Genomic DNA, 56,314 nt, shown 5'->3' on the forward strand with positions numbered 1-56,314 from the left:
GTGCGTCGGGGCGGGCGCGTGCGCGCGGGGTGGGGGAGGACGCGGACGGGTCGCGCTCGGCGGGCGAGAGCTGAGGCCGCTGATGCGACGGCGGCCGACGGCGTTGGCGTGGATCGATCCGGACGTAAGTACCGACTTCGACATGGAGGTGGTGCAGATCCGGAGCTTGGCGCGGCGGCTCGGCTACAACCTGATCTGGCCGGACGACGCGGCCTTCCTGCCATTGACCGAGCAGGTGCGCGGCGCCGATGTCGATGCGGTCATCACGCCGGCACCCTGCCATCTGGACCCGTTGACCTTGCACAGCCTGATGATGCTCGGCGATGTCGAAACAGTGTGGCCGCGAATATCTTTCGCTCGATGGTGCACGCTGTGAAGCCTTGGCGCGCGCGAGTCCGCTGATGAGCGGCGAACGCGACCGTTCAATCGAAGTTCGCCACGACGAGCCGGTAGCCCGCATCGAATTCCGGACGGTTCAGCAGATCGCGGTTGCGCTCGGCCCATACTCCGCTGTCCAGATCCGCCCGTAATTGCCGCAGCCCCGGCTCCAGCTCGGTCGCAGGTGTGAGCGCCAGCATCGACATGCCGGCCTGAACCTCCGGCTCGAGGTAGGCGTGCGGCCGCCGCCAGTACGCCGCACCGAACCCATCCGTGCAATCGGCGGGCACCGGTATGGGGTGGATCTCGACCGTGCCGGGCAGCAGGCTCGTCAACCGGTGCAGCGGGACGGCGAGCCGGGCATCGGTGGCCGCCGCGGCGGGCAGGTAATCGCGCAGTAGCCAGAAGGTGCGCATCACCGGGTGATCCCAGGTCAGGATGACGATGCGGCGGCGTGCAATGCGGGCGAGTTCGGCGATTCCCTGCTCGAGGTGGGTCCAGTGGTGCACGGTCAGCACCGCGAGTGCGGCGTCGGCGGCGTTCGCGCGCAGCGGTAGATGTTCGGCGAGTCCACGCAGCGCGGGCGCGGCGCCGGATGGCCGCTGGGCGATCATCACCGAGCTCGGCTCCACGGCAACCACCGTCTGCGGCGGCTCGTAGGCACCGGCGCCCGCACCGACGTTCACCACCGACGACATTCCCGACAGCGCTCGAAGGACCACGGCCTCGATCCTCGAATCCGGTTGTCGAGTATGCGAATAGGTCGCACCCGTCGCGTCGTACAGCATCCGCGCCCCCTCCGTCGAGTTCACCCCATCCTCCCACCCTTTCCTGCATCGCCGGCCGTCGCTGCGAGCCGGACGTTCACCGTTTGCGGCGTTCCGGGCGAGCACCGGGCTTCGGCGCGGTCGCGGTTCGCGCAATGTCGGCGCTCGCCGGTGGCGCCGAATCATGCTGCGCCGCTTCGCGATCGATCCGGCGGTAGACGATGCGCTGCTGAGTAAAGGTCCACGCGTTGTTGGTGACGAAATACAGCAGCACGGCGGTCGGCAGCAGCGCACCACCGATGAGTGCTCCGGCAGGGAACACCCACAGCGAGAGAGTGCGCATGAAGGGCAGGCCCGCGGATTCCTGACGGGCCAGTGCGGTGCGTGCGGTGAAATGGGTGGCGGCGGCCGCGATGACCATGAGAGTGATCGTGACGACCGCGGTCGCGAGGGTCGGGTGGCCGATCAGCGTGGACGACAGGGGGGCGCCGAAGAGATCGGCATCCAGGAACGACCGCACCTCGGCCGCGTCGAAGACGTAGTTGGCGGTGGCGGCGTTCTGTTCGGCGGTCATCGGTGTGGGCGTCGCGGTGAACGGCAGATGGGTGGCGGCGGTGGTGCGGTCGAAGGACCGCAGCACATGGAACAGGCCGAGGAAGACGAACGCCTGGCCGAGCAGTGGCAGACAGCCGGCGAACGGGCTCACACCGTGCTCGCGGTAGAGCCGCTGGGTTTCGGTGGCCTGCCGCTGCCGGTCATCCGGGTATTTCTTCCGGATCGCCTCGAGCTGAGGTTGCAGGCGGCGGATGGCGGCCTGGCTGCGCGCCTGTTTGAGGAACACCGGAAACAATGCCGCGCGCAGCGTCATCACGAGCAGGATGACGGCCGCTATCCAGGCGAGTGAACCGGAACCGGCGACGGCGGCGGCCGCGCTGTGCCACAGCGACAGTGCTGCGGACACGGGATAGTAGATGACATCGAGCATGCCGGAGGCACCCCTGACTGAGTGGTGCGCGCATGAGGCGCGCGGACGGATCGGGTCAGCGTGAAAAGCGACGTCGGTCCGCACGCGAAGCGACGTCAGGCCTGCCCGAATCCGGGAGCTCGGGGCCGTGGACGCCCGGCGGCATCCGGATTGCTCTGGCGCAGATAGGAACCACGCCGCCGCCGTTGCGCCGCCTGCGGCGGACCCGACGAACCGGCATGCACCGGAACCAGACGCATCGCCGGCCCCGACACCAACGCGACCGCCAGCACCACGGCCACCGCGCCGAAAAGCGCAGCCGCTTCGCCCGCAGGAGCGGTGAGCAGCACGAGCGCAGGCAGCAGGGCGGTCAGCACCGCGCCCACCGTCAGCTGCGCCCTCGTGAACATGCCTCGACGATACCGGAGCTGTGAATCACACGAATCAGTCCAAGTCGGCATCGAGCGCGTCCCAGGTGATACTCACGTCGAGTGGGTCGGTGATAGCGACGGCGACAGGGCTGTGTGCGCGGAAGCGGGTGTCGGTGAACACGTATTCGCCCGCGCTGTTGAGACGGAGAATCTCGATGAGGGCACACCCGGACTGCGTTTGCGGGCGGATTCGCGCAGCGCCTGCTTGATGGTGTCGGTCACCGCGATGTGGTTCGGCGAGGGCGATTCGCAGTGCACGGGCATGCCGTCCTTGACCTCGATCGCCTGCGCAAGGTCCTCCGGCATAGCGAGGTAGGTGTCCAGATCGATCTGGGGGATACCGGCGCGCAGCCACGACCAGTCGTACGCCTCAGTCACCGCACCAACAATAGCCGGGTTCGGTCGAACTCGGACCGAGCGCCGAGACGGGCCATCGGTGGCGATAAATCACTGGCTCGGCTGCATGATCGCGCCGACGGGCCGGTTCAGGGTTCGGCGCGGACAGGTGGCTCGGCGGACGCAACCGGGCTGCCCGCGAATCCGCCGCCACCGGGTGCCGCGACGATCGCGCCGTCGACGCAGACGAGCCACTGACCGCACACACATCGCAGATAGCGAACCGCGCCGTGGGTGGAGACGGAATCGGGCGCGGGCCAGGAGCAAGAAGGGCAGGTAGCGAGCATGTGCCAAGCCTGATGTAATGGTCTAGTGCATTTCAACCCTTACGGCGGTGCGGCCGCGCAGCTCGCCGTCCGGCTGGTCAACGCGGCACCGGACGAGGATCTGGTCGGTCTGCTGGCCGCGGCCGACTACAAACCGCTGACGCCGCTCGACCCCCGGCAGACCGCCGAGCTGCGCCGCTGGATCGCCCGGCTCGACGAGGTCTTCACCGCGCCCTCGGTGGGCCTGCTCAACGATCTGCTCGCCGAGACCACCAGCCAGCCCTACATCTCCACCCACGACGGCCGCGCCCCGCACCTGCACTACTCGCGCATCGACGCCCCCGTGCACGAGCGGGTCAAGGCTTATACGGCGGCGGGGCTGGCGGAACTGTTCTGCGAAGACCCCGGCCGGATCGGCCGCTGCGCCCGCCCCGGCTGCGGCACTGTCTACGTCGACACCTCGCGCAACGGCCGGCGCCGGTTCTGCTCGACGCGATGCTCGAACCGCGTCCACGTCGCCGACCATCGCAATCGCCGCTCGGCCTGAGGTACTACTCGCTCGCCAGCCGCCGGTACGTCGCGTTCCACAACCATTCGACCGGGCCACGGTCGAAGCGCCGCAGCCACAGGTGCGCGAAGCCGACGACGATGAGCGCGACCACCAGGTACACCGCCACCGTGAACGGCACCCTTGCCTCCGGGGAGACTCGGGCCGCCAACCCGAAACCCCAGCCGTAGCAGATGATCGAAGCGACCAGATTCTGCAGGATGTAGCAGCTCAGCGCGGTACGGCCGACCTCGGACAGGCGCGCGCCGACGAATCCGGTCCGTGGCCGATTCAGGTAGAAATGCGCGACCAGCGCGAGGATGCCGAGCGACACGAACGGCGCGATCCCGTAGCGGGTGATCAGCACGGCGTCACCGCCGACTAACACCCCGAGCACCAGATCAGCGGGCGCGGCTACGCCGAACCCGAAGATCATCAGCCGTTTCCGCAACCGCGCGCCCTCCGGAGCGAACACCCCCGCCCGATACAGCCGTGCGCCGAGCAGGAACAGCGCGATCGACATCGGGAAGATGAAGATCGTCTCCAATCGGAAGCCGAGCGCGTTCTCCATCCGGAACAGCACCAGATCCCAGAACGACCCGTCGGCATAGGGGTTCGGATCCAGCGGCTCGGGGTCGGAGGCGGAGACCGAGCCGCCGCCGTCCGCGGTCATCGCGACGGCCAGCAACGTCAGCATGGTCAGGTGAATGCTCGCCTGCACGATCAGCCAGCGCCGCTGCGCCCGCTCGGAGGTGGCCAGCAGATAGGCGACGACCAGGCCGGTGAGCGCGTATCCCATCAGCACATCGAATTCGGCGATGAGCAGGAAGTTCAGCAGCCCGTCCAGCAGCAGCAGGCCCGCCCGGATCGGATATCTGCCCGGCCAGCGCCTGCCCGCCCGCTGCGCGGAGGCCTGCTGAATGGCCAGGCCGATCCCGAACATGATCGTCAGCAGCCCGAGGTATTTGCCCTGCGCGAACTGCTGCAGGGCTCGTTCGGCCCAGCCCCATCCGTCCTCGACCGGAGCACCGAGGTGGTTGATGTAGCCGATGATCCCTTCGGGATCGGTGAGGATCCAGATATTGGTGCCGAGCGTGCCGAGGATCGCGATCCCGCGCAGCACGTCGAGGGCGACCAGCCGCGCCGGGCGGGCGGCCGGCGTCGCGGAGGTGGTCGTGGTGAGCGATTCGGTCATGGTCCGACTATCGCGCGCACGGGTGCGCTCGCGGGTCCTCCGGAAGTACCACGACCGGTATGACATCCGCGTCGCCGGTCGCGTCGCCTACGCTCGTGCACATGCAGCGCATCATCGGAATCGAGGTCGAATACGGCATCTCGACCCCCACGGAGCCGACGGCCAACCCGATCCTCACCTCCACCCAGGCGGTGCTGGCCTACGCCGCCGCCGAAGGCGTGCCGCGGGCCAAACGCACCCGGTGGGACTACGAGGTGGAGTCCCCGCTGCGCGACGCGCGTGGATTCGACCTGAGCCGGATGAACGGCCCCGCCCCGGTGATCGACGCCGACGAGGTCGGTGCGGCGAACATGATCCTCACCAACGGCGCGCGCCTCTACGTCGACCACGCCCACCCGGAATACTCCGCACCGGAGGTCACCGACCCGCTGGACGCGGTGATCTGGGACAAGGCCGGCGAGCGCGTCATGGAGGCCGCCGCGCGGCATGCCTCCAGCGTGCCCGGCGCACCGCGACTGCAGCTGTACAAGAACAACGTCGACGGTAAGGGCGCCTCCTACGGCACTCACGAGAACTACCTGATGAACCGGGACACCCCGTTCAACTCGATCATCGTCGGGCTCACCCCGTTCTTCGTCTCCCGGCAGGTGATCTGCGGTTCCGGCCGCGTCGGCATCGGCCAGTCCGGTGATCACGCCGGATTCCAGCTGTCCCAGCGCTCGGACTACATCGAGGTCGAGGTCGGGCTGGAGACCACGCTCAAGCGCGGCATCATCAACACCCGCGACGAACCGCACGCCGACGCCGACAAATACCGCAGGCTGCACGTCATCATCGGCGACGCCAACCTCGCCGAGATGTCGACCTACCTCAAGGTCGGCACCACCGCGCTGGTGCTGGACCTGATCGAATCCGGCGAAGATCTCTCCGACATGCAATTGGCGCGCCCGGTCACCGCCGTGCACACCATCAGCCACGACCCCACCCTGCGCGCCACCGTCGCCCTCGCCGACGGCCGCGAACTCACCGGCCTGGCGTTGCAGCGGCTCTACCACGAGCGGGTGGCCAAGTTCGTGCACCGCGAAGGCAACGACGACCCGCGCGTGGCCGACATCCTCGACAACTGGGCGATGGTGCTCGATCTGCTCGAACGCGATCCGATGGAATGCGCCAACCTGCTCGACTGGCCGGCCAAACTGCGCCTGCTCGAAGGCATGCGCAGCCGTGAGGGCCTGAACTGGGGTGCGCCGAAACTGCATCTGATGGACCTGCAGTACTCCGATGTCCGGCTGGACAAGGGCCTGTACAACCGGCTGGTGGCGCGTGGGTCGATGAAGCGTCTGGTCAGCGAACAGCAGGTGCTCGACGCGATGACCAACCCGCCCACCGACACCCGCGCCTACTTCCGCGGTGAGTGCCTGCGCCGCTTCGGCGCCGATATCGCGGCCGCGAGCTGGGATTCGGTGATCTTCGACCTCGGCGGCGACTCGCTGGTGCGCATCCCGACACTGGAACCGCGCCGCGGCACCAAAGCCCACGTCGGCAAGCTGCTCGACGGCGTCGATACCGCCGCCGAACTGGTCGAACAGCTCACCACATAGGGCTGTGACCGGCCCACCGCACCCCATCGGCGGGCCGGTGACGGGTCACGACACTCACCGAATCCGCCATCGTGTCGGTGCGGCTGGGTAGTGTTGAAGAACGAGCACGCACATTGCGCACGACCGGGCCGGTGCTCACCCAGGGTCCGGGCGTGGTGAAACAACAGGAGGTCGGCTGCCATGGCACAAGAGCAGACCAAACGCGCCGGGGGCGGCGACGAGGACGAGGGCCCGGAGGGCGTCGACGCCGCCGGTCAGGAGCGGCGCGAGAAGCTGGCGGAGGACACCGACGACCTGCTCGACGAGATCGATGATGTGCTCGAGGAGAACGCCGAGGACTTCGTCCGCGCCTACGTGCAGAAAGGCGGCCAGTGACCTCAGGCGACCCGCTGCGTCTCCACCCGGGGCACGCCCTCTCGTCCTTCTCCGAACATCTGCGCATGCACGCACCCGATCTGTTGCCCGGCAACGGGTTCGGTGCCGTGACCACCGCCGCCGGTAGCTCCGGCGGCGGTGCACGCGATATCGCCCCGCACGGCACCACGATCGTCGCGGTCAGCTACCGCGGCGGCGTGCTCATCGCGGGCGATCGGCGCGCCACCCAGGGCAACCTGCTGGCCAGCCGCGATATGGAGAAGGTCTACATCACCGACACCTACTCGGCGGCCGGTATCGCGGGTACCGCGGGCATGGCCGTGGAGATGGTGCGGCTGTTCGCGGTGGAACTCGAGCATTACGAAAAGATCGAAGGTGTGCCGCTGACCTTCGACGGCAAGGCCAACAAGCTGTCGAAAATGGTGCGCGACAACCTGCCCGCGGCCCTGCAGGGCCTGGCGGTGGTGCCGGTGCTGGTCGGCTACGACCTGGAGGCCACCGATCCCGACAAGGTCGGCCGGATCATCTCCTACGACGTCGTCGGCGGGCAGAGCGAGGAGCGATTCGGTTACGCCGCAGTCGGTTCCGGCTCTCATTTCGCCAAGTCGTCGCTGAAGAAGCTGTACGCCAAGGGCATCGATGAGGACCGGGCGTTGCGCATCGCGGTGGAATCACTGTTCGATGCCGCCGACGACGACACCGCCACCGGCGGGCCCGATCTGCTGCGCGGCATCTATCCGACCGCGATCGTCATCAACGATGACGGCGCGCTCGAGGTGACCGACAGCAGGCTCGCCGAGATCGCCCGCGGCATCGTCGCCGACCGAGAGGCAGCGCAGGAGGCCCGATGAGCGACCTCCCGCACGACACAGCAAGGAGTGCCAGCGAATGACGCTGCCGTACTACGCGTCGGCCGAGCAGATCATGCGCGACAAGACCGAGCTCGCGCGCAAGGGCATCGCCCGTGGTCGCAGTGTCGTCGTGCTCGTCTACGACAAGGGCGTGGTGTTCGTCGCCGAGAATCCCTCGGCGACGCTGCACAAGGTGAGCGAGCTCTACGACCGGATCGGCTTCGCCGCGGTCGGCAAGTACAACGAGTTCGAGAACCTGCGTCGCGGCGGGATCCTGCAGGCCGATCTGCGCGGCTACCAATACGGTCGCCGCGACGTCACCGGCCGGGCCCTGGCCAACGCCTACGCCCAGGCCCTCGGGTCCATCTTCACCGACCAGCTCAAGCCCTACGAGGTGGAGATCTGCGTCGCCGAGGTGGCCTACCAGGAGCAGGACAGCAACGCGGTGCTGTACCGGATCACCTTCGACGGCTCGATCGTGGACGAGCGCGAATACGTTGTCATGGGCGGCACCACCGAGCCCATCGTCACCGCGTTGAAGGCCTCCTATGAGCCGGGGCTCGACTTGGCCAGCGCGATCGGCGTCGCGGTCAAGGCGTTGCAGGCAGGCACACCCGAGGGCGACAAGGACAAGCGCGTCCTCGGCGTCTCATCCCTCGAGGTCGCCACGCTCGAGCAGGCACGACCTCGCCGGGCCTTCCGGCGGATCGGGCCCGCGGTGTTGGAGCGGCTGCTCGATACCTCGGCCGCCGGTGCGGGCACCGAAGCCGAGGCCGAGGCCCAGGCGGAGGCCGCGGGCGAGGGCGACAGCGGAGAGAAGTAACAGCAGCTGATCCGGGTCGTATGCGGCGCACACGCGGTCGTATACGACCCGGAGCCGGCTCAGGGCCGGGTCTGGCGCACGCCGGACGAACACCTCGGCCGCGGAGATCTGGGCGCGGGTCGGGGTGCTGTGTGGCTGCCGCGCGGCCACATACCAAAAATCTGGCGTCCACGAGCCCTGATGGACGAACGATTACCGTCCGAATCGTTGCCAACCCGTATACATATGGGTTCTCCGATCCCCGCGCGGGTGCTGTTCCTAGCTGTAATGTCGATAGTGTGCAGCGACGAATCATGGGGATCGAGACCGAATTCGGTGTGACGTGCACCTTCCACGGACACCGCAGGCTCAGCCCCGACGAGGTGGCCCGGTATCTGTTCCGCCGGGTGGTGTCCTGGGGTCGCAGTTCCAACGTATTCCTCCGCAACGGCGCCCGGTTGTACCTCGACGTCGGCTCGCATCCGGAATACGCCACCGCCGAATGCGACAACCTGGCCCAGCTGGTCACCCACGACCGGGCCGGTGAGCGGGTGCTGGAGGAACTGCTCATCGACGCAGAACAGCGACTCGCCGAAGAAGGTATCGGCGGGGATATCTACCTGTTCAAGAACAACACCGACTCGGCGGGCAACTCCTACGGCTGCCATGAGAACTTCCTCGTGGTCCGCGCCGGCGAGTTCTCCCGGATCTCGGATGTGCTGCTGCCGTTCCTGGTCACCAGGCAGCTGATCTGCGGTGCGGGCAAGGTGTTGCAGACGCCGAAGGCGGCCACCTTCTGCCTGTCGCAGCGCGCCGAGCACATCTGGGAGGGCGTCTCCTCGGCGACCACGCGCTCGCGCCCGATCATCAACACCCGCGACGAACCGCACGCCGACGCCGAGAAGTACCGCAGGCTGCACGTGATCGTGGGCGATTCGAACATGTCCGAGACCACCACCATGCTCAAGGTCGGCACGGCCTCGCTGGTGCTGGAGATGATCGAGGCGGGCGTGTCGTTCCGCGATTTCGCGCTCGACAACCCGATCCGCGCCATCCGCGAGGTCAGTCACGACCTCACCGGCCGCCGTCCGGTGCGACTGGCCGGCGGCCGCCAGGCCAGCGCGCTCGAGATCCAGCGCGAGTACTACGCCCGCGCCGTCGAGCATCTGCGCAACCGCGACCGGGATCCGCAGGTGGATCAGGTGGTGGATCTGTGGGGCCGCACGCTCGACGCGGTGGAGGCGCAGGACTTCGCGAAGGTCGACACCGAGATCGACTGGGTGATCAAGCGCAAGCTGTTCCAGCGCTACCAGGATCGCTACAACATGGAGCTGTCCGACCCCAAGATCGCCCAGCTCGACCTGGCCTACCACGACATCAAACGCGGCCGCGGCGTGTTCGACCTGCTGCAACGCAAGGGGCTGGCCAAGCGCGTCACCGAGGACGAGGCGGTCGACGCGGCCGTGGAAACCCCGCCGCAAACCACCAGGGCCAAGCTGCGCGGCGATTTCATCACCGCCGCCCAGGAGGCCGGACGCGATTTCACCGTCGACTGGGTGCACCTGAAGCTCAACGATCAGGCTCAGCGCACGGTGCTGTGCAAGGATCCGTTCCGCTCGGTCGACGAACGCGTCGACCGGCTGATCGCGTCGATGTAGCGGGCTCGCCGGCGGCGCTCAGTCGCCGGCGAGATGCCGTTCGATCGTCTCGACCTTCGAGGTCATCGCATCGGTGACGCCCGGCCGGATATCGGCCTTCACCACCAGGCTGCACCGCGGCGCGACCGCGAGAATGACGTCGGTGGCCTGCTTGACCACCGCCATCACCTCATCCCATTCGCCCTCGATGGTGGTGAACATGGCGTCGGTGCGGTTGGGCAGCCCGGACGCGCGCACCACGCGCACCGCCTCGGCGACCGCCCGGCCCACATCCACGCCATCGCCCAGCGGGGTGACTGAGAACGCAACGATCATGGCCGGCTCCTCGGGGATGGGATGGTCCGATGCCATCATCACACTGCCGCACCGGTTACCCGTGCGCCGCCGCAACACCACACCTCGCGGCGCATTACCCTGTTCGAGTGGCGATATCCAAGGTCGAGCGGTTGATGAATCTGGTCATCGCCCTGCTGTCGACCCGGCAGTTCCTCACCGCCGAGCGGATCCGCGACAGCGTCGCCGGATACGAGGATTCGGTCAGCGACGAAGCGTTCAGCCGAATGTTCGAACGCGATAAGAACGAACTCCGCGATCTGGGCATCCCGCTGGAAGTGGGCCCGGTCAGCCGGTTCTCCTCGGTGGAGGGCTACCGGATCAACCGCGATGCCTATGAACTGCCCGATATCGACCTGACCAGCGCCGAAGCCGCGGCCGTCGCCGTCGCCGTGCAGATGTGGGAATCGCCCGAGCTCGCCGCCGCCGCCGAGGGCGCCCTGCTCAAACTGCGGGCCGCGGGCATCCACGTGGAGACCGAGGCGGGTCTGGCCTCGGTGCCCGCGGTGCCGGCGCGCACCCGCGGATCCGAGCCCGTGCTCGGCAAACTCCTGGCTGCCATCGACGCGGGCCAGGCCGTGCGGTTCGAGCATCGTGGCGCCGTCAACGCGCCCTACCTGATGCGCGATGTGGAGCCGTGGGGTGTGGTGACCCACCACGGCCGTTGGTATCTGGTCGGCCACGACCGGGAACGCAATGCCACTCGCACCTTCCGGCTGTCGCGCATCGGCGACGAGGTCACCGCCTACGGCCCGCGCAACGCGGTCCGCAAACCCGACGAGGTCGACCTGCGCGAGATCGTCACCCGGGTGACCGGCACGGCCCCGGTCAGCGGCACCGCGACGGTGTGGGTGGCCGAAGGGCGCGGACGCGAGCTGCGCAGGCTCGGCGTCGAAGGGGGCACCCGGACCATCGGCGGCCGCAGCGGCACCGTCATCGAGGTGCCGGTGCGCTCGCGGGACTGGATCGCGCGCCTGATCACCGGGCTCGGCCCGGACGCCGTCGTCCTGGCACCCCGCGACCTGCGCGACGATGTGGTGGCCCGGCTGCGATCGGTCTTCGACCACACGGAGGTGCGGGCATGAGCGGCCAGCGCCCGACGGCGGCAGCGTGCGTCACCACGCAGGGCGCCCGAGCGCGCCGGAAGGAGGCAGCATGAGCAGCCGGTTGTCGGTGCGGCTGTCGCGGCTGCTGAACATGGTGCCGTATCTGATGGCCCATCCGGGGATCAGCGCCGCCGAGGCCGCCGCTGATCTGGGAGTCACCACCAAACAGCTGATGAGCGACTTGAACCAGCTGTGGATGTGCGGGCTGCCCGGTTACGGCCCGGGTGATCTGATCGATCTGTCGTTCTCCGAGGAGAGCATCGACGTCACCTTCTCCGCAGGGATCGACCGCCCGCTGCGGCTGACCTCGACCGAGGCCACCGCGCTGCTGGTGGCGCTGCGGTCGATCGTCGACACGCCCGGCATGGTGGACCCGAGTGCCGCCCATTCGGCGATCGCCAAGATCGAGGCCGCCATCTCCGGCGCCGTCCCCGAGACGGCGGGCGGGCCGCAGCCGGTGGAGGCGCCGGCCGTGGCGACCGTGCGTGCGGCGCTGGCCGCCAGGCACGCGCTGCGGCTGGTGTACTACTCGGCCAGCCGCGATGTGGTCTCCGAACGCATCGTCGACCCGGTGCGGATCGTGCTGGTCGACAACAACAGCTACCTGCAGGCCTGGTGTCGTCAGGCCGAAGGGGTGCGACTGTTCCGATTCGACCGGATCGAGGCCGCCACCGAACTCGACGAACCGGCCCGCCCGCCCAGTGCCGCCGCCGACACCGACGCGGCCCTCGACCTGTTCCAGGACGATCCGGCGCTACCGCTGGCGCGCCTGCGGATCCGCGGCGACTACGGCTGGGTGCTCGACCAGTACCCGATCCAGCGGCTGGCCGTACACGGCGACGGCAGCATCGAGGCGACCATGCGGTTCGCGACGCTGGACTGGATGGCGCGGCTGCTGCTCGGCTTCGGTTCCGGCGTCACCGTGCTCGGCCCCCCGGAACTGGTCGCCGCCGTCCGGGAACGATCGAACGCGGCCCTGGCCGCCTACGACGAGGTGGCCGAGGAACAGGCGGGTCCGGCTTGACGAATCGGGTCATGGTGCTCGGCGCAGGCAGTATCGGAACCTTCGTCGGCGGGAAGCTGGCAGCGGCAGGCGCCGAGGTGACCTTCGTCGGACGACGCCCGATCCTGGACCAGATCACCCGAGCCGGCCTGCGGCTGACCGATCTCGACGGCGGCTCGGACACGGTGCCCGCCGACCGCTTCACCGTCGCGACCGAACCCGAGGCCGCCGAATCCGCCGACCTGGTGCTCGTCACCGTGAAATCCGGCGCCACCGCGAGTGCGGCGCACAGCCTCTCGGGCAGGCTGCGGCCGGGCACGGTGGTGCTGAGTTTGCAGAACGGCATCGGCAACGACGGCACCATTCGCACGGCGCTGCCGGGCAGCGTGGTGCTCGCGGGCATGGTGATGTTCAACGTGGTCCAGCACGGTGACGGCCATTTTCATCGCGGTACCGACGGCGGCGTCGCCGTGCAGGACGATCCGGCGCTGAACCGCTTCGCCGACGATTTCCGCCGTACGGGCCTGCCGCTGGACCGGCACCCCGACCTACTACCCGTGCAGTGGGCCAAACTGCTGCTCAACTTGAACAACCCGGTCAACGCCCTGTCCGGCCTGCCGCTACGCGAGGAATTGGCGCAGCGCGACTACCGCCGCTGCCTCGCCCTGGCCCAGCGCGAGGCGCTCGCGGTGATGAACAGTGCGCGAATTCGACCGGCCCGGCTGACCGCGCTCCCGCCCGCCCTGATGGCCCGGCTGCTGACGGTGCCGGATCCGGTCTTCGAGCGGGTTGCCGGGCGGGTGCTGGCCGTCGATCCGATGGCGCGCTCGTCCATGGCCGACGATCTGGCCGCCGGGCGCCGCACCGAAATCTCCTGGTTGTGCGGTGAAATCGTGAGCCTGGGCGCGCTGGTCGGCCGGCCGACGCCGGTGAATCAGCGGCTCATCGAACTCGTGCTGGCCGCCGAGCAGGGTGACCAGCGTCGCTGGAGCGGACCGGAGCTGCTCGGCCAATTGGGCGAAGCGGCCGCTCAGCCGGTCGAATGAGGGGCACGGCCGCGGGTTGAACGCCCGGCCAACTCCGACCCACGGGCGGGTTCGGCCACGCCGGGGTCCGGTAGCATCGGTGTATCACAGTCTTTGGAGGTAGAACATGGGCAGTCTGAGCATCTGGCACTGGCTGATCATCGCGGTCGTCTTCGTGATGTTCTTCGGCGCGAAGCGGATGCCCGACGCGGCCCGCAGCCTCGGACGATCGCTGCGGATCTTCAAGAGCGAGGTCAGCCAGATGCAGAACGAGGGCGGCAACACCAGCGCCTCGTCCACTGCGCCCGCGGCTCCCGCGCAGCAGCTCCCGTCCGGCCAGGCCGCGAACCCGGCGCCCGCCGACCAGCCGCGCACCGAGTCGAAAACGCTCTGACCCACGCGTCGGCCGGAGCGAGTTCGAGCTCGCTCCGGCTAGTGTGCTGTTGGCGTCCGGCCATCGCTCGGCGTCGGCGGTGAGCGGTCCAGGCACGCGAGCACAAGGGCAACCACACACACCATGCGAATTCCGTTCGACCCCCGGCGCAGCAGGCGCAGGACCAATCCCGACGGCACCATGTCGTTGGTCGAACACCTCCAGGAACTGCGTACCCGGCTGCTGATCTCCATTGCCGCGGTCCTGGTCACCACCGTCGTCGGGTTCCTCTGGTACGCGCATTCGTTCCTCGGCATCGAGAGCCTCGGCGAGATCCTGCGCGGGCCGTACTGTGGGCTGCCACCCGAGACCCGGGCCTCACTGACCCCGGACGGCGAATGCCGCCTGCTGGCCACCGGACCGTTCGAACAGTTCATGCTTCGCCTGAAGGTGGGCATGACCGCGGGCATCGTGCTGGCCTGCCCGATCTGGCTGTACCAGCTGTGGGCGTTCATCACCCCCGGTCTCTACGCCAAGGAACGCAAGTACGCGATCGGTTTCGTCGCCTCCGGTTCGGTGCTGTTCGTCACCGGCGCGGTGCTGGCCTACGTGGTGATCGCGCACGCCTTGAGCTTCCTGCTCTCCATCGGCGACAACGTGCAGATCACCGCGCTGAGCGGTTCGGAATACTTCAGCTTCATCATTCAGCTGCTGGTCATCTTCGGCGTCAGCTTCGAGACACCGCTGCTGATCATCGGACTCAACCTGATCGGCGTGCTCACCTACGCCCGGCTCAAGGCCTGGCGGCGCGGCATCATCTTCGGGCTGTTCGTCTTCGCCGCCATCGTCACCCCGCAGGACCCGTTCTCCATGCTGGCGCTGGCGTTGGCGCTGACGCTGCTGTTCGAGGTCGCCGTGCAGTTCGCCCGCATCAACGACGCGCGGCGCGCCCGCCGCGAGCGCGCCGAAGGCTGGGGCGACCTCGACGACGAGCAGGCCTCGACCGTGACCGGGCCCGAACCGGTCGGCTCCGCCGATCCCATCACCCCGGCCGAGCCGGTGGCCGCCCCCGAGAAAACCAGCCGTCCCGTGTCGGACTACTCCGATACGCTCTGACGGGTGACACAGAACCGGTCGCTGACGGGCGAGTTGGAGAGCTTCGCCGCCGATCTGACCTTCCGGCTTGACCCCTTCCAGCAGCAGGCCTGCCGCGCCCTCGAAGAGGGACACAGCGTGCTGGTATGCGCCCCCACCGGCGCGGGCAAGACCGTCGTCGGTGAATTCGCGGTGCACCTGGCGCTGGCCACCGGCGGCAAATGCTTCTACACCACGCCCATCAAGGCGCTGTCGAACCAGAAGTACGCCGATCTCACCGCCCGCTACGGCCGGGCCGAGGTCGGCCTGCTCACCGGCGACCAGTCGATCAACTCCGGCGCCCCGATCGTGGTCATGACCACCGAAGTGCTGCGCAACATGCTCTACGCGTCCTCGGACGCGCTGCACGCGCTGTCGTATGTGGTGATGGACGAGGTGCACTATCTGGCCGACCGCTTCCGCGGCGCGGTGTGGGAAGAGGTCATCCTGCATCTGTCGCCGGAAGTGCGGCTGGTCAGCCTCTCGGCCACGGTGTCGAACGCCGAAGAGTTCGGCGCCTGGATGGAGACCGTGCGCGGCGATACCGCCGTGGTGGTGGACGAGACGCGCCCGGTGCCGCTGTGGCAGCACGTCATGGTCGGCCGGCGCATGTTCGATCTGTTCGACAGCAACTCCTCCGAGCAGAAGGTGCTCGTCGACGAGGATCTGGTTCGCTACATCAGGCATCGGGAAAGCGCGGACCGGATGAACTCCTGGGGCGGCCCGCGCGGTCGCGGCGGCGGCCGCCGCGACTTCCGTCCGCTGCCGCGCCCCGAGGTGCTGGCCAAGCTGGACGAGGAAGGTCTGCTGCCCGCTATCACGTTCATCTTCAGCCGCGCCGGATGCGACGGCGCGCTGGCCCAGTGCCTGCGTTCGGGGCTGGACCTGGGGCGCGGGCAGGACCAGGAGCAGGTCGACGCCATCATCGAGAAGCACACCGGCGAGCTGCCGAAGGCCGATCTCGAGGTGCTCGGTTACTGGGAGTGGCGCGAGGCGCTGCACCGCGGGCTGGCCGCGCACCACGCAGGCATGCTCCCGGCCTTCCGGCACACCGTGGAAGAGCTGTTCGTCAACGGTCTGGTGCGCGCGGTGTTCGCCACCGAGACCCTCGCGCTCGGCATCAACATGCCCGCCCGCACCGTGGTGCTGGAGCGGTTGGTCAAGTTCAACGGCGAATCGCACGCCGAACTCACCCCCGGCGAATACACCCAGCTCACCGGCCGTGCCGGGCGCCGCGGCATCGACGTCGAGGGCCATGCGGTGGTGCTGTGGCAGCCAGAGGTGGATACCAGTGCGGTGGCCGGCTTGGCCTCCACCCGCACCTATCCGCTGCGTAGCTCGTTCCGTCCCGGCTACAACATGTCGATCAACTTGATCGACCGGATGGGCGCCGCCGAGGCGCGGGCCCTGCTGGAACGTTCGTTCGCGCAGTTCCAGGCCGACCGCTCGGTGGTCGGGCTGGTGCGCGGTATCGAACGCAATGAGAACCAGCTGCGCAAGCTCGCCGGGCAACTGGGCGGGGTCGAGGGCGATTTCTTCGAGTACTTCTCGCTGCGCGAGCGGATCAAGCAGCGCGAACGTCAGCTGGAACAGCAGGGCAGGGCCGATCGGCGCGGTGCCTCGGTCGCGGCGCTCACCTCGCTGCGGCGCGGTGACGTCGTCGCGATTCCTTCCGGGCGTCGCGCCGGGCTCGCGGTGATCCTGGAACCCGATGCCACGCCCGGCGATCCGCGCCCGCTCGTGCTCACCGAGGACAAGTGGGCGGGCCGGATCTCGGTCGCCGACTTCCCGGTGCCCGCCCAGGCACTCGGGCATATGCGCCTGCCGCGCCGGGTCGATCACCGCACTGCCCGCACCCGCCGCGATCTGGCCTCGGCCCTGCGCAGCACCGGCATCGCCGCGCCCGGGCGCCAGCGGCGCAGCCAGCGTGCTCGCGCCGCCGAAGATCGTGAACTGGCCACCTTGCGGCGCAGCCTGCGGGCCCACCCCGCGCACCACCGGCCGGACCGCGAGCAGCTCAGCCGCATCGGCGAACGGTATGCCCGGCTGTCGCGGGAAACCGACACCATGCGCCAGAAGGTTGCCGCCACCACCAACTCGCTGGCCCGCACTTTCGATCGGATCCTCGGTCTGCTGGAAGAACGCGGGTTCGTGCAGGAGGGTGAGGTCACCCAGGATGGCCGCAGGCTCGCCCGGATCTACGCCGAAAGCGATCTGCTGGTCGCCGAATGCCTGCGGCAGGGGCTGTGGCGTGGACTCGGGCCGGCCGAACTGGCGGCGGTGGTATCGATCCTGGTCTACGAATCACGTCAGGAAGGCGGCTATCTCGGCGCGTCGGGGCCCACCGAACCGGTGCGCCGGGCGGTCGGAGCCACCGTGGGCGTGTGGTCGCAGCTGCGCACCGACGAGGCCAGGCACAAGCTCGCGCCCACCAGGGAACCCGATCTCGGATTCGTCACCGGTATCCACACCTGGGCGCGCGGCGACGGGTTGGCCGAGTCGTTGCTCGCCAGCGGCGATCAGGGTGCGCCGCTGTCGGCAGGCGATTTCGTGCGCTGGTGCCGTCAGGTGATCGACCTGCTCGACCAGATCCACAACACCGCCGACGACGTGGAGGTGGCGGCCACCGCGGCCAAGGCGGTGCGGGCGATTCGGCGGGGTGTCGTCGCGGTGGACGCCGCGTGAGAAAAGCGTTTGTGATTTGATTTCTTTCGCACGCGGGGGGCTACCGTGTGTGTACCGATGCGAGTGGAGGCAACCAGATGAGCGGCCCGTACGGACCGAACGACGCCCCTGGTCCCGGGGAGGGACGCAACGATCCCACCCAGCACTGGGGTGGACAGCAGGCGCCCGGCGGGGCCGGGCCGACCCAGCAGTGGGGCGGCCAGCAGCCGTCCGCGGCCCAGCCCACCCAGCAGTGGGGCGGTGCTGAGCAGGGCTCGCAGCAGCAGTGGGGCCAGCAGCCCGGCCAGCCACAACAACCCGGCCAGCCGCAGTGGGGCCAGCCCCAGCAGCCGAGCCAGCCGCAGAGCCAGCCCTGGGCGCAGCCGCAGCAGCCCCAGCCGCAGTGGGGCCAGCCGCAACAGCAGCCGCAGCAGCAATGGGGTCAACCCCAGCAGCCGCAACAGGATTGGGGCCAGCAGGGCCAGCAGCAGTGGAACCCGAACCAGCCGCAGCAGCCCCTGCAGCAGAGCGGTGGCGGCGGCGGTAAGAGCAAGGGCCTGATCATCGGTCTGGCCGTGCTCGGTGTCGCGATCGTCGGTGGCATCGTCGCGCTCATCCTGCTGCTCACCGCCAAGGACGAACTCGACCAGGCGGCCGTGCAGTCCGGTGTGCAGAAGGTGCTCTCGGAGTCCTACGGCATCGAAGACGTCAGCGATGTGTCCTGCCCCGCAGGCCAAGAAGTCAAGGTCGACGCGACCTTCACCTGCGACCTGAAGGTCAGCGGTGAGGCCAAGAAGGTCAGCGTCAAGATCACCAAGGATGACGGCACCTACGAGGTCGGCCGCCCGAGCTGATCCTCGATCGGGCGGTCCGCCACCCGCGGCACCGGTCCGCCACCCGCGGCACGGCCCGGCCCGGGTCGGAGCGCCGGAGAATGTCGGGTGCGCCTCAGAGCCCGGGGCCCGCGACGACCACCGCACCGCTCGGATCGAACTCCAATCGGTAAATCGCCGGCATCGGCATGGCCCGCACGAACGGCCACCCGATGCCGGCGATTCCGTATCCGGCCAGTGCGGCGGCGATGAACGTCCCGCGGCTGCCGACAACGATCGGCCCACCGGCTGCCTCCGCCCATCGACTCAGCGCTGACACCGCCCGCTCCGACAACTGGCGCAGGCTTTCACCACCCGGCCGAGCCGTCTCCGGTCGTGCCCAACTCCGCGCGTACCAGCGCGCGTAGTCCGGCGTCGGCGCGATCCCCGAATCCCATTCCCGCAGCGCACTATCCGTCCGCACGGCGCGGCCCGCCGCCTGTGCGGTGGGCGCAACGGTCTGCACCGCACGCAGATACGGGCTCGACGCCACTACGGTCGGACCGCAGGCGAGCAGCTCGCAGACCAGTCGCCGAGCCGAGCGGCGGCCCGCGGCGGTCAGCGCGCGACGGTGGTCGTCGGGTCCGTCGGCGCGGGGTATCCCGGCGTCGGCGTGCCGGACGAGCAGCAGTGTCGGTCGCATGCATCGATTGTGCGGGCCGCGGGGCCCGGCTACGGGCTGTTCAGCCGCGGGGCGCGCCCATGGCGGTGATGAGGCGGGTGATGGGGCTGTCCGCGTTGTAGGTGACGGCGAGTTCGCGCAGGCGGTCGAGGTCTGCGGGGGTGGTGGGGAGAATGTCGGGGCGCGAGAGGGCGACGTCGGCGTCGCGGACCACCCGGACCACCGGGGCGGCGGCGGACAGATAGGCCTCGGCGGCACGGAGTTTGGTGCGGATGCCCTGGGAGAGATCTGCGGCCGGATCGTCGACGGCGGCACGCAACGCATCCAGCGACCCGAAGCGGGTGATGAGTGTGGAGGCCGATTTCTCACCGATACCGGGAACACCGGGCAGGCCGTCGGAGGCGTCGCCGCGCAACGTCGCCATATCGGCGTAGGCGGGGCCCGCATTCTCCAGCGGCACACCGTATTTCGCGGATACCTCGGCCGGTCCGAACAGCTCGGCCTTCGCCAGCCCACGACCCACGTAGAGCACGCGGACCGGGGGCGCCGGGGTATCGCGGACGAGCTGGAGCAGATCGCGGTCGCCGCTCACCACGATCACCTCATCGGTCTGCTCGCGGGTCGCGAGTGTGCCGAGCACATCATCGGCTTCGAGGCCTTCGGCGCCGCCGGTGGCGATGCCTGCCGCCGCCAGCACGTCGAGGATCATCGCCACCTGCGGAGTGAGCCGATCGGGCACTTCCTCGGCACCCGGCGCCGCCTCGGCGGAGGTGTCGAGGCGATGGGTCTTGTACGTGGGCACCAGATCGACCCGGAACCGGGGCCGCCAATCCAGATCCAGGCCGACCACGAGCCTGCTGGGGGAGTGGCGGGTGATCAGGGCGGCGACCATATCGGTGAAGCCGCGCAGCGCGTTCACCGAGCGGCCGTCGGGGGCGGTGATCTTCTCCGGGATCGCGTGGAAGGCGCGGAACCAGAGGCTGGCCCCGTCGAGCAGCAGCAGGGGACCGGTAGCGGGAGCGGCTGACGTCACGGGCCGAGGTTACCCGCCGGGGGCGACAGGGCCGGAGGGAAACACCGGGCCGGGGCCGTCGCGGACAGCAGCGTGGGACAAGGATCCGGCTCGGCGGTGCGCGCCGCGCACCCGGGTGGCAGTGCGGTCGTCGCCGGATCCGGCGCCGGCCGCCGGGCCTACGTAGCGACCTCATAGCAACACTGAACGCCCAGAGTGGATCCGAGCGGACCCTCGGACGGGTAACGTCGGGCGGTATGAGCTCGCACACGGATTCACGATTCGCGGCGGACGTCTACGCCGACCGGCTCGAGCGCGCGGTGCAGTCGATGCGCAACGCTCACCTGGACGCGCTGCTCATCACGCCCGGGCCGGATCTGCGCTATCTGATCGGTTCGGCCGCCGATTCGTTCGAGCGGCTGACCTGCCTGGTGATCCCCGCCGACAAGGGCACGCCTTCGGTGGTGATCCCCAAGCTGGAACTGGCCGCGCTGGACGGTTCCGCGGTGTCGGACCTGGGTTTGCAGGTCCACGATTGGGTTGACGGTGTCGACCCGTACCAGATCGTGAAGTCGACGTTGCACGTCGGCTCCCGCGTCGCGGTCAGCGACTCCATGCCCGCCCTGCACCTGATTCCGCTGGCCGAATCCTTCAGCGGCCTGCCGGCCTCGGCCACACCCGTGCTGCGCGAACTGCGCATGATCAAGGACGCCGCCGAGATCGAGGCGCTGCGGGAAGCGGGCGCCGCCATCGACCGGGTGCACGCCCGGATGGGGGAATGGCTGCTGCCCGGGCGCACCGAAGCCGAGGTGGCCGAGGATATCGAGCGCGCGATCATCGCCGAGGGCCATACCGAGGCCGAGTTCATCATCGTCGGCAGCGGCCCGAACGGCGCCATCCCGCATCACACGAAATCGGAGCGGCGGTTGCAGCAAGGCGACGTCGTCGTCATCGATATCGGCGGCCCGGTGGCTTCCGGGTACAACTCCGATTGCACCCGCACCTACGTCCTCGGCGAGCCCCGCGCCGAGGTGGCCACCCGCTACGCCGAGCTGGAAGAAGCGCAAGCGGCGGCCGTCGCGGCGGTGCGCCCCGGCGTCACCGCCGAATCGGTGGACGCCGCCGCCCGCGAACCGCTGAAGGCCGCGGGTCTCGGCGATGCGTTCCTGCACCGCACCGGGCACGGGATCGGCCTGTCGGTGCATGAGGAGCCCTACATCGTCGCGGGCAACGAGCTCGAAATGCGGCCCGGCATGGCGTTCAGCGTCGAACCTGGCATCTACTTCCGCGGTGAGTGGGGCGCCCGCATCGAGGACATCGTCGTGGTCACCGAGGACGGCGCCGAACCGATGAATCAGCGCCCACACGGGCTCACGGTGCTCTGAGCCGAGGACCCCCGATGTGGGGTGTCACCGGCTCGCGGGTGGCGGTCCGCGCCTGACGATCCAGCGTCGGCAGTCGACCACTGCGCCGGGTTGTGGACCGCAATCGGTGTGCGGGACGTGCGCGCCTGGCGATCCGGCGTCATCAATCGACCTCCGCGCCGGGCCGCCCGCTCACTCGTTGCCGATGCTCACTCCGCGCGCAAGGTGCTGCTGGACAGCATCCGCTGCACCTGGATGGCAATGACCACGCGCGTCGGGTTTTCCCGCGGCACCCGGTAGCGCCCCGCGTACCGTTGCACCGCCTCGCCGACGCTGACCGGATCGTCGAGCACCGTCGCCGGGCCTTCCAGCGTCAGCCAGCGGATCCCGTCGACTTGACTGACCGCCGCGTACCCCGAGCGCCGGACATTGCGCACCTTCACCGACCCGTCGTTGGTGATGATGCGCGCGATCCCGGCCTCGGCGTCCCAGGTGAACCCGACGGCCACCACGTGCGGTGTTCCGTCGGCGCGCAGTGTGGTGAGAGTGGCCAGATGTCGTTCGGTCACGAACTCGACAGCGGCAGGGGAGAGTTGGACAGCAGCACCGATCGCCATGCCTCGACCGTAGCGACCTACGTAGTGCGAGCTGTCACCGCATCGGCTCGAGGGCTGCGCCCCGCCCCCGCCGCAGGCCTCCGAAAGGCCGACACCGGGGATCGGGGCAGTCGATAGCCGTTCGTGGTTGCGATCAGCCGCGGCCGGGATGACAGGATGGGCGCATGGGACGGCGTAGTGCGCGAGAACTCGACGCGGGGACGGTGCTGGTGCTCGGCGGGCGCAGCGAAATCGGGCTCGAAGTGGCGCGGCGGGTGGCGGCGGGGCGGACCGTCGTGCTCGCGGCGCGGCGCAGCGGGGACCTCGCGGGCGAGACGGCGGCGATCGAAGCCGCTGGCGCGTCGGCGGTGCACTGCGTGGAATTCGATGCCGACGACACCGCGAGCCATCCCGCACTGCTGGAGAAGATCGCCGCCGAACACGGGCCGCTCGGGGTCGTGGTGGTGGCCTTCGGCATCCTCGGCGATCAAGCGCGCGCCGAGCGCGATCCGGCGCACGCGCTCGCGGTGGTGCACACCGATTTCACCGCACAGGTCAGTGTGCTGACGGTGCTGGCGAACCTGCTGCGCGCCCAGGGCAGCGGGCAGCTCGTGGTCTTCAGCTCCATCGCCGGCGTGCGAGTGCGGCGCGCGAACTATGTCTACGGTTCGGCCAAAGCCGGCCTGGACGGGTTCGCCAGCGGGCTCGGTGACGCCCTGCACGGCACGGGCGTGCACCTGATGCTGGTGCGGTCCGGATTCGTCATCGGACGGATGACCGAGGGAATGGCGCCGGCGCCGTTCTCCAGCACGCCGGGTCAGGTCGCCGAGGCCGTCGTCACGGGTCTGCGTCGGCGAGCGGAGCGGGTCGTGGTGCCCGGCATCCTGCGGCTGGTGTTCATCGCGTTCCGGATGCTGCCGCAGCCGATCTGGCGCAGGATGCCGCGATGAACAACGGTGCGGTGTCCGGGCCGGTTGCCCCATGGACGCGATGACCGGGCGCCCAGATCCCCTCCGATGGTCCGGCGCTCCCATCGCGGTCGTCGGAATCGGCGCGGACGGATGGGGCGGCCTCGGCGCGACGGCACGAGAGTCGGTCACCCACTGCGACGTGCTGATGGGTTCGCCGCGCCAACTCGCGCTCGTCCCCGACGAGGTGACCGCACAGCGGATCAGCTGGCCGTCCCCGCTGCTGCCCGCACTCGCGGACCTGCTGCGCGCGCACGCCGACGCCCGGATATGCGTGTTGGCCAGCGGTGATCCGATGTTCTACGGCATCGGCGTGACGCTGGCCAAGCTCTTCGGCCCGGCCTCGCTGCGGGTGCTTCCGCAACCGTCGTCGGCGTCGCTGGCCTGCGCGCGGTTGGGCTGGCCGCTCGCCGAGATCCCGGTGGTCTCGATGGTCGGCCGCGCACCGGCGAACCTGCTGCCCGAGCTCACCGACGGGCGCCGCATCCTCGTGCTCAGCGCCGACGCGGGCACCCCCGCCGTCATCGCAGAGCTGCTCAGCCGCAACGGTTTCGGCTCCTCGACGCTCACCGTTCTGGAACAGCTCGGCGGCTCCGGCGAGCGCATTGTCACCGCGACCGCCTCGACCTGGGACGACCCGCGCACGGACCCGCTCAATATCGTGGCGATCGAGGTCGCCGCCGACGCCGATCGGCCCCGCACGACTCGACTGCCCGGGCTGCCCGACATCCTGTACGGCCGCGACACCCAGCTCACCAAATCCGAGATCCGTGCACTCACCCTGAGTGCTCTCGCACCGGCCCCCGGCGAACTGCTCTGGGACGTCGGCGGCGGTTCCGGCAGCATCGCCATCGAATGGTGCCGCACCCACCCCAGCTGCCGGGCGGTGAGTTTCGAACGGCTCGACCAGCGCAGGCAGCGGATCGCGGACAACGCCGCCGCGCTCGGCGCCCCGGCCGTCGAGGTGCGCGGTGAGGTCCGAGCCGAACTCGCGACCGCTGACCTGCCCGTACCCGATGCGATCTTCCTCGGCGGCGGACTCACCCAGGACGGCGTCTTCGAGACATGCTGGTCACATCTAGGCCAGGGTGGGCGGCTGGTGGCCAATGCGGTGACCGCCGAAACCGAGGCCATGCTGGTCGGTCTCGCCGCCGCGCACGGCGGTGAGCTGCGCAAATTCCAGGTCTACCGGGCCGAGCCCCTCGGCGGGTTCACCGCGTGGCGGCCGCAGCTGCCGGTGGCGCAATGGTCGGTGGTCAAGGGCTCGGCCTGAGCGGCGATCCGGTCGTGCCCACGGGTGAAACAGGGCTGTTCCACGCGGTAGGGTCTGGTCCGAGTTCCGATCGCGATCGGAAACCGAATTTCCTGACCGGGGAGTTACATGAAGTACAAGAAGTTCGCCGCCACCGCTCTTCTCGCGGTCGCCGCCACCGGGGTCAGCGCAGGAACCTCCTACGCCGCTCCTTCGCCCACCCCGCCCGCCGCCCAGGACCAGAGCACCGCGGTGCCAACGGTCACCGGCGAAGACCAGGGCGTCGACTACACCCTCGAGCTCGCCGAGGCCGGCAAGTCGCTGGTCACCACCGTGACCGGGGGCGCCTTCAGCCTCGACACCGACGACAAGACGGTGACGTTGAAGAACGCCGACGGCGCCGTCGTCACCACGATCCCGCTGACCGCCACCGCCAAGGGGCAGCCGGTCGAGATCGCCGCGAGCGTCGACGCCGACGGCAGCAAGCTCACCCTGACCCCGCAGGTCACCCCGACCGCGGCAGCGCCGAGCCAGGCCGAGTTCATCTCTGCCCAGGGCTGGTTCATGGCCGAACTGCAGCGGGCCTCGCTCGGTGCGCTGGTCGGCGGCCTGATCGGCGCCGCGGTGGGCATCCTGTTCTTCGGTGTCGGCATCCTGCCCGGCGCGGTGCTCGGCGCCATCATCGGCCTCGCGGTCGCGGGTGGCCCGGAGCTGCTCAACGCGGGCCTGGCCTACTTCAGCGGCCAGCCCTGAACATCCTGATCCTGGGCGGAACCCGGCAGGCCCGGGAACTGGCCCGCATCGCCTCCGGCGAGCGAGGATTCGCGATCGTCTCCTCGCTCGCCGGACGTGTTCGCGACCCCCTCCTGCCGCCCGGCGAGGTCCGCGTCGGCGGGTTCGGCGGACCACAGGGCCTGCGCGAGTTCCTGCTGACCCGGCGGATCGATGCCGTCGTCGACGCGACCCACCCGTTCGCCGACACCATCACCGGCAATGCGGCGATCGCCTGCCGCGCCGCCGGCACTCCCTTGCTGCGGCTGAGCCGCCCGGGCTGGTCGGCCGGTCCGGGCGACACCTGGATTCGCGTGCCCGACCTCGCGGCCGCGGCCGCGCGAGTCACCGAGTTGGGGGAGCGGGTATTTCTCACCATCGGACGCCAGGGTGTCGGCGCGTTCGCCGGCCATCGCGCTCAGTGGTTCCTCATCCGCGCCATCGACGCACCCGAAACGGCGTTGCCGCCGCGCCACGAATTGCTGCTCGCGCGTGGGCCTTTCAGTGTCGAAGCGGAGTCCGAACTCCTGGCCTGGCACCGGATCGACGTCCTCGTCACCAAGGACAGCGGAGGCGCCGATACCGCCGCGAAACTCACGGCCGCGCGCGCGGCGCGGCTGCCGGTGCTGATGATCGACCGGCCCGCGCTCCCCGCGGGCATCGAGGTCGTCGCTACCGTTGCCGATGCGGTGAAGTGGTTACATCGTCGCGGGGACAGCGGCGCTCGACCAGGGCTCGTGGACTCGTGACGGTGGGCGTTCACCGCCGCCAGAAGAAGTGGTGCACCACCCCGCTGGGGCTCGGAATCCGCTCGAGATGAAAACGATCGGTCAGTTCGTCCGGGCTCGACCACAACCGTTCCCCCTTGCCCAGTTCGACGGGCGCGACCACCACGTGCAGTTGGTCGATGAGATCGGCGTCGAGGAACTGCCGCACCGTGGCCACGCCGCCGCCGATCCGGACATCCTTGCCGTCGGCGGCCTCGAAGGCGCGGGCCAGGGCGTGTTCCGGGGTCGCATCGAGGAAGTGGAACGTGGTGTCGGCCAGCGTGAAGGACGGCCGCGGGTGATGAGTGAGCACGAAAACCGGGGTGCGGAACGGAGGTTCATCGCCCCACCAGCCCTGCCAGTCGTAGTTCTCCCACGGCCCCCGCTGCGGTCCGAACTTGTTGCGCCCCATGATCTCCGCGCCGATATTGTTGGCGTAATCACGAGTGATGTAGTCGTCGAGGCCGTAGGTCCCGCCCGGCTCTGTCCGGTTCACCCAGTGCGCGGTGGCTCCCGCCCAGGACATGAAGTCCGCCGGATTCGCATGCCCGAACGGCCGCTCCAGGCTCTGCCCGACGCCGGCGCCGTACCCATCGCGGGAAATGCTGAAGTTCTGCACCCGCACGAACTGTGTCATCGGAACCCTTTCTGATTGCAATTCGCAAGCAGTTATGAACGTACCGGCACTGCTTCGGCAATGCAACCAGTTGGGAGGACGACTGTCGCGGTTGCGGTCGTCCGGTCTGGTGGTGCGGGTGAGTTGGCTCGACTCAACGTCGCACCGCGCCGATCAACCCCCGAAGCGCGCCCGGCGGGCGGCGGATTCAGGCTGACGGCCGGCCGGATTCGGGCATCGACCGATCGATCACCTCAGTGACCGGCTCCGGTCCGTTCGCCAACCCCGGTGGTGTCATGGAGGCGCGGTCGATCCCGCTGCGGCGACGGCACCGTCGCACCCACCTCGGGGCGGTCGCGGCCGAGGAGGGCGGGGAGGTGGTCGAACCATTCGAGGACGGCGCGTTCGTAGGCGATGCCGAATTCGAGGGTGGCACGTTGGTGGGGGCGCATGCCTGCGCAGTCTTCGCGCAGGTAACCGTCGAGGCGGCGCTGATGGACGTCGCGGCCAGCGGCGATGATCTCGTCCAGATGGGCCGGGTCGAGGTGTTCGCCGAACGACATCGTCAGCAGCAGGGGGACCCGGATGGTTTCGGCGCCGGGGTCGCGGGCGATCCACTCGCGGAAGGCGCCGCGTCCGGCCTCGGTGATCTGGTAGGGAGTGCGTTCGCGGGCACCGGTCTGCCCCTTCTCGACCAGGCCCGCGGCGTCCATGGCGGCGAGCTCGCGGTAGACCTGGCTCTGGGTGATGGTCCAGAAATCGCCGATCCGCTCCTGGGCCAGGTTCACCAGATCCCACCCGGACATCGGGCCCTCGTGCAGGAAGCCGAGGAGGGAGGCGGCCGTCGAGTTCAGCGGTCGTGTCCGCGCGCGGTCCGCCACTCCAGCTCCCTTCAACACTCCATAGTGGAATGTTGACGAGTCTACCCGCTGCCGGAACCGGCTGCGGGCAGCGACTCAGACCTGGTAGCGCCGGGAGGTGTAGACGCGCGGTCCGTCCTCGGTCTCGACGACCGCGGTGGTCGAGGCGCCGATGATGAGCAGCGTCCGCATGTCGACGTCGGACGGGTCGAGATCACCCAGAGAGACCACGCGAACGGATTCGGTGGGGCCGCCGACGTCGCGGCCGATCACCACCGGCGTCAGTGGGGTGCGATGCTCGAGCAACACATCGCGCATGGCGGCCACCTGCCAGGTGCGCTGGCTCGACGCCGGGTTGTAGATGGCGATGGCCATATCCGCGGCCGCGGCCGCGGACAGCCTGCGCGCGACCACCTCCCACGGTTTGAGTCGATCCGACAGCGAGATCATCGCGTAGTCGTGGCCGAGTGGTGCGCCGACCCGGCTCGCGACGGCATTGGCGGCGGTCACCCCTGGCAGCACCCGGACGGGAACCCCCTTCCACTGCGGATCGGCCGATTCCTCGAGCACAGCGGCAGCCATCGCGAAGACGCCCGGGTCGCCGGAGGAGACGACCGCGACCCGCGCACCGTTCTTGGCCAGATCCAATGCCATGGCCGCGCGCTCGGATTCGACCCGGTTGTCGCTGGCGTGCCTGCGCTGGCCGGGACGCACCGGCACGCGGTCGACGTAGGTGGTGTAGCCGACGAGGTCGGTCGCCTCGGCGAGCGCGCGCTCCACTTCCGGGGTCGTCCACGCGGTGGCGCCCGGGCCGAGACCGACCACGACCACTTCGCCGGAATCGGCCGGCTGCTCGGTCGGCGTGATCGGATCGAAGGCCGTCGCCGAATCGGCCACACCGGCATGGCCGGCCGAATGCTGTGCGTCCGAACGATTTCCGGATGGCGCGCTCAGGCGCAACGGCGTGGTCGGTTCCGGTCCGGGCACGATGGCGATGGCGAAGTAGGGGACCTCGTCATCGGCCACGTCGGCGGCGGGCAGCACCCGCTGACGCCCGGTGCTGGCCCGCTCGACGTAGTAGGCCTCGCCCAGCTTGCCGGCATCCGAGAGTGCCCGGCGCACCGCGGGATAGGTGCGGCCGAGCTTCATGACGGCAGCGGCATCGGCGTCGCGCAGGCGTTCGGTGAGTTCGTCGACAGCCATCGTGCCCGGCAGCACGGTCAGCACCTGTTCGCCCTCGACCAACGGGGTGCCGAGTGCCGCCGACGCCGCGCTCACCGAGGTGATGCCGGGGATGATCTCGGCCTCGAACCGGTCGGCCAGCCGCCGGTGCATATGCATGTAGGAGCTGTAGAACAGCGGATCGCCCGCGGCCAGCAGCGCGACGCTGCGCCCGGCGGCCAGGTGAGCGGCCAGTCGTTCGGCGGCCTGCTCGTAGAACTCGTCGATGGCGCCTTGATAGCCGCCGGGGTGATCGGTGGTCTCGGTCGTCACCGGGTAGACGAGATGTTCTTCGAGCTGACCCGGCCGCATGTACGGTTCGGCGATGGCGCGCGAAATGCTGCGGCCGTGCCGTGCGCTGTGGAAGGCGATCACGTCGGCCGCGCCGATGATCCGCGCCGCCTTGACCGTCACCAGTTCCGGGTCGCCGGGGCCGAGCCCGATGCCCCACAGTTTGCCCGCCGTGGTCATTCCTGTTCGCTCGCAATCGCATTCAGTGCCGAGGCGGTGATGGCGCTGCCCCCGCGCCTGCCGCGCACGGTCAGGTAGTCGACCCCGCCGGCCTCGATCAGGGCGTCCTTGGATTCGACGGCGCCGACGAATCCGACCGGGATGCCGAGTACCGCCGCCGGTCGCGGCGCTCCGGCGTCCAGCATGTCGAGCAGGTGGAACAGCGCCGTCGGCGCATTGCCGATGGCGACCACCGCGCCGCCGAGCCGGTCGCGCCACAGTTCCAGCGCGGCCGCCGACCGGGTGGTGCCCAGCCGCTGCGCCAACTCCGGCACTCGTGGGTCGCGCAGCAGGCAGAGCACCTCGTTATCGGCAGGCAGCCGCTTGCGCGTCACCCCGGAGGCCACCATGTTCGCATCACACAGAATCGGCGCCCCCGCCCGCAGGGCCGCCCGCGCCGCAGCAACCACTCCCGGAGTGAACGCGACATCTTCCGCCAAATCCACCTGCCCGCATCCATGGATCATCCGCACCACCACCTGCGCGACATCCGGCGGAAACCCGCTCAGATCCGCCTCGGCGCGGATCGTGGCGAACGACCGCCGATAGATCTCGGCCGCGTCGGTGAGATAACTGGCACGCACGTCGGACATGCCGCTCAGCCTATGACCGGGCCCGCGTGCGCCTTGCCGTGGGTCGACCACGTCGGCTCGCGCCCACGATCACGCAGCCTCGGGGATCCAGATGTCCACCGTCGCGGCCGATGACACGGCCGGTTCAGCGGCCACGTTCCCCCGGCTGCGGGCTGGGGACGGCGCCCGGGCTGGCGCCTGCCGATGATCGGTCGGCAGCCGATTGTGCAGGCCTATTCGATCCGATATCCGTCGGGACCCGCGATGACGTCGGTGATCGGGCCGGTGGGGCGGCCGCAGTGGCGGTCGCAGCCGGACCAGTGTTGGCGGCCCGCGGCGATGATCTGGTCGGCGGGAGTCGGGGCTTCGAGGGAAGGGACCTCGGTGCCGGGTGGGGCGACGCGGCCGGATTCGATGGCGGCGGTGGCGTCGGCGCGGACGTCGGTGTGGGATTTGGCGCAGCCGGGGCGGCCGGCGCAGGCGGTGACCTGCAACCAGGGGGAGTTCGCGTCGAAGATCAGGCCCATGGGGGCGAGCACGCGCACCACCTGCTCAGCGGGCCATTCGTCGAGGTCGGTGAGCACCAGCGAGCGCCAGGGGGTCAGGAAGACGGGGCGCTCGACGGCGGCGAGGAACTCCGCTGTGCGGGCAGGCAAGGAACCCAGGCGCACGCCCGCGCCCAGCGCGACCAGGCCGTTGTCCTGCGGGAGCCAACCGATCGGAGGGGGCGGCGCGGCGGAGATGTCCACACGCGCCGAGACCGGCGTGAGCCCGAGTGACTCGACGAGACGTTCGGCGCCGTCCTCGATCTCGTGCAGGCGCCAGTGGCCGGAGCCGAGCTCGAGGAATCCGTACGCGGCCGCCAGCAGCACGTCTGCGGTATCGGCGGCCGAGACCCGCAGGCCGCTGTCGTGACCGGCGAGCAGGATGGCGAACTCGTCGGCGCCGACGGCGTGCGCACCGATATCGGGGCCGAGCGCGCTGACGTCGCCGCGCCCGTCATCCAGCGCGAAGAGCACCCGTCCGGGCAGGTCCGCGAGCCGCCGCGCCGCACGCAATCCGGCATCGAGGGAGCCCACCAGCGGGTGCACATCCGCGAGCCCGCCGATCCGTCCCGACAGCGGCGAGGCGACGATATTGCGTATCCGCTCGTGTGTACGGCTGGGCAGCAGTCCCGCCGTTTCCAATCGGCCGGTCAGCTCACGGGCATCGCGCACCTGCCGCAGCTGCACGTTGCCGCGTGAGGTGAGTTCGATATTGCCGTCGCCGAGCTCGTCGGCGGCCGCAGCCAGCGCCTGCACCTGGTGCGGTTCCAGCCGTCCGCCGGGCACACGCACGCGCGCCAGCGGTCCATCGGCGGCCTCGTGCAACCGCAACACGCCAGGGCAGGAATCCGAATCAGTGCGCGCCATGATCGGTCCAGCTTACGGGCCTGCCGACGGGCTCGGTCGGCTGTCTCCGGGCGGAGGCCGCTCGCGGGGTTCATCAACGCGCACGGTACCGGCGCCGGCGCGCGACAACGGCCACCAGCGACGGGACCGGTCCCTGGTGACGGCGCCCGGTGACGACCCTGACGGTCACGGCGACGGCCAGGTGACCGCGACCGGATATGGCGACCGGCGACAGCTACTGGTAACGGCCACCGGCGACGACCGGCGACGACAACCGGCGACGACCACCGGCACGACTACCGGCGATGACCGCCGATGACGGCGACCGGCGACCCTCGACTACGGCGACCGGCGACCCTCGACTACGGCGACCGGCGACCCTCGACTACGGCGACCGGCGACCCCTGAGAACGGCGACCCCCGACTACGGCGACCGGGGCGACGCCCGCCTATCGGAGATCGGGGAGCGCCAAACATTGACGCAACCAATCAGTTGCCATACTATTGCAACCGTTGGATTGCTACTAAAGGAGTGCATCATGGGATTTCCTGATCGAATCGAGCGGACCGTCGAGCTGGCGCATCCGCCGGAGAAGGTGTGGACGGCGATTAGCACGGCAGAGGGGCTGGGCACCTGGTTCGGCAATGAGGCGAGCATCGATCTACGCCCCGGCGGCGAGGCCTGGCTGCGCTGGGACGAGCACGGCTCGCACCAACTGCGGGTGGAACGGGTCGAGCGCCCGCGCATCTTCGGTTTCACCTGGCAGATCTACGGCCTGCCCGCCGAGGATCCGCGCCGCACCTACGTGGAGTTCACCCTGGAACCCACCGGCGACGGCACCCGATTGACCGTCGTGGAGACCGGATTCGCGCAACTCGCCGCCGACGAACACAAGACCGCCCATTCCGGCAATGTCGACGGGTGGGCGAAGGAGCTCGGGGAACTGGTGACCTATCTCGATGCTGCCTGAGAACGAGGCGATCGCCGAACAGGTCTTCATCGCACTGGCCGATCCGAGCCGCCGTGCCATCCTGGCGGAGCTGGCCTCGGCAGGGCCCGCCACGGCCACCGATCTGGCCGCCGGGCTCCCGATCACCAGGCAGGCGATCGCGAAACACCTTGCGCTGCTGTCGGAAGCCGGGCTGGTCGTCGCCGAACCGGGCGAGCGTCGCCGTGTGCGTTACCGATTGCATTCGGCGCCCATGCGGGTGGCGCAGCAATTCCTCGCTGCGCTCGCCCGCGATTGGGACAGTCGGCTCGATGTGTTGAAGGACCATCTCGATCGGTCGTGAGGGCGTCGGGCGCGGCCTGCTGGAAGCCGCCCCCGACCGCTTACTGCGCGCGGTCGAGAATCAGGCGGCTCAGCGCGCCGGGGTCCTCCAGCATCGCGATATGCCCGACTCCGCGCAGGTATGCGATCTCAGCGCCCGGCACGGCCTCGTACTGGTGTGCCGATGCGGGATCCCACCGGGGATCGGAATCTCCGAAGATCACCAGAGCCGGCTTGCCGGCGTCGACGAGGCGCTCGGGCACGGACCGCGCGGCGATGTAGTCGCCGTTGGCGGCCAGGATCGCGCGCAGGGTTCGGTAGGACATCCCGCGCAGATCGGCCAGAGCCGCATCCGGCACCGTGACGGGAGCCGCCGCCGTCGCCGCGACGGCCCGGCGGATCATCGAGTCGGTGCGAATCGCCCACACCAGCCGGCCGAAGGGTGGTGTGGACAGCAACCGGACGATCGCGGGCTCGGGAAGCAGCGCCGACAGACTTGGTCCCGTGCTGACCAGGATGAGTTCACCGACCAGGTCTGGCCGCCGCTCCACCAGTGCGGTGGCGACGTACCCGCCGCTGGAATGTCCGACCACCGTCGGGTTCCGGATGCCGAGCTCATCCAGCACCATCGCCGTCCGATCCGCTTGCTGCGCAACGGCGTACGTCGGCGCAGGCGCGGAGCGGCCGCATCCGGGAAGGTCGATCGTGATGACCCGGTAGCCGGTGGTCAGCGACGGAATCACCGGTGCCCAGGTGGCGCCGGTCGCGCCCGAACCGTGGACCAGTAGCACGGGCGGTGCGGCCGGGTCTCCGTCGACGGACACACGCACGCCGTGCACGGTCGTGTCGACACGAGTGCCTGCGGAAATCGAATAACTCATACCGATAGCGTCGCCGCGGATTCGGCGTCGGTATTGAACGAATGTCGGGCCGGCGTGCGGCGGTTAGCCTGGGAACCATGACCGCACCGGCCGGATGGGACTGGAGCCGGGTCGATGTCGTCGTCCCCGCCCGACGCCCCGCTCCGGGCGTCCGGATGGCCGGTTTCCGTTATCGCGACGTCGCTACCGTCGACCTGACGATGATCCCGCACCCCCTGGTCACGCTTCTGATCGATCTCGGTGAGAACGGCATCGTGTACGACGTGCTCGGGCGGCCGATCGCGGGAAGCGCGATCGTCGGCCTGCACGGCGGTGCGATACGTATCGCCGGTGCCGGTTCGGGTGACGTCCTGCAGATCCGCTTGTCGCCCGTGGTCGCGGCGGCGGTGCTGCGCGACACCGACGTCATCGGCGGCGCCGTGACACCGATGGCGCGGCTGTGGGGCAATCGGTCCGCGGAGCTGACCGAGCGACTCCGCTCGGCGCCGTCGTGGGACGACCGGTTCGCCCTCGCCGCCGCGTTCCTGCGCAGCCGGGTACCTGGAAGGTTCGATGTCGCACCGGAGATCGCCTTCGCCTGGGACCAGGCCGTGCGCACCAGAGGTCTGGTCCGGATCCAGGCTCTCGCCGCGGAGACCGGCTGGTCCCGTCAGCGGCTCTGGTCGCGCTTCCGTGCCCATGTCGGGGTGACGCCCAAGCACGCGGCCGAACTCGTGCGTTTCGACCACGCCGCCCATCTGCTGGCGGCAGGGCGCCCGCCCGCCGACGCCGCGGTCGAGGCCGGCTACGCCGACCAATCCCATCTGCACCGTCGCACCAAGGCGATCACCGACCTGACCCCGGCCGCTGTGGCGCGGGCACCGTGGCTCGCGATCGATGACATCGCGTGGCCGCCGGACCTCACCACGTGAGGACGGGTTTGACGACCCGGCCCGCGCGTTGATCCGCGAGCGCGGAACCGATCTCGGTGTGCGGGTAGCAGGCGATGAGCCGCTCCACCGGCAGCAGACCGCGCCCGTGCAGCCGCAGTAGATGCGGAATGAATTCGCCAGGTACCGCATCGCCCTCCAGGCACCCGCGAATAGTCTTGCCGTGCAGCACGATCTCGCTGATATCGATCGGCGGCGTACCGGCGCCCAGCCCGACGGCGACCACCGTCGCACCCGTGGTGAGCGCGGCGACGGCATCACCGAGGACGCTCGCGACGCCGGTGGTGTCGAGGGCATGGGTCGCGCCGCCGCCGGTCAGCTCGCGGATCGCCGGGGTGGTGGGCGATTCCGCCGGGTCGATGGCGGCGTCGGCGCCGAGTTCACGGGCGAGGTCGCGGCGCGCGGCGGATGTTTCCACGACGGCGACACGAACTCCGGGGATCGTCCGGGCGGCCAGTAACGCGGCCATCCCGACCGCGCCCGCACCGTAGATGGTCAACCAGGAGCCGGGCTCCGGGCGGAGGACGTTGAGCACGGCGCCCATGCCGGTTTGGAATCCACACCCGAACGGTGCCGCCACGGCGAGGTCGATCGCGGAGTCGATGACGACGGTGTTGTCCTCGGCGGCGAGTGCGTACCCGGCGAAGCTCGACTGCCCGAAGAAACCGTCCAGCACCGAGGCGCCGTCGACGGTCACTCGTGGCTGCTCGTGCGCGCGCCGGCCGAACTGGTTCAACGCGTTCGCACGCCTGCAGTAGGCCGGACGTCCGGCCCGGCAGTTCGCGCACGCGCCGCAATGCCGGAACGTCAGCACCACGTGATCGCCCGGTCGCACCGAACGCACGTCCGCGCCGACCGCCTCGACCACGCCCGCTCCTTCGTGCCCGAGCAGCACCGGCCGGTCGGCGGCGCCCGCGCGCCGGCTCACCAGGTCGGTGTGGCACACGCCGGCGGCGTGGATCCGCACCAGCACCTCACCGGCGCGTGCTCGGTCGACCTCGACCGTCTCGATCGTGAAGGGCGCGGACGGGTCACGCGAGAGCACCGCGGTCGTGCGCATCAGGACACCCGCTCCAACAGGAAATAGAAGTGCTCACCGCGCGAGAGCACCAGTTCGGGGCGCCCGTTCATGATGCCCATCAGGGTGGTCTCGTCGAGCCACTTGAAATGATCGAAGACCGCGCGCCCGTCGTAGACCATCGTCGCGGTGACCTCGCCGCGGAATTCGATATTCCACAGCGTCGCTTCGCCCTGCCCGAGTTCCACATTCGAGAACAGAGTGCCGTCCTCGGCCCGGCAGATCAGTGGTTTCGCGTCGTCGAGCGCCAGGAACGTCTTGCCGTACCAGCGGCTGGCCGGCAGTGCCCGGCACAGCGGGTGGCCGGTCTGGAACGCGTCACCGCGCCATTCGCCGAGGATGTCCTCGGCGCGGGCGGGCCGCAGCCGGCCCCACAGGTCGTCCAGTTCGGCGGCTGAAACGCCCTCGGTCCGATCCCTGAGTTCCTGCCATCGCGCGGTCATCGTGTCCTCGTCTCGCCGGTTCCAGAACCGTTTGGTTCGCCAACGACCATAGTTCCGAACCAAATGGTTCGGCAAGCTACGATGCCGGCATGCGTGCGGCAGGTGAGGCGACCCGGGAGCGGATTCTCGCGGCGGCCAAGGCCGAGTTCGCGGAGTACGGCATCGCCGGAGCCAGGATCAACCGCATCGCCGCCGCGGCCCGGGCCAGCAAAGACCGGCTCTACGCCTACTTCCCCGGGAAACGCGAGCTCTACCTGGCCGTCACCGAACGCTGGACCGCCGAAACCACGGCCGAAACCGCTCTGCGCGCCGACGATCTGCCCGGCTATGTGGGCCGGCTGTTCGACCATTTCGTCGCGAACCCGGACAACGCGCGCTTACAAGCCTGGTCCGAACTCGAACCCGCCGACGACGAGGACGTCGCCCAGGTCGTGCGCCGCACCATCGACCCGAAACTCGCCGAACTGCGCCGCGGACAGCAGGAAGGGCTGATCACCGCCGACATCCCGGCCCCGGCGCTGCTGCGGATGCTCACCGATCTGGCCCGCACCAGCGCCATGCACGCCGCGGTCGCGGGGCGGCGCGCGGGCGGGACGCAGCGGGCGGCGGCGCATCGGGCCGCGACCGTGCTGGCGGCCCGGCGACTCGTCGCGCCGTAGTGGGCCCGCGTTCCGGGCCGCCGTTTCCGCCGGTGCGCGCGAGGCGCATGATCGAACCACACCGACCCATAGGAGGAACCGTGTCCGTCGAGACCACTCGTATCGTGCTGGCGTCCCGTCCGGTCGGTGCGCCGCAGCCGGAGAACTTCCGCACCGAGACCGCCGAATTGCCCGAGCCCGGTGACGGGCAGGCACTGCTGCAAACGCTGTACCTGTCGCTGGATCCGTACATGCGCGGGCGGATGAGCGATGCACCCTCCTACGCACCGCCGGTGGCGATCGGCGCGACCATGGTCGGCGCCACCGTGTCGCGGGTGCTGGAATCGCGTGACAGTGCGGTGCGGCCCGGCGATATCGTGCTCGGCTACGGCGGCTGGCAGACCCATTCGCTGGAATCGGCGGCCTACCTGCGTCCGCTCGATCCGGCGAAGGCGCCGGTGACCACCGCGCTCGGCGTGCTCGGGATGCCGGGATTCACCGCCTACGCGGGGCTGCGCAATATCGGGAAACCGCAGCCGGGGGAGACGCTGGTCGTGGCCGCCGCCACCGGTCCGGTGGGGTCGGCGGTCGGGCAGATCGCGAAACTGGAGGGTGCCCGCACCGTCGGCATCGCCGGCGGCCCGGAGAAGGTGCGGCTGCTGACCGAGAAGTTCGGCTTCGACGCCGCTATCGACCATCGCGCCGACGACTTCGCCGACCAGCTGGCCGCCGCCACCCCGGACGGCATCGACGTCTATTTCGAGAACGTCGGCGGCGCGGTCCTGGACGCGGTACTGCCGCGGCTCAACAGCTTCGCCCGGATCCCGGTCTGCGGGCTCGCCGCCGCCTACAACGCGACCGAACTCCCGCCGGGCCCCGACCGCCTCGGCCTGCTCATGGGCCTGATCCTGCGCAAGAGCCTCACTGTGCGCGGCTTCATCCAGACCGAATTCGCGCCGACCCAGATGGAGGATTTCCTGCACCAGGCCACCGCCTGGGTCGCCGACGGCCGCCTGGCCTACCTCGAGGACATCGTGGACGGCCTGGACCAGGCGGTGACCGCGTTCCAGGGCCTGCTGGTCGGCAACAATGTGGGCAAGCTGCTGGTGCGCGTCGCCGAGTAGCGGAGCGGCGATACGCGAACCCCCTCCGCCGAGTGATATCCGGGGAAGCGAATGCCGCGCCGATGCCACCGTCCCGGTCGACCCGGATGAGTCGGCCGAGCCGGCGGCGCGACGCGGGCACGAGGACAGCAGGCGTCGGCGGCCCGTCCGCGGGCGATGCGGGCGCCCGGCGGCTCGCGCGGTAGCATCCGGGGGCTCGGCGGGCGATGAGGAAACCGGTGAAATTCCGGTGCGGTCGCGCCACTGTGAACAGCCAGACCCTCTCCGGCGAGCGCTAACCCGCTGGGCGCGTCACCCGAGGAAGGTCTCACCCGTGATCCTGCTGCTGTCCACCTCCGACACCGATCTGCTGAGCGCGCGCGCCAGCGGCGCCGACTACCGGTGGGGCAACCCGGCGCGGCTGCTGGTGGAGGATCTGCCTGCCTTGCTCGACGGCGCCGACCTCGTCATCGTGCGCATCCTCGGCGGCAAACGAGCCTGGGAAGAGGGTCTGGACGCGGTCCGTGCCAGCGGTGTGCCGATGGTCGCCCTCGGCGGTGAACTCGCCCCCGACGCCGAGCTGATGGAATGCTCGACCGTGCCGGCCGGTGTCGCCGCCGACGCGCACAACTACCTGGCCGCGGGCGGTGCGGAGAATCTGCGGCAGCTGCACCACTTCCTCTCCGACACCGTGCTGCTCACCGGGCACGGCTTCGAGCCGCCGGTGCAACTGCCCAGCTGGGGGGAACTCGAGCGCGACGCCGCCGAGGTCGACGGCCCGACCGTCGCGGTCATCTACTACCGCGCCCAGCATCTGGCAGGCAATACCGCCTACATCGACGCGCTGTGCACCGCCATCGAGCAGGCCGGAGCCCGCCCGCTGCCGCTGTACTGCGCCTCGCTGCGCACCGCCGAACCGGAACTGCTCGACACCCTGCGTGCCGCGGACGCCCTGGTCGTCACCGTGCTGGCCGCGGGCGGCACCAAGCCCGCGACCGCCTCGGCCGGCGGTGACGACGAGGCCTGGGATGTCGGGGCGCTCGCCGAACTCGATGTGCCGATCCTGCAGGGCCTGTGCCTGACCAGCGGCCGCGCCCAGTGGGAAGCCAACGACGACGGCCTCTCGCCGCTGGATGTGGCCACCCAGGTGGCGGTGCCCGAATTCGACGGCCGCATCATCACGGTGCCGTTCTCGTTCAAGGAGTTCGACGCCGACGGCTTGTCGACCTACGTCCCGGATCCCGAACGGGCCGCCCGCGTCGCCGGCATCGCGGTCCGCCACGCTCGGCTGCGCCATATCCCGGCCGCGCAGAAGCGGCTCGCGATCATGCTCTCGGCCTATCCGACCAAGCACGCCCGCATCGGCAATGCCGTCGGCCTCGACACCCCCGCCAGCGCGATCCGGCTGCTCACCGAATTGCGCGAAGGCGGTTACGATCTCGGCGACCCGAGCGAGGTTCCAGGTCTGAACGACCGCGACGGCGACGCCTTGATCCACGCCCTCATCGCCGCGGGTGGCCAGGACCCGGACTGGCTCACCGCCGAACAGCTGGAAGGCAACCCGATCCGCATCGGCGCCGCCACCTATACCGCGTGGTTCGAGGGATTGCCGGAGGATCTGCGCGAGGCCGTGGTCGAGGCGTGGGGTCCGCCGCCGGGTGAGCTGTATGTCGACCGTTCCGGCGATCCGGGCGGCGAGATCGTCATCGCGGCCATGCGTTTCGGCAATATCGTGCTGATGGTGCAGCCGCCGCGCGGTTTCGGCGAGAACCCGGTCGCCATCTATCACGACCCCGACCTGCCGCCGAGCCACCACTACCTGGCCGCCTACCGCTGGCTGTCGGCGCCGGAATCGGCGGGCGGATTCGGCGCCGACGCCATGGTGCATCTGGGCAAGCACGGCAATCTGGAATGGCTGCCGGGCAAAACGCTCGGCATGTCCGCCTCCTGCGGCACCGACGCCGCCCTCGGCGATCTGCCGCTGATCTACCCGTTCCTGGTCAACGACCCCGGCGAGGGCACCCAGGCCAAGCGCCGCGCGCACGCCACCCTGGTCGACCATCTGATCCCGCCGATGGCGCGCGCGGAAAGCTACGGCGACATCTCGCGATTGGAACAGCTGCTCGACGAGCACGCCAACATCTCCGCGCTCGACCCGGCCAAGTTGCCCGCGATCCGCCAGCAGATCTGGACGCTCATGCGCGCGGCGAAAATGGACCACGATCTCGGCCTGTCCGAACGCCCCGACGAAGACTCCTTCGACGACATGCTGTTGCACGTCGACGGCTGGCTGTGCGAGATCAAGGACGTGCAGATCCGCGACGGTCTGCACGTGCTCGGCCAGGCGCCCGAGGGCGAGATGGAGCTGGACCTGGTCCTGGCCATGCTGCGCGCCCGCCAGCTGTGGGGTGGTGAACAGAACGTGCCCGGCCTGCGAGAGGCGCTGGGCCTCAGCGAAGCCGGTGACGAGGCCCGGGTGCGAGTCGACGTGGTGGAAGCCCGTGCCCGTGAACTGCTCGCCGCGTTGCAGGCCGAGAACTGGTCGGTCGACGCGGTCGAGTCGCTGGTAAACGACTTCGCGACCGCGATCGACGCGGGCGATTCGTCCCCGTCGACGGACAGCGCCGCTTCGGGTACGGGCGGTGACGCCGTCACCGTCGCGCCGGCAGGTGGCGTCGCCGTGAGCGAGCGGGTGGCGGCGGTGAAGTCCGTGCTGCGGTTCGCCGCGACCGAGGTGGTGCCACGGCTGCGGGAGACGGGCATCGAGATCGCGCGCGTCCTGCATGCTCTCAACGGCGGTTTCATCCCCGCGGGTCCGAGCGGTTCGCCGCTGCGCGGCCTGATCAACGTGCTGCCCACCGGCCGCAACTTCTATTCCGTCGATCCGAAGGCCGTTCCGTCGCGACTGGCCTGGGAAACGGGTCAGGCGATGGCTGATTCGCTGCTCGCGCGCTACCTCGCCGACCACGGTGAATACCCGCGCTCGGTGGGTCTTTCGGTGTGGGGCACCTCCGCGATGCGGACCTCCGGCGACGATATCGCCGAGGTTCTCGCGCTGCTGGGTGTGCGGCCGGTGTGGGATGAGGCGAGCCGCCGCGTCACCTCGCTCGAGGTGATCTCCGCCGAGGAGCTCGGCCGTCCCCGCATCGACGTCACCGTCCGCATCTCGGGTTTCTTCCGCGACGCGTTCCCGCATGTGCTGGCCCTGCTCGACGACGCCGTCCGGCTGGTGGCCGCCCTCGAGGAACCGGCCGAATCGAATTACGTGCGCGCACACGCCCAGGCGGACCTCGCCGAGCACGGCGACGAACGCCGCGCCACCACCCGCATCTTCGGCTCCAAGCCCGGCACGTACGGCGCGGGCCTGCTGCAACTCATCGACTCCAAGAGCTGGCGCACCGACGACGACCTCGCCCAGGTGTACACCACCTGGGGCGGCTACGCCTACGGTCGCGACCTCGACGGTGCGCCCGCCGCCGACGATATGCGCACCGCCTACCGGCGAATCACCGTGGCCGCCAAGAACACCGACACCCGCGAGCACGATATCGCCGACTCCGACGACTACTTCCAGTTCCACGGCGGCATGGTCGCCACGGTCCGTGCACTGACCGGGAAGAATCCGGAGGCCTACATCGGCGACAGCACCCGCCCCGACGCCGTGCGCACCCGCACCCTGTCGGAGGAAACCTCCCGGGTGTTCCGTGCCCGCGTGGTGAATCCGCGCTGGCTGGAGGCCATGCGCAGGCACGGGTACAAGGGCGCGTTCGAGATGGCGGCGACCGTGGACTACCTGTTCGGCTACGACGCCACCACCGATGTGGTCGCGGACTGGATGTATGAGAAGTTGGCGGAAAGCTACGTCTTCGACGAGGTCAACCGCCGGTTCATGGAGCAGTCCAATCCATGGGCGCTGCACGGCATCGCCGAACGCCTGCTCGAGGCGGCCGAGCGCAAACTCTGGGACGCCCCGGAACAGGAGACGTTGGACCGGCTGCGCCAGATCTACCTGGAGACCGAGGGCGAGCTCGAGTAGATCCGGGGCTCGTCACCACGCGGTGCTCGCATCGGCACTCGCATGGCGTGCCGGTGCCACGTGAGGGGTCGGTGCGGAGTGTGCGCCCCGATGTGCCGTACGCGCAGCCGGCCGCGACGAGTGGAGCACTACGTCTACGGGCGTACCCACGAATCTGCCTGCGGGTGGATGCTCGCACCCGCCGACCCGCCCTACCGTGGGGTCCATGACCTGGAACGAACTCGCACACAGCAAATACGCGCTGCTCACCACCTACAAGAAGGATGGAACGCCGGTGGGCACGCCGGTATGGCTGGCACCCGACGGTGAGCGCATCCTGGTGTGGACGAACACCGGATCGTGGAAAGTCAAACGGCTGCGGCGCGATCCGCGGGTGACATTGCAGCCATGCGACAACCGCGGCCGTACCGATGGCGGCGACATCCGCGCCGGCACGGCAACGATCCTCGATGCCGGCGAAACCCAGCGCGTCCGCGAGGTGCTGGCCGCCAAATACGGCATCCTCGGCGCGCTGGCCGTGCGTGGGCACAAGCTGCTGCGCGGTGCCGACGCCTCGGTGGGCATCGCGATCAGCGAGCGCGCGGGCTGAACTCAGGCCGAGGCGGCGAGGCTGCCGGACAACCAGATCGCGGCCAGCTCGTCCAGCGGCAACCCCAGCACCTGGCTCAACGCCACCACGGTGCCGAACGCGGGGGAGGGCAGGCGGCCGGTTTCGATCTTGCGCAGGGTTTCCGGGGAGATGCCCGCCGCGCGCGCGACCTCGCCGAGCTCGCGGGCGCCACGGGCCTCTCGCAGCCGGGCGCCGAGCCGGCGACCGGCTTCCACCTGGGCGGGGGTCAAGGGCAGACGAACCATGCGACCACCCTACGGCTGGTATTTAAATACCGCAATCTGGTATTAAAATACCGATGATGTCGATGTGGAGGTTGTGATGGTCGAGTTGAAGTCGCCCGAGGAGATCGAACGCATGGCGGTGACGGGACGATTCGTCGCCGAGACCCTGGCCGAGCTGCGCGCCCGCGCGGCCGTCGGGGTGAATCTGCTGGAACTCGAGGCGGTGGTGCGCGAACGCATCCGGCAGCGTGGTGCGCAGTCGTGCTACTGGGACTACGCACCCTCGTTCGGCCGCGGGCCGTTCCGCAATACCGTCTGCCTGTCGGTGAACGACGCCGTGCTGCACGGACTTCCGTTCGATTACGCCCTGCGTGACGGCGATGTGCTGACCATGGATCTGGCCGTCTCCATCGACGGATGGGTCGCCGATGCGGCGACCACCGTGGTCGTCGGCACCGCCGCCGAGGAGGATCTGCGGCTGGTGCGGGCGACCGAGGAGGCACTGGAAGCGGCGATCGAGGTGGCGCAGCCGGGGAATCGGATCGGCGACATCTCCGCCGCCATCTCGGCCGTCGCCGCCGCCTACGGTTACCCGGTCAACACCGAATTCGGCGGGCACGGCCTCGGGCGCACCATGCACGAGGATCCGCACGTATCCAATGTCGGTCGCCCGGGCCGCGGATTTCCGGTGCGGCCCGGGCTGACCATCGCCATCGAGCCGTGGTTCGCGCGCACCACCGACCGCATCGTCACCGACCCGGACGGCTGGACGATCCGCTCGGCGGACGGTTCACGGACCGCCCATTCCGAGCACACCATCGCCGTCACCGAGGACGGGCCGCGCATCCTGACGTCTGCGGCCTGATCGGCGGCTCATTCGCGTTCGTCGAGCCACTCCCGCAGGGCCTGGCTCGCGTTCACGTCGGCCGCGATGGTCGCGCGTTCGTCGTCGGTCAGTGGGACCGCGCGCAGCGCCGCCCGATACGTGGCCGCGCGTTCGTCATCGCCCATGGCCACGGCGATCTCGCTCAGCGCGGCCCAGGCTCGGGCCAGGTCGACGGCGGGTGCGGTCGTGCGGTGGCGGCGGATGCCTACTTCCAGTACTCGCGCGGCGGCCTCGTCGTCATTGCGGAATTCGCGCAGGATTCGCGCATTGTCGAGCACGCGCGCCAATCCGGTCAGTGACGGGGAACCGCCGTACTGGAGTTCCATCGGTTCGTCGCGCTGGATATAGGTGATCCAATTGCCGTCCGGATCGACAACGCTGAACCTGGATTGCCCGGAGCGAAATCGGGTGATCCGCGGTTCGCCGGTGGCCGGAACCTTGCCGTACTGCGCGCGCAGGGCGGTGCTGAATGCGCGATGCCGCTCGGCCACGTCGTCGACCATGATCAGGCAGCCGTGCCACCCCTGTGCAGGCCCCTTGCCGTCCGGGGCATTGAAATGCACGGCGCATCCGTCGGCTTCGACCGCCCCGTACACGTAGGGGCGCGCCTGTTGATAGGTGACCGTGTAACCGAGGGCTCGATAGAAGTCGAGCGTGCGCGCCAGGTCGGCGGTGGGGAGCACGGGGACGGCGGTGTCGGGCATTCGTAGCCTCCGTAATCAAGTTTGACTACGCAACCCTAGGGCGGGGCGCTTCCGGAAGTCAAACTTGATTACCGGACGTGCGCGAGGGTCGAGTGGTATGCGGTCGGCACCGAACCTCCTCGCGCGGAAAGTGATCGGTCGAGATCGGCCGGTCATCTCCGGAGTCTGCTGTCGGAGCTGGAGATCAAGTTTGACTACCATGCGGTGGGCGGCTCGGGGTCCGGGCCGCGCCCCGCTGGAAGGAGTCCGATGTCGACGGTGCGGCTGCTGGTACTCGGAGTGATGCGCAGGCAGCAACCGACCCACGGCTATGCGGTGCGGCAGGAGTTGCTGTCGTGGCGAGCCGACACCTGGACCAACGTCAAGCCCGGGTCGATCTATCACGCGTTGAAACAGCTGACCCAGGAAGGCAAGTTGCGTGCCCTCGGCACCGAGGGCAGCAATCAGGGGCCGGGGCGGACGATATTCGAACTCACCGCCGCAGGCGAAGCGGAGTTCCGTGCCCTGATGGACGCGGCCCTGGTCAGCGTGGACATGGAAGAACTCGGCGCGGCCATCGCGTTCATGGACGCGTTGCCGCGCGCGCACGTCATCGCCAAGCTCCGCGAGCAACGCACGCGAAGCCGGGAGATGCGCGACGATCTGCTGGCGATGGTCCCCGATTTCCCCGGCCGGTATTCCGCCCCGCACGCGACCGACCTGCTGGAACTGTGGAGCGGGGTGTTCGAGAGCCTGTCCGGCTGGACCTCCGGGGTGCTGGCCCGGTTGGAGGCCGGGGAGTACCGCATGGCCGACGACGGGTGAGCTGCGCGCCGATCGCCTACCGTTGCCGTATGAGCGATGCGCGCACAGCTGTCGAAAAAGCCGACTACGTCCTGTTGACCACCTTCCGCAAGGACGGCACCCCGGTGCCCACACCGCTGTGGGCCGCCGCGGACAACGGAAAGATCTTCGTTTGGACTGTCACCGACAGCTGGAAGGTCAAGCGCGTGCGCCGCAACCCGTCGGTCACCCTGCAACCGTGCAACGCCAAAGGCACCCCGCACGGCACCCCGATCGACGGCACCGCCCGCATCCTCGACCCCGCCGAAACCGAGTACGTCCGCCGCCTGATCCGCAAGAAATACTTCATCCTCGGCCCCCTCGTCCTGCTCGGCAGCAACCTCCGCCGCGGCAAATCCGGCACCATCGGCCTCGAAATCACCCCGACGAGCTGATCCCTGGGCCCCTCCGGGGGCGTCAGGTGGCCTGGCTGACCGAGGACATGTGGAAGTCGGGGATGCGGAGTGGGGGCATGGCGGTTCGGGTGAACCAGTCTTTCCATTCGCGGGGGAGGGTGAGGGTGGTCGCGCCGGCTTCGGTGGTGCGGCGGAGCAGGTCGAGGGGGCTTTCGTTGAAGCGGAAGTTGTTGACGGCGGCGCTGACTTCGCCGTTCTCGATCAGGTAGACGCCGTCGCGGGTGAGGCCGGTGAGCAGCAGGGTGGCCGGGTCGACCTCGCGGATGTACCACAGCGTGGTGAGTAGCAGGCCGCGTTCGGTGCGGGCGATCATGTCGTCGAGGGTGGCGTCGGAACCTCCGGTCAGCAGTAGGTTCTCGCCGGGAACGGTGGTGGGGGCGTCGAATTCGGCGGCGGTGGCGCGGGGGTAGACCAGCGATTCGATGACGCCCTCGCGCAACCAATTCACCCGCTGTGCGGACAATCCGTTGTCGAACACCGACAGTGCCTCCGAGGACGCGGGCGTGGCGACGAACGGACGGTATTCGAGACCGCTCGCACTCGGATCCGAATACAACGTGAGCGGCAGCTCGGTGAGCCGCTCACCGATGCGGGTGCCACCCGGCCGTGACAAGGCGGTGTGGCCCTCGTGCGCGCCGCGGCCTTCCATGGTCCAGGCCAGGTAGATCATCAGATCCGCCACTGCCGACGGCGGCAGCAGCGTCTCATATCGCCCGGCCGGCAGCTCCACTCGCCGCGCCGACCAATCCAGCCGACGGGACAGTTCCGCCAGCAGCGCCGGCGTATTCACATCGGTGAAATCGCTGGTGCCGACGCCCACCCAGGCGCTGGCCAGATCGGAGCCGGTACCGCGTTTGCCGTTGATCTCCACCGAGCCGGTGGGCTGCACGTAGCGGCGCCGCAGGCCGGTGGAGGTACCGAGCCAGGTGGTGTGCATCTGGTGGTGGGCGAATCCGTAGAGGGTGTCGGTGCCGTCGAACCCGCGAGCCAGGTCGGCGGCAAGCCCGGTGAAGACCTCGATCCCGGTGCGGCCGGGCTCGCCCGCCCAATCCGGCGCATCGGGCGCTCCGTCCGGCTCCAGCAGCGGCATCGCATCGCGCGCCGGTTCGGCCGTGCGCGCGGCCTGCTCGCTGGCGCGGACCACGGCCTCGACATCGGCGCCGTCCACGCTCGTCGCGGTGACGCTGCCGACGCGCGCGAGGTTCGGGCCTTCCCGGAACACCGAGACCACCGCCCACTGCCGCGAGACCGACGACCCGTTGGTGGTCATCGAATTACCCGCCCACCGCAGCGACGCCTCGTGCGCGTCGGTGACGATGACCATCGCCTCATCGGCCTTCGACAGCGCCAGCGCCTGTTCGACCACCGCCCCACCGGGCACAATCGCCGCGCCGGTCCCGTTCACTGCCCTGCCTCCGTCCGCGTGTTGAGAACATTGATGCCGCGCACCAGGATCGACGGGCAGCCGTGACTGACCGCCGCCACCTGACCGGGCTGCGCCTTCCCGCAGTTGAACGCGCCGCCGAGCTGCCAGGTGGACGGCCCGCCGACGGCTTCCATCGCGCCCCAGAAGTCGGTGGTGGTGGCCTGGTAGGCGACGTCACGCAGCTGCCCGTCCAGCTTGCCGTCGCGGATGCGGAAGAACCGCTGCCCGGTGAACTGGAAGTTGTAGCGCTGCATATCGATCGACCAGGATTTGTCGCCCACGATGTAGATGCCGTCGTCGACCCGGGAGATCAGCTCCTCGGTGCTGGTGTCGCGGTGCGGGTCCGGTTGCAGTGACACATTGGCCATGCGCTGGATCGGCACGTGGTGTGGCGAATCCGCGTAGGAGCAGCCGTTGGAACGTTCGAGACCCAGGCGCGGCGCGAACACTCGATCGAGCTGATAGCCGACCAGGAGACCGTCGCGCACCAGATCCCAGCGCTGGCCCGCGACGCCTTCGTCGTCGTAGCCGACGGTGGCCAGGCCGTGCGGTTCGGTGCGGTCGCCGGTGACGTGCATGATCGGGCTGCCGTACCGCAGCATGCCGAGCAGATCGGGCGTGGCGAACGAGGTACCGGCGTAGGCGGATTCGTAGCCGATGGCGCGATCGTATTCGGTGGCGTGGCCGATGGATTCGTGGATGGTGAGCCACAGATTGGTCGGATCGATGACCAGGTCGGTGGGCCCGGCGACGACGCTGGGCGCCTTCACCTTCTCGGCCAGCCACTCCGGGATCCGGGCGAGTTCGCCTGCCCAGTCCCAGATTCCGTCGGCGCCGGTGACGTACTCCCAGCCGCGGCCGGCCGGTGCGGCGAGTGTGCGCATCGTTTCGAACACCCCGGCCGCCGCATCGACGGTGATGGCCTCGAGCTGTGGATGCAGCCGCACCCGCTGCTGGGTGATCGAGGAGCCCGCGGTGTCGGCGTAGAAGGTCTGCTCTTTGACCTGCAGGACCGAGGCCGTCACGTGGTCGACGCCGTCGGCGGCGGACAGCCGCTGCGAATACTCCTGCAACAGCGCCACTTTGTCGGTGGTCGGCACGGTGAACGGGTCGAGATCGTAGGCCGAGACCCATTCCACGCCGTCGTAGCGTGGCTCGGCGGCCAGCTCCACCCGTTCGCGGTTGAGTGCGCGCAAGGTGGTGGCGACGGTGACGGCGCGGCGCGCGACCTCGGCCGCCGAATCGGGCGTGAGTGCCGCATGCGAGGCGAAACCCCAGGTGCCGTCGACGATCACCCGCACCGCCAGCCCGAGTTCGGCGGAATCGGCGACCGATTCCACGCGCCCGTCGCGCAACCGGATGGATTGGGTGACCAGCCGATGCACCCGCAGATCCGCATGTGACGCTCCGGCAGCGGTGGCGGCCGAGAGCGCGGCGTCGGCCAGCGCGGCCAATGGCAGCGAGGTGAATTCGGCGTCGACGCCGTGGTGTGGGCCGCCGGTGCCCGCGTCGGAAGTCGGGATGCTCACCCAGCACACCGTAGTCGGTGCCACCGACAGCCGCTGCCGAATAGTTGCCGCGCGCAGTGGTATCGAACCGGGACGCGGCGCTCGCGCCTACCACGCCCGCGCGGGCAGATGTCGTACTGTGCCCGCGTGCCGCCTTCCGCCCTCCGTGATCGCAAACGTGAACGTACCCGCCGCGCCCTGCTCGAGGCCGCCGTCGAACTGTTCGAAACCAGAGGCTACGAAGAGACGACCGTGGCCGATATCGCCGCTGTCGCCGAGGTGGGCACTCGCACCTTCTTCAACTATTTCGCCAGTAAGGAAGAGTTGCTGTTCCCCGAACCCGATGACCGGGTGCGGGCGGCGGTGGTCGCGATCGCCTCGCGGCGGCCGGGGGAACGGCCGGTCGAGGTGCTGCTACGAGCCTTACGCGCGGCCGGCGACAATCCCGGCGAACATCTCATCGACGATCTGTACGCCCGGATCGCCGCGCTGCGGGCCCAGGTGTCACGCACCGTGCCGGCGGTGAGCGGCCGCGCGGCGCACGCCCAGCTGGTCGCCCAGCGCGAGATCGCCAGGCAGTTGCACGCGGCGTTCCCGGCGGAATTCGACGAGGTCGGCGCGGCGGCGCTGGTCGGTGCCGTGGTCGGCGCGGTGTCGGGTGCGCTGACGGTGCTGTTCCAGGGCCCGCAGATCGGCATCGAGGACGGTGAACGGTTGCAGCGCAAGATCCACGAGACCACCTCCGAGGTGTTGCGGCCCTGGCTCGCGCGGGTCTGACCGTCAGCCGAACTGCTGCCAGCCCAGCCGCAGCACCATCGCGATCACGACCACCAGCAACACCACGCGGACGAACTCCGCGCCGCGACTCAATGCCATCCGCGAGCCGACCACCGCGCCCGCGATATTGCCCACCGCCATCGCCGCGCCGAGTGCCCACAGGATGTGCCCGGTCGCGCCGAAGAAGATCAGCGCGCCCACATTCGATCCGCAGTTGATCACCTTGGCCATCGCCGCGGCACGGACGAATTCGGTGCCGAGCAGGGTGGCGAAGGTGATGATGAGGAAGGTGCCGGTGCCGGGCCCGAGTAGCCCGTCGTAGAAGCCGATCAGCCCGGCCGCCAACGCCACCACCAGGATGAACTTGCGCCGGGTCGGTGGATGCGTGGCGAGGGTGACCCCCACCGACGGACGCGCGGTGACGAAGATGGCCACCCCCACCAGAACCACGAGCACGATCGGAATGAACAGCTCCCGATCGATCAGCGAGACCGCCGCAGCGCCGGTCGCCGCGGCCACCGCCGAGATCAGCGCCGCCGGCAGCAGTACCCGCCAGCGGATCGGCACCCTGCGGGAGAAGGTCACCACCGCCGCGGTCGTTCCGGCCACCGCGCTGAGCTTGTTGGTGCCGAGTGCCGTTTGCGGCGCGATGCCCGGCGCGACCAGCAGCAGGGTCGGCAACACGATCAGACCGCCGCCGCCGACCACGGCATCCACCCAGCCCGCGGCTGTCGCCGCGGTCAACAGAACCGCCCAGTCGGTGATCTCCACGGCCCAAGACAACCAGAAACATCCCATGAACCGGGCGCCGGGTCGGGCCCGCGTGCGCGCCGTCACGGGCCGGTCTCCGGGCCACCCATACCCTGAACGGCATGCGCAGGTTCAGTCTGTGGCTTCGCGGCAAGCCGATCGTCGCCGACTCGATGCTGGCCGGTGTGCTGCTGGTGCTCGACGTCCTCGGCGTCTCCACCGCGCACAACAAGGTGGCCTTCGTGGCGCTGTCGCTGGTGCTGCCGCTGCCGATGATCCTGCGGCGGGTCTATCCGCGGCTCATGGCGGCGGCCATGCTCGGGCTGTCGATCACCACCACCGCCGTCAGCTACCTCACCGAGGAAGAGTCCGAGCACGTCGCGCTGCTCGGGCTCGGCATCATGCTCTACACGCTGGTGGCCTATGTGGGCCGCCGCGACGGCCTGTTCTTCCTGGCGGGCCTGGTCCTCGATACCGGACTGTCGATGCTGGCGACGGGGTTCCCGGCCGGGACCGATCTGGCCTTCGTCATCGTGCTGTACGCCCTGTGCTGGACCCTGGCCGAATTCATCGGCGCCCGCCACGCCTACGACACCGAGGTCGCCGCCCGGCTGGCGGTGGCCGATTACGACCGGGAACGTCGCGCCCACGACGCGGTGTCGGCCGAGCGCACCCGCATCGCCCGCGAATTGCACGATGTGGTGGCGCACGCGGTGAGCGTCATCATCGTCCAGGCCGACGGTGCGAAATACGCACTGCGTCACGACCCCGACGCCGCCGAACAGGCCGTCACCACCATCGCCGCGACCGGCCGCGAAGCGCTGCGCGAACTGCGCCGCACCGTCGCGCTGCTGCGCACCGAGCACGCACCCGACCAACTGCCCCAGCACGGGACCGCGGGCTTGGCGAAGGTGGTGGAGATGATGCGCGGCACCGGCCTGGCGGTGGAACTGGAAATGACCGGCGAGCTCGACGACATCGCCCCGGAGATCAGCCTCGGCGTGCACCGCATCGTGCAGGAATCACTGACCAATACCCTGCGCCACGCCGGCGCCCATCCCAAGGCCTGGGTGCGGGTGCAGCGCCGCGACGACGACATCCTCATCGAGGTCACCGACTCCGGCGGCGTGCCGGTGCAGGAACCGGAGAACCGCATCACCGGCAGCGGGCTCGGGCTTGCCGGAATGCGTGAACGGGTCGCGGTGCTCGGCGGAACGATGGAAGCGGGCCGCACCCCCGACGGCTCGTGGCGGGTGCGGGCCACCATCCCGTTGGTCCAGCCCGACTGACCCGGCCGCCGATAGGCGCCTGCCGAGCCCACTACGCTGTGGTGCGTGCCGATCACCGTTCTCGTCGTCGATGACCAGGAACTCATGCGCATGGGTCTGAAAATGGTGCTCGGCGCGCACCCCGACATCGAAGTGATCGGTGAGGCCGCCAACGGCGCGCTCGCGGTGACCCAGGCGAGCGAACTGCGACCCGATGTGGTGCTGATGGATGTGCGGATGCCGGTGGTCGACGGCGTCACCGCCACGACGCAGATCGTGGAAGCCGGGCACGGTAGCCGGGTGCTGGTGATGACCACCTTCGATCTCGATGAACACGCCCTCGGCGCACTGCGCGCCGGCGCCAGCGGCTTCCTGCTCAAGGACACCCCGCCGGAGGATCTGATCTCGGCGATCCGCAGCGTCGCCGCCGGCGACGCGGTGGTCTCACCGAAGGTCACCAAACGCCTGCTCGACCGCATGATCAGCGAGAATCCCGGCCGCACCCGCGATCCCGGCGTGCTCGACGTGCTCACCGCCCGCGAACGCGAGGTGCTCGAACAGATCGCCGCAGGCCGCTCCAACGCTGAGATCGCCACCCAGTTGTTCCTGTCCGAAGCGACGGTGAAAACCCACGTCGGTCGAGTGCTGACCAAACTGGGTCTGCGCGACCGGGTGCAAGCGGTCGTGCTTGCCTATGAAACCGGGCTGGTCCGCCCCGGCGGGTGAGCCCGGCAACCGTGCGTGCGCACCGGGAGAAAATCCGGGGCACCGGACGTTGAGAGGGTAGATCGTCCGGAAGGAACGTCATGCCCGCAGTTGTTTTCCTCGCCTACCTCGTCGTCGAGATCGCCGCCTTCGTCGGCGTCGTCCAGCTGATCGGCGTCATGCCCGCCATCGTCGTGCTCATCGCCTGCTCGGCCGCGGGAATGCTGCTCATCGGCTCGCAGGGCAGGCGGGTGTTCGAGCAGTTCCGCCGCGCCGGACGCGGGGAGATCACGCCGGGTACCGCCGTCGCCGACGGTGCGCTGGTGGCCTCGGGCAGCGTCTTGATGTTCGTGCCCGGCCTGGTCACCTCGGTGCTCGGGCTGCTGCTGCTCCTGCCGCCGACCAGGGCGCTGCTGCGTCCTCTGGTGGCGGCGGTGACCACGCGCCGGATGCAGCGGGTGGCCGCGCGCATGCCGTATCGCGGTGTGGTCATCGACGGTGACGAGGTGGTCGACGGTGTCGTCGTCACGGAGTGGTACGACGACCCGCGCCCCGGCACCCGGCGCGCCATCGGCGGCGCCTGAGACCGGCGCCGAGATCGGCGCGGCGAGGTGATCGGCACCGCACCCGCCGGTGCCCGGGCACGGATGCGGCACTGGCAGACTGGTCGACCGTGAGTACCCAGTTGCTGGTCGGCGGTCGTATCTACAGTTCCAGTTCCCCGGACGCGACCGCGATGGCGGTCACCGACGGCACGGTGGTGTGGCTGGGCGCCGACCGGGTGGGCCGCGCACTGCACCCCGACGCCGAGATCGTCGATCTGGACGGCGCTTTCGTCGCGCCGGCCTTCGTGGAACCGCACCTGCACACCACCGCGCTCGGTCTGCAACTGACCGGACTCGATCTGTCCGGCGCGCGTTCGCTGGCCCACTGTATGGAACTGCTCGCCGGCTTCGCCGCGGCCCATCCGGGTGCGGTGATCATCGCGGACGGCTGGGATGAGACCCGCTGGCCCGAACACCGGCCCCCCACCGCCGCCGATATCGATGCCGCACTCGGCGCCGACGCGGGCAGGCACGTCTATCTCTCGCGCGTCGACGCGCACTCCGCGGTGGTCTCCACCGCCGTCCTCGATGCCGTACCCGGGCTCAGCGCGGCCACCGGTTTCAGCCGCACCGAACCACTGCGCGCGCAGGCCCACCACCTGGTGCGCGCCGCGACGCTGGCCGCGCTCGACCGCGACCAGCGCGACGCCGCCCGGCGCGCGGCCCTCGACCACGCCGCCGCGCACGGCATCGTCGCCGTACACGAATGCGCGGGCCCGGAGATCTCCGGGGAGGCCGACGTCCGCGAACTGCTCGCCTTCGATCACGGCGTCGAGGTCCGCGTCAACTGGGGGCAAGCGGTGACCAGCGCGGACGATGCGCGTGCGCTGATCGCGGACCTCGGGGTGCACGCGCTGGCCGGTGACCTGTTCGTCGACGGTTCGCTCGGCTCGCGCACCGCCTGGCTGCGCGAACCGTATGCCGACGGCGACGGCACCGGGTTCGGCTACCTGGACGCCGAGGCGATCGCCGCGCATGTGCGGGCCTGCACCGAGGCCGGGATCCAGGCCGGATTCCATGTCATCGGCGACGCCGCGATGGACGCCGTGGTCGCCGGTTTCGGCGCCGTGGTCGACGAACTGGGCGGCCCGGCGGTGGCCGCGCGCGGGCACCGGATCGAGCACGCGGAGATGATCGACGCCGACCAGATCACGAAACTGGCGGCATGGGGCGTCATCGCGAGCGTGCAGCCGGCGTTCGACGCCGCGTGGGGCGGCCCCGACGGCATGTATGCCGCACGGCTCGGCGCCGAACGCGCCGCCGGGCTGAATCCGTTCGCGGCCATGGCCTCGGCGGGTATCTCGCTGGCCATCGGCTCGGACGCCCCGGTCACCGCCCTCGACCCGTGGGCCGCCGTGCGCGCGGCCACCGAGCATCGCACGCCAGGTCACGGGGTGTCGCCGCGTGCGGCCTTCGCCGCGGCCACCAGGGGCGCGTGGCGCGCGGGCGGGGTCCGCGACGGCGTCGCGGGCACACTCGTACCCGGAGCGCCGGCCTCGTACGCGGTGTGGGAGGCCGGTGACCTCGTCGTGGCCGCGGCCGCCGATTCCGTGCAACGCTGGTCGACCGACCCGCGCTCGCGCGTTCCCGGTCTGCCCTCGCTCACCCCGGACGACGCCCTGCCGCGCTGCCTGCGCACGGTGCACCGGGGAGTGACCATCTATGGCGGCTGAGTCCGCCGGTTTCCGGTCGCGCCCGGCTGCGCTGTTCGACCGGCACCCGGTGCTCGTTCGGGCGGTCGCGGCCGTCGTCTCCGGCGTGCTGCTGTTCGGCAGTTTCCCCCCGCGACCGTGGTGGTTCCTGGCGCCTGCCGGTATCGCGCTGCTGACGCTGACCGTACGCGGGCCCGGCAAGCTACGCGCTGGCTTCGGCTACGGGCTGCTCGCCGGGCTCGGGTTCTTCCTGCCGCTGCTGCCGTGGACGGGCATCTATGTCGGCCCGGTGCCATGGCTGGCGCTGTCGGCGGCGTGCGCGGTCTACATCGGGCTGTTCGGCCTGATGGCCCGGCTGCTCGGCACGCTGCCGGGGTGGCCGGTCTGGATCGCGCTCGCCTGGACGACAGCCGAATGGGGGCGTTCCAGTTTTCCGTTCGGCGGATTCCCGTGGGGGCGGCTGGCTTTCGGCCAGGCCGACGGCTGGTTCCTGCCACTGGCCGCCTACGGCGGGGCGCCGCTGATCGGTTTCGCGGTCGCGCTGACCGGTACCGGCATCGCCGCTCTGGTCGTGGCGGTGCGGTCCGCCGGAGGCCGCCGACGCGCGGCCCTCGCCGCGGTTGTCGTCATCGTGGTCATGCCGGTGGCCGGGCTCGCGTTGCGCCCCACGCTGCCCGCCCCCGATGCCGGTGAATCGACCGTCACCGTCGCCGCCATCCAGGGCAGCGTGCCCAGGCTCGGCCTGGACTTCAACGCCCAGCGCCGCGCCGTCCTCGACAACCACGCACGCCGCACCGAACAGTTGGCCGATGACATCGCCGCGGGCCGTGCGCCGCAGCCGGATCTGGTGATCTGGCCGGAGAACTCCTCCGATATCGACCCGCTGCGCAACGCCGACGCTGCCACCATCATCACCCGGGCCGCGCGCCGTGTAGGCGCTCCCATCCTGATCGGTGCGGTGCTGGTGAACGATGACCGCACTACCACCAACTCGATGATGGTCTGGACCGAGCAGTCCGGCCCCGCCGATCGGCACGACAAGCGCATCATCCAGCCCTTCGGCGAGTACCTGCCGATGCGCGGGTTCTTCCGGCTGTTCTCCGAATACGCCGACCGCGCCGGATATTTCGTGCCGGGACACGGCGACGGCACGGTCGGCATCGCCGGCGTCGACCTTGGCGTGGCCACCTGTTACGAAGTGGCCTTCGATCGTGCCTTCCGTGATGCCATGGCCGCGGGCGCGCAGTTGCTGACGGTGCCGACCAACAACGCGACCTTCGGCGACAGTGAGATGACCTATCAGCAGCTGGCCATGTCGCGGGTGCGCGCGGTGGAACACGGGCGCGCCCTCGTCGTCGCGGCGACCACCGGCGTCAGCGCCATGATCACCGCCGACGGGGCGGTGCGTCAGCACACCGAACTGTTCGTCCCCGCCGCGTTGACCGCCGACCTCCCGCTGCGGAGTTCGACGACCCCGGCTACCCGGCTCGGCGCGGCACCGGAGTGGGTGGCCATCGTTCTCACTGCCGCCGCGTTGGTCGTCGCGGCAATCCGCTGGCGAACCCGGCGCCCGAATGAGCCGACCAAGCGAGCGTCTTCGCCCGAATTTCCGGCGCATCCGTCCGCGCGATAGGCGCTGCGCTAACCGGACGCCCGTTATCTGTCCGGTTCGATCGAACGCGCGGTCTTGCGGCGCGGGCGAATTCCCGGTTCGCCCGACGATAGCCGCCGCCCAGCGGGACCGGCACGTCAGCGTGCCATTTTCCGGCATTCCTGTCGGAAAGTTTCCGGTACCCGCCCGATAGCGAAAATGTAGCTGTCCAAAGTGGCGTTGTGCCAAGGCCGTTGGAAGTGAAACAAATCCGAACCCTCGGCCATCCGGCCGCCATGACGCTCCGAATCATCATTCGTGGACTACGTCCTACGGCTAGGCGCGTGCGCGCCGACCGTGTGGTGCTCGGGGAGTTGCGTGAACAGCGGCAGAACGGAGTGATTGATGAGTTCATTGGCCACGGATCGTGTCGACCAATGTTCATCGGGCGAATTCTCAGCACAACCGTTCGCCTTGTCGCCTGCGCAGACAGCGCTGTGGTACGCGCAGCGCATCCGTCCGGACGTGCCGTTGACCATCGCTCAGTACGTGGAGATCCACGGTGACCTCGATGCGGGCAGGCTGCTGTACTCGATCGAGCGCTTCGGCGCCGAGACCCAGGTCGGTCTGCTGCGGCTGGTCGAGATCGATGGCGTACCGCACCAGGTGGTCGATCCGTTCCACCGGCCCGGCTGGGCGCGGGTGGACCTGCGCGGTGAGGCGGACCC

58 protein-coding genes (1 of these 58 cut by a window edge) are annotated in these 56,314 nt (G+C 69.6%); 36 read left to right on the forward strand and 22 right to left on the reverse strand.

What is annotated here, in order from left to right; all coding sequences use genetic code 11:
* A partial coding sequence (locus GV790_RS03925) for a hypothetical protein (RefSeq protein ID WP_256673012.1) occupies window positions 1–376 on the forward strand: 376 nt, incomplete at its 5' end.
* Between the two features lie 46 nt (window positions 377–422).
* On the opposite strand, the gene GV790_RS03930 is transcribed toward GV790_RS03925, so the two are convergent.
* The 4 genes from GV790_RS03930 to GV790_RS03945 all read right to left on the reverse strand — a co-directional run bounded on the left by GV790_RS03930 (window position 423) and on the right by GV790_RS03945 (window position 2,918).
* Window positions 423–1,190, reverse strand: a complete 768-nt coding sequence (locus tag GV790_RS03930) for a class I SAM-dependent methyltransferase (RefSeq protein WP_309138976.1) — start codon at window positions 1,188–1,190, stop codon at window positions 423–425.
* 52 nt (window positions 1,191–1,242) lie between these two features.
* On the reverse strand, window positions 1,243–2,130 hold the full coding sequence (gene yidC, locus GV790_RS03935) for a membrane protein insertase YidC (protein WP_163810585.1): 888 nt from the start codon (window positions 2,128–2,130) through the stop codon (window positions 1,243–1,245).
* Between the two features lie 95 nt (window positions 2,131–2,225).
* The gene (locus GV790_RS03940) at window positions 2,226–2,519 is read right to left on the reverse strand and encodes a DUF6412 domain-containing protein (protein WP_163810587.1); all 294 of its coding nucleotides are present in this window, start codon (window positions 2,517–2,519) and stop codon (window positions 2,226–2,228) included.
* A gap of 72 nt (window positions 2,520–2,591) precedes the next feature.
* Window positions 2,592–2,918, reverse strand: a complete 327-nt coding sequence (locus GV790_RS03945; RefSeq protein ID WP_163810590.1) for a hypothetical protein — start codon at window positions 2,916–2,918, stop codon at window positions 2,592–2,594.
* A gap of 330 nt (window positions 2,919–3,248) precedes the next feature.
* Here GV790_RS03945 and GV790_RS03950 point away from each other — a divergent pair, with 330 nt between their 5' ends.
* On the forward strand, window positions 3,249–3,749 hold the full coding sequence (locus GV790_RS03950) for a CGNR zinc finger domain-containing protein (RefSeq protein ID WP_163810592.1): 501 nt from the start codon (window positions 3,249–3,251) through the stop codon (window positions 3,747–3,749).
* 4 nt (window positions 3,750–3,753) lie between these two features.
* On the opposite strand, the gene GV790_RS03955 is transcribed toward GV790_RS03950, so the two are convergent.
* Window positions 3,754–4,944, reverse strand: a complete 1,191-nt coding sequence (locus GV790_RS03955; RefSeq protein WP_163810595.1) for a DUF418 domain-containing protein — start codon at window positions 4,942–4,944, stop codon at window positions 3,754–3,756.
* Between the two features lie 101 nt (window positions 4,945–5,045).
* On the opposite strand from GV790_RS03955, the gene dop reads away from it, so the two are divergent.
* From dop to pafA, 5 genes are all read left to right on the forward strand, one after another.
* Window positions 5,046–6,545, forward strand: a complete 1,500-nt coding sequence (gene dop, locus GV790_RS03960; protein ID WP_163810597.1) for a depupylase/deamidase Dop — start codon at window positions 5,046–5,048, stop codon at window positions 6,543–6,545.
* Between the two features lie 180 nt (window positions 6,546–6,725).
* Entirely contained in the window at window positions 6,726–6,920 is a 195-nt protein-coding gene (locus GV790_RS03965) for a ubiquitin-like protein Pup (RefSeq protein WP_014351559.1), read from the forward strand.
* On the forward strand, window positions 6,917–7,771 hold the full coding sequence (gene prcB, locus GV790_RS03970; RefSeq protein WP_163810599.1) for a proteasome subunit beta: 855 nt from the start codon (window positions 6,917–6,919) through the stop codon (window positions 7,769–7,771). The genes GV790_RS03965 and prcB overlap by 4 nt, the downstream gene beginning before the upstream one ends.
* Window positions 7,772–7,808: 37 nt before the next feature.
* Window positions 7,809–8,594, forward strand: coding sequence for a proteasome subunit alpha (gene prcA, locus GV790_RS03975; protein WP_163810601.1), 786 nt, complete (start codon window positions 7,809–7,811; stop codon window positions 8,592–8,594).
* A 278-nt stretch (window positions 8,595–8,872) separates the two neighbouring features.
* The gene (gene pafA / locus GV790_RS03980; protein WP_181062422.1) at window positions 8,873–10,231 is read left to right on the forward strand and encodes a Pup--protein ligase; all 1,359 of its coding nucleotides are present in this window, start codon (window positions 8,873–8,875) and stop codon (window positions 10,229–10,231) included.
* Between the two features lie 18 nt (window positions 10,232–10,249).
* On the opposite strand, the gene GV790_RS03985 is transcribed toward pafA, so the two are convergent.
* Window positions 10,250–10,546 (reverse strand): MTH1187 family thiamine-binding protein, encoded by a 297-nt coding sequence (locus GV790_RS03985; RefSeq protein ID WP_163810603.1) that lies wholly within the window; start codon window positions 10,544–10,546, stop codon window positions 10,250–10,252.
* 107 nt (window positions 10,547–10,653) lie between these two features.
* On the opposite strand from GV790_RS03985, the gene GV790_RS03990 reads away from it, so the two are divergent.
* The 7 genes from GV790_RS03990 to GV790_RS04020 all read left to right on the forward strand — a co-directional run bounded on the left by GV790_RS03990 (window position 10,654) and on the right by GV790_RS04020 (window position 18,723).
* Window positions 10,654–11,649, forward strand: a complete 996-nt coding sequence (locus GV790_RS03990; RefSeq protein WP_163810605.1) for a helix-turn-helix transcriptional regulator — start codon at window positions 10,654–10,656, stop codon at window positions 11,647–11,649.
* Window positions 11,650–11,719: 70 nt separating this feature from the next.
* Window positions 11,720–12,694, forward strand: a complete 975-nt coding sequence (locus GV790_RS03995; protein WP_163810607.1) for a helix-turn-helix transcriptional regulator — start codon at window positions 11,720–11,722, stop codon at window positions 12,692–12,694.
* The gene (locus GV790_RS04000) at window positions 12,691–13,719 is read left to right on the forward strand and encodes a 2-dehydropantoate 2-reductase (RefSeq protein ID WP_256673014.1); all 1,029 of its coding nucleotides are present in this window, start codon (window positions 12,691–12,693) and stop codon (window positions 13,717–13,719) included. The genes GV790_RS03995 and GV790_RS04000 overlap by 4 nt, the downstream gene beginning before the upstream one ends.
* A gap of 106 nt (window positions 13,720–13,825) precedes the next feature.
* The gene (gene tatA, locus GV790_RS04005; protein WP_163810609.1) at window positions 13,826–14,092 is read left to right on the forward strand and encodes a Sec-independent protein translocase subunit TatA; all 267 of its coding nucleotides are present in this window, start codon (window positions 13,826–13,828) and stop codon (window positions 14,090–14,092) included.
* Between the two features lie 123 nt (window positions 14,093–14,215).
* On the forward strand, window positions 14,216–15,187 hold the full coding sequence (tatC, locus tag GV790_RS04010; protein ID WP_163810611.1) for a twin-arginine translocase subunit TatC: 972 nt from the start codon (window positions 14,216–14,218) through the stop codon (window positions 15,185–15,187).
* Window positions 15,188–15,190: 3 nt separating this feature from the next.
* Entirely contained in the window at window positions 15,191–17,890 is a 2,700-nt protein-coding gene (locus GV790_RS04015; RefSeq protein ID WP_163810614.1) for a DEAD/DEAH box helicase, read from the forward strand.
* A gap of 77 nt (window positions 17,891–17,967) precedes the next feature.
* Window positions 17,968–18,723 (forward strand): DUF4333 domain-containing protein, encoded by a 756-nt coding sequence (locus GV790_RS04020; protein WP_163810616.1) that lies wholly within the window; start codon window positions 17,968–17,970, stop codon window positions 18,721–18,723.
* A 94-nt stretch (window positions 18,724–18,817) separates the two neighbouring features.
* On the opposite strand, the gene GV790_RS04025 is transcribed toward GV790_RS04020, so the two are convergent.
* Window positions 18,818–19,384, reverse strand: a complete 567-nt coding sequence (locus tag GV790_RS04025; protein ID WP_163810618.1) for a histidine phosphatase family protein — start codon at window positions 19,382–19,384, stop codon at window positions 18,818–18,820.
* Between the two features lie 40 nt (window positions 19,385–19,424).
* Window positions 19,425–20,396, reverse strand: coding sequence for a 5'-3' exonuclease (locus GV790_RS04030; protein ID WP_163810620.1), 972 nt, complete (start codon window positions 20,394–20,396; stop codon window positions 19,425–19,427).
* A gap of 236 nt (window positions 20,397–20,632) precedes the next feature.
* Between GV790_RS04030 and GV790_RS04035 the strand changes: the two genes are divergently transcribed.
* Window positions 20,633–21,760 carry a M24 family metallopeptidase gene (locus tag GV790_RS04035; protein ID WP_163810622.1) on the forward strand — a complete coding sequence of 376 codons (1,128 nt, stop codon included), beginning with the start codon at window positions 20,633–20,635 and terminating at the stop codon, window positions 21,758–21,760.
* 188 nt (window positions 21,761–21,948) lie between these two features.
* Here the strand turns inward: GV790_RS04035 and GV790_RS04040 are convergent, their stop codons facing one another.
* Window positions 21,949–22,356, reverse strand: coding sequence for a PPOX class F420-dependent oxidoreductase (locus GV790_RS04040; RefSeq protein WP_163810624.1), 408 nt, complete (start codon window positions 22,354–22,356; stop codon window positions 21,949–21,951).
* Window positions 22,357–22,520: 164 nt separating this feature from the next.
* On the opposite strand from GV790_RS04040, the gene GV790_RS04045 reads away from it, so the two are divergent.
* The 4 genes from GV790_RS04045 to GV790_RS04060 all read left to right on the forward strand — a co-directional run bounded on the left by GV790_RS04045 (window position 22,521) and on the right by GV790_RS04060 (window position 26,075).
* On the forward strand, window positions 22,521–23,285 hold the full coding sequence (locus GV790_RS04045) for an SDR family NAD(P)-dependent oxidoreductase (RefSeq protein WP_163810627.1): 765 nt from the start codon (window positions 22,521–22,523) through the stop codon (window positions 23,283–23,285).
* Between the two features lie 40 nt (window positions 23,286–23,325).
* A complete protein-coding gene (gene cbiE / locus GV790_RS04050; protein ID WP_163810629.1) occupies window positions 23,326–24,576 on the forward strand; it encodes a precorrin-6y C5,15-methyltransferase (decarboxylating) subunit CbiE in 1,251 nt (416 codons plus the stop codon).
* 108 nt (window positions 24,577–24,684) lie between these two features.
* Window positions 24,685–25,308 carry a hypothetical protein gene (locus GV790_RS04055; protein WP_163810632.1) on the forward strand — a complete coding sequence of 208 codons (624 nt, stop codon included), beginning with the start codon at window positions 24,685–24,687 and terminating at the stop codon, window positions 25,306–25,308.
* The gene (locus GV790_RS04060) at window positions 25,305–26,075 is read left to right on the forward strand and encodes a cobalt-precorrin-6A reductase (RefSeq protein WP_163811086.1); all 771 of its coding nucleotides are present in this window, start codon (window positions 25,305–25,307) and stop codon (window positions 26,073–26,075) included. Before GV790_RS04055 ends, GV790_RS04060 begins: the two co-directional genes overlap by 4 nt.
* 10 nt (window positions 26,076–26,085) lie before the next feature.
* On the opposite strand, the gene GV790_RS04065 is transcribed toward GV790_RS04060, so the two are convergent.
* The 5 genes from GV790_RS04065 to cobG form a co-directional block, all read right to left on the reverse strand.
* Window positions 26,086–26,730: a dihydrofolate reductase family protein gene (locus GV790_RS04065; RefSeq protein WP_163810634.1), complete on the reverse strand. Its 645-nt coding sequence runs from the start codon at window positions 26,728–26,730 to the stop codon at window positions 26,086–26,088.
* 233 nt (window positions 26,731–26,963) lie between these two features.
* A complete protein-coding gene (locus GV790_RS04070; RefSeq protein WP_309138977.1) occupies window positions 26,964–27,590 on the reverse strand; it encodes a PadR family transcriptional regulator in 627 nt (208 codons plus the stop codon).
* Window positions 27,591–27,665: 75 nt separating this feature from the next.
* Window positions 27,666–29,261, reverse strand: coding sequence for a precorrin-2 C(20)-methyltransferase (locus GV790_RS04075; protein ID WP_163810636.1), 1,596 nt, complete (start codon window positions 29,259–29,261; stop codon window positions 27,666–27,668).
* Window positions 29,258–29,893: a precorrin-8X methylmutase gene (locus GV790_RS04080; RefSeq protein WP_163810638.1), complete on the reverse strand. Its 636-nt coding sequence runs from the start codon at window positions 29,891–29,893 to the stop codon at window positions 29,258–29,260. The genes GV790_RS04075 and GV790_RS04080 overlap by 4 nt, the downstream gene beginning before the upstream one ends.
* A gap of 212 nt (window positions 29,894–30,105) precedes the next feature.
* Window positions 30,106–31,284: a precorrin-3B synthase gene (gene cobG / locus GV790_RS04085; protein ID WP_163810640.1), complete on the reverse strand. Its 1,179-nt coding sequence runs from the start codon at window positions 31,282–31,284 to the stop codon at window positions 30,106–30,108.
* 518 nt (window positions 31,285–31,802) lie between these two features.
* Here cobG and GV790_RS04090 point away from each other — a divergent pair.
* Window positions 31,803–32,234: an SRPBCC domain-containing protein gene (locus GV790_RS04090; protein ID WP_163810642.1), complete on the forward strand. Its 432-nt coding sequence runs from the start codon at window positions 31,803–31,805 to the stop codon at window positions 32,232–32,234.
* Window positions 32,224–32,556, forward strand: a complete 333-nt coding sequence (locus GV790_RS04095; RefSeq protein ID WP_163810644.1) for an ArsR/SmtB family transcription factor — start codon at window positions 32,224–32,226, stop codon at window positions 32,554–32,556. The genes GV790_RS04090 and GV790_RS04095 overlap by 11 nt, the downstream gene beginning before the upstream one ends.
* Window positions 32,557–32,596: 40 nt before the next feature.
* On the opposite strand, the gene GV790_RS04100 is transcribed toward GV790_RS04095, so the two are convergent.
* A complete protein-coding gene (locus GV790_RS04100) occupies window positions 32,597–33,415 on the reverse strand; it encodes an alpha/beta fold hydrolase (protein WP_163810646.1) in 819 nt (272 codons plus the stop codon).
* A gap of 77 nt (window positions 33,416–33,492) precedes the next feature.
* On the opposite strand from GV790_RS04100, the gene GV790_RS04105 reads away from it, so the two are divergent.
* Window positions 33,493–34,326: a helix-turn-helix domain-containing protein gene (locus GV790_RS04105; RefSeq protein WP_256673017.1), complete on the forward strand. Its 834-nt coding sequence runs from the start codon at window positions 33,493–33,495 to the stop codon at window positions 34,324–34,326.
* Here GV790_RS04105 and GV790_RS04110 read toward each other — a convergent pair.
* Window positions 34,316–35,404 (reverse strand): NAD(P)-dependent alcohol dehydrogenase, encoded by a 1,089-nt coding sequence (locus GV790_RS04110; RefSeq protein WP_163810648.1) that lies wholly within the window; start codon window positions 35,402–35,404, stop codon window positions 34,316–34,318. The genes GV790_RS04105 and GV790_RS04110 overlap by 11 nt on opposite strands.
* Window positions 35,404–35,865: a DUF4334 domain-containing protein gene (locus GV790_RS04115; protein ID WP_163810650.1), complete on the reverse strand. Its 462-nt coding sequence runs from the start codon at window positions 35,863–35,865 to the stop codon at window positions 35,404–35,406. The genes GV790_RS04110 and GV790_RS04115 overlap by 1 nt, the downstream gene beginning before the upstream one ends.
* 89 nt (window positions 35,866–35,954) lie before the next feature.
* Between GV790_RS04115 and GV790_RS04120 the strand changes: the two genes are divergently transcribed.
* The 4 genes from GV790_RS04120 (at window position 35,955) to GV790_RS04135 (ending at window position 42,231) form a co-directional block, all read left to right on the forward strand.
* The gene (locus GV790_RS04120) at window positions 35,955–36,524 is read left to right on the forward strand and encodes a TetR family transcriptional regulator (RefSeq protein ID WP_163810652.1); all 570 of its coding nucleotides are present in this window, start codon (window positions 35,955–35,957) and stop codon (window positions 36,522–36,524) included.
* A 47-nt stretch (window positions 36,525–36,571) separates the two neighbouring features.
* A complete protein-coding gene (locus GV790_RS04125; RefSeq protein WP_163810654.1) occupies window positions 36,572–37,627 on the forward strand; it encodes an NADP-dependent oxidoreductase in 1,056 nt (351 codons plus the stop codon).
* Between the two features lie 313 nt (window positions 37,628–37,940).
* Window positions 37,941–41,642 carry a cobaltochelatase subunit CobN gene (cobN, locus tag GV790_RS04130; protein ID WP_163810656.1) on the forward strand — a complete coding sequence of 1,234 codons (3,702 nt, stop codon included), beginning with the start codon at window positions 37,941–37,943 and terminating at the stop codon, window positions 41,640–41,642.
* Between the two features lie 205 nt (window positions 41,643–41,847).
* Complete coding sequence (locus GV790_RS04135; RefSeq protein ID WP_163810658.1) at window positions 41,848–42,231, forward strand: PPOX class F420-dependent oxidoreductase; 384 nt, start codon at window positions 41,848–41,850, stop codon at window positions 42,229–42,231.
* Window positions 42,232–42,233: 2 nt separating this feature from the next.
* Here the strand turns inward: GV790_RS04135 and GV790_RS04140 are convergent, their stop codons facing one another.
* Window positions 42,234–42,497, reverse strand: coding sequence for a helix-turn-helix transcriptional regulator (locus GV790_RS04140; protein WP_163810660.1), 264 nt, complete (start codon window positions 42,495–42,497; stop codon window positions 42,234–42,236).
* A gap of 76 nt (window positions 42,498–42,573) precedes the next feature.
* Between GV790_RS04140 and map the strand changes: the two genes are divergently transcribed.
* Window positions 42,574–43,341 carry a type I methionyl aminopeptidase gene (gene map, locus GV790_RS04145; RefSeq protein WP_163810662.1) on the forward strand — a complete coding sequence of 256 codons (768 nt, stop codon included), beginning with the start codon at window positions 42,574–42,576 and terminating at the stop codon, window positions 43,339–43,341.
* 8 nt (window positions 43,342–43,349) lie between these two features.
* Here the strand turns inward: map and GV790_RS04150 are convergent, their stop codons facing one another.
* Window positions 43,350–44,066: a VOC family protein gene (locus GV790_RS04150; RefSeq protein ID WP_163810664.1), complete on the reverse strand. Its 717-nt coding sequence runs from the start codon at window positions 44,064–44,066 to the stop codon at window positions 43,350–43,352.
* A gap of 249 nt (window positions 44,067–44,315) precedes the next feature.
* Between GV790_RS04150 and GV790_RS04155 the strand changes: the two genes are divergently transcribed.
* Window positions 44,316–44,870, forward strand: a complete 555-nt coding sequence (locus GV790_RS04155) for a PadR family transcriptional regulator (protein WP_163810666.1) — start codon at window positions 44,316–44,318, stop codon at window positions 44,868–44,870.
* Between the two features lie 29 nt (window positions 44,871–44,899).
* Window positions 44,900–45,283 carry a PPOX class F420-dependent oxidoreductase gene (locus GV790_RS04160; RefSeq protein WP_163810669.1) on the forward strand — a complete coding sequence of 128 codons (384 nt, stop codon included), beginning with the start codon at window positions 44,900–44,902 and terminating at the stop codon, window positions 45,281–45,283.
* A 22-nt stretch (window positions 45,284–45,305) separates the two neighbouring features.
* On the opposite strand, the gene GV790_RS04165 is transcribed toward GV790_RS04160, so the two are convergent.
* Window positions 45,306–46,688 (reverse strand): metallopeptidase TldD-related protein, encoded by a 1,383-nt coding sequence (locus GV790_RS04165; protein ID WP_375139368.1) that lies wholly within the window; start codon window positions 46,686–46,688, stop codon window positions 45,306–45,308.
* Between the two features lie 17 nt (window positions 46,689–46,705).
* Window positions 46,706–48,253, reverse strand: a complete 1,548-nt coding sequence (locus GV790_RS04170; protein WP_163811093.1) for a TldD/PmbA family protein — start codon at window positions 48,251–48,253, stop codon at window positions 46,706–46,708.
* Between the two features lie 132 nt (window positions 48,254–48,385).
* Here GV790_RS04170 and GV790_RS04175 point away from each other — a divergent pair, with 132 nt between their 5' ends.
* Complete coding sequence (locus GV790_RS04175; protein WP_231855939.1) at window positions 48,386–49,015, forward strand: TetR/AcrR family transcriptional regulator; 630 nt, start codon at window positions 48,386–48,388, stop codon at window positions 49,013–49,015.
* 3 nt (window positions 49,016–49,018) lie between these two features.
* On the opposite strand, the gene GV790_RS04180 is transcribed toward GV790_RS04175, so the two are convergent.
* Window positions 49,019–49,786, reverse strand: coding sequence for a TSUP family transporter (locus tag GV790_RS04180; protein ID WP_163810671.1), 768 nt, complete (start codon window positions 49,784–49,786; stop codon window positions 49,019–49,021).
* A 101-nt stretch (window positions 49,787–49,887) separates the two neighbouring features.
* Here GV790_RS04180 and GV790_RS04185 point away from each other — a divergent pair, with 101 nt between their 5' ends.
* The 6 genes from GV790_RS04185 to GV790_RS04210 all read left to right on the forward strand — a co-directional run.
* Complete coding sequence (locus GV790_RS04185; protein WP_163810674.1) at window positions 49,888–51,054, forward strand: sensor histidine kinase; 1,167 nt, start codon at window positions 49,888–49,890, stop codon at window positions 51,052–51,054.
* 45 nt (window positions 51,055–51,099) lie between these two features.
* Window positions 51,100–51,759 carry a response regulator gene (locus GV790_RS04190; protein ID WP_163810676.1) on the forward strand — a complete coding sequence of 220 codons (660 nt, stop codon included), beginning with the start codon at window positions 51,100–51,102 and terminating at the stop codon, window positions 51,757–51,759.
* An 80-nt stretch (window positions 51,760–51,839) separates the two neighbouring features.
* A complete protein-coding gene (locus tag GV790_RS04195) occupies window positions 51,840–52,322 on the forward strand; it encodes an FxsA family protein (protein ID WP_163810677.1) in 483 nt (160 codons plus the stop codon).
* Window positions 52,323–52,411: 89 nt separating this feature from the next.
* Window positions 52,412–54,016 (forward strand): amidohydrolase, encoded by a 1,605-nt coding sequence (locus GV790_RS04200; protein WP_163810679.1) that lies wholly within the window; start codon window positions 52,412–52,414, stop codon window positions 54,014–54,016.
* A complete protein-coding gene (gene lnt, locus GV790_RS04205) occupies window positions 54,006–55,628 on the forward strand; it encodes an apolipoprotein N-acyltransferase (RefSeq protein ID WP_163810681.1) in 1,623 nt (540 codons plus the stop codon). The genes GV790_RS04200 and lnt overlap by 11 nt, the downstream gene beginning before the upstream one ends.
* Window positions 55,629–55,991: 363 nt before the next feature.
* On the forward strand, window positions 55,992–56,314 hold the beginning of the coding sequence (locus GV790_RS04210) for a non-ribosomal peptide synthetase (RefSeq protein WP_425343129.1). 13,309 nt of this gene lie beyond the right edge of the window; only the first 323 of its 13,632 coding nucleotides appear in the window; its start codon is at window positions 55,992–55,994; its stop codon lies off the right edge, out of view.

The organism is Nocardia cyriacigeorgica (assembly GCF_010858045.1).
GTDB classification, from domain to species: domain Bacteria; phylum Actinomycetota; class Actinomycetes; order Mycobacteriales; family Mycobacteriaceae; genus Nocardia; species Nocardia cyriacigeorgica_E.

Bases quoted from the DNA above. Each gene is read 5' to 3' on its own strand.
- GV790_RS04115 (WP_163810650.1), bottom strand. From the start codon at position 35,865: ATGACCGCGCGATGGCAGGAACTCAGGGATCGGACCGAGGGCGTTTCA.
- GV790_RS04150 (WP_163810664.1), bottom strand. From the start codon at position 44,066: ATGCCCGACACCGCCGTCCCCGTGCTCCCCACCGCCGACCTGGCGCGC.
- lnt (WP_163810681.1), top strand. From the start codon at position 54,006: ATGGCGGCTGAGTCCGCCGGTTTCCGGTCGCGCCCGGCTGCGCTGTTC.
- yidC (WP_163810585.1), bottom strand. From the start codon at position 2,130: ATGCTCGATGTCATCTACTATCCCGTGTCCGCAGCACTGTCGCTGTGG.
- GV790_RS03995 (WP_163810607.1), top strand. From the start codon at position 11,720: ATGAGCAGCCGGTTGTCGGTGCGGCTGTCGCGGCTGCTGAACATGGTG.
- GV790_RS03965 (WP_014351559.1), top strand. From the start codon at position 6,726: ATGGCACAAGAGCAGACCAAACGCGCCGGGGGCGGCGACGAGGACGAG.
- GV790_RS04045 (WP_163810627.1), top strand. From the start codon at position 22,521: ATGGGACGGCGTAGTGCGCGAGAACTCGACGCGGGGACGGTGCTGGTG.
- GV790_RS03955 (WP_163810595.1), bottom strand. From the start codon at position 4,944: ATGACCGAATCGCTCACCACGACCACCTCCGCGACGCCGGCCGCCCGC.
- GV790_RS04065 (WP_163810634.1), bottom strand. From the start codon at position 26,730: ATGACACAGTTCGTGCGGGTGCAGAACTTCAGCATTTCCCGCGATGGG.
- GV790_RS03985 (WP_163810603.1), bottom strand. From the start codon at position 10,546: ATGATCGTTGCGTTCTCAGTCACCCCGCTGGGCGATGGCGTGGATGTG.
- dop (WP_163810597.1), top strand. From the start codon at position 5,046: ATGCAGCGCATCATCGGAATCGAGGTCGAATACGGCATCTCGACCCCC.
- GV790_RS04080 (WP_163810638.1), bottom strand. From the start codon at position 29,893: ATGTCCGACGTGCGTGCCAGTTATCTCACCGACGCGGCCGAGATCTAT.
- tatC (WP_163810611.1), top strand. From the start codon at position 14,216: ATGCGAATTCCGTTCGACCCCCGGCGCAGCAGGCGCAGGACCAATCCC.
- GV790_RS04125 (WP_163810654.1), top strand. From the start codon at position 36,572: ATGATCGAACCACACCGACCCATAGGAGGAACCGTGTCCGTCGAGACC.
- GV790_RS04020 (WP_163810616.1), top strand. From the start codon at position 17,968: ATGAGCGGCCCGTACGGACCGAACGACGCCCCTGGTCCCGGGGAGGGA.
- GV790_RS04110 (WP_163810648.1), bottom strand. From the start codon at position 35,404: ATGCGCACGACCGCGGTGCTCTCGCGTGACCCGTCCGCGCCCTTCACG.
- tatA (WP_163810609.1), top strand. From the start codon at position 13,826: ATGGGCAGTCTGAGCATCTGGCACTGGCTGATCATCGCGGTCGTCTTC.
- GV790_RS04160 (WP_163810669.1), top strand. From the start codon at position 44,900: ATGAGCGATGCGCGCACAGCTGTCGAAAAAGCCGACTACGTCCTGTTG.
- GV790_RS04135 (WP_163810658.1), top strand. From the start codon at position 41,848: ATGACCTGGAACGAACTCGCACACAGCAAATACGCGCTGCTCACCACC.
- map (WP_163810662.1), top strand. From the start codon at position 42,574: ATGGTCGAGTTGAAGTCGCCCGAGGAGATCGAACGCATGGCGGTGACG.
- GV790_RS04035 (WP_163810622.1), top strand. From the start codon at position 20,633: ATGAGCTCGCACACGGATTCACGATTCGCGGCGGACGTCTACGCCGAC.
- cobG (WP_163810640.1), bottom strand. From the start codon at position 31,284: ATGGCGCGCACTGATTCGGATTCCTGCCCTGGCGTGTTGCGGTTGCAC.
- GV790_RS04140 (WP_163810660.1), bottom strand. From the start codon at position 42,497: ATGGTTCGTCTGCCCTTGACCCCCGCCCAGGTGGAAGCCGGTCGCCGG.
- GV790_RS04185 (WP_163810674.1), top strand. From the start codon at position 49,888: ATGCGCAGGTTCAGTCTGTGGCTTCGCGGCAAGCCGATCGTCGCCGAC.
- prcA (WP_163810601.1), top strand. From the start codon at position 7,809: ATGACGCTGCCGTACTACGCGTCGGCCGAGCAGATCATGCGCGACAAG.
- GV790_RS04055 (WP_163810632.1), top strand. From the start codon at position 24,685: ATGAAGTACAAGAAGTTCGCCGCCACCGCTCTTCTCGCGGTCGCCGCC.
- GV790_RS03940 (WP_163810587.1), bottom strand. From the start codon at position 2,519: ATGTTCACGAGGGCGCAGCTGACGGTGGGCGCGGTGCTGACCGCCCTG.
- GV790_RS04075 (WP_163810636.1), bottom strand. From the start codon at position 29,261: ATGACCACGGCGGGCAAACTGTGGGGCATCGGGCTCGGCCCCGGCGAC.
- GV790_RS04195 (WP_163810677.1), top strand. From the start codon at position 51,840: ATGCCCGCAGTTGTTTTCCTCGCCTACCTCGTCGTCGAGATCGCCGCC.
- GV790_RS04120 (WP_163810652.1), top strand. From the start codon at position 35,955: ATGCGTGCGGCAGGTGAGGCGACCCGGGAGCGGATTCTCGCGGCGGCC.
- GV790_RS04155 (WP_163810666.1), top strand. From the start codon at position 44,316: ATGTCGACGGTGCGGCTGCTGGTACTCGGAGTGATGCGCAGGCAGCAA.
- GV790_RS04095 (WP_163810644.1), top strand. From the start codon at position 32,224: ATGCTGCCTGAGAACGAGGCGATCGCCGAACAGGTCTTCATCGCACTG.
- GV790_RS04090 (WP_163810642.1), top strand. From the start codon at position 31,803: ATGGGATTTCCTGATCGAATCGAGCGGACCGTCGAGCTGGCGCATCCG.
- GV790_RS04025 (WP_163810618.1), bottom strand. From the start codon at position 19,384: ATGCGACCGACACTGCTGCTCGTCCGGCACGCCGACGCCGGGATACCC.
- GV790_RS04105 (WP_256673017.1), top strand. From the start codon at position 33,493: ATGACCGCACCGGCCGGATGGGACTGGAGCCGGGTCGATGTCGTCGTC.
- GV790_RS04100 (WP_163810646.1), bottom strand. From the start codon at position 33,415: ATGAGTTATTCGATTTCCGCAGGCACTCGTGTCGACACGACCGTGCAC.
- GV790_RS04040 (WP_163810624.1), bottom strand. From the start codon at position 22,356: ATGGCGATCGGTGCTGCTGTCCAACTCTCCCCTGCCGCTGTCGAGTTC.
- cbiE (WP_163810629.1), top strand. From the start codon at position 23,326: ATGACCGGGCGCCCAGATCCCCTCCGATGGTCCGGCGCTCCCATCGCG.